Genomic DNA, 57534 nt, shown 5'->3' with positions numbered 1-57534 from the left:
CGCGGCGATGTCAATCGGTTTTTAACGCTCAAGGTCGAAGGCAACGTCAATCCGCAGTTCGTGTTCTCGAGCGGCCAGCGCCGTGCGACCGGGCTCGCTTTCCTCCTTTCGGTCAATCTTTCGATCGCGTGGAGCCGGTGGCAGAGCATCCTGCTTGACGACCCGGTCCAGCATGTGGACGATTTCAGGACGGTCCATCTGGCGGAGGTGCTCGCGCAGCTTTGTAGTTCAGGGCGACAGATCGTCTGTGCGGTCGAGGATCGCGCCCTGGCGGATCTGATGTGTCGGCGGTTGCCGTCATCGGTGGCGTCTCCGGGGAAGCGGATCAGTCTCGGAACCGATGCATCGGGCGCGCTTGCTGTCGTGCACGAACAGACAATCGCCACGTTGAGCCGGCGCTCACTGGTTCTACCGGAAGAACCACTGAGCGCATGACCAGCGCGGCGATGCTACGGCGCTTGCGTCGCGTCTTCGATCGTTCGTTAAGGGCATTTCTTGAGGACGATCTCGAAAATATTCTCAACGGTGTGTCCGAGCGGAACCTGTGCCAGCGGTTGTCGATGCCCATGGAAAGGCTGGCTCATGATGCCGGATTTCCGGAATATCGGGCGGACGTTGAGTATAACCGCGCCAATGACGGTCGCTTGAAAACGATTGCCGGAGAAAATCTTGAGACCGTTACCATCACCTGCGACCTCATACTTCACAGTCGCGGAAGGGTCGCCGACCCGGACAACCTCATAGCCATCGAGATGAAGCGACACTCGCATCCAGCGGCCGAGAAGCACAAGGATCGGGTAAGGCTGATGGCCTTAACACGCGAGCCTTACGAGGGCGTGTGGCCGGCCGACGGCCGGGTGGATCCGGCGCATGTCGGGAACTATTGCCTTGGCTACTTTGTCGAGATCGATGAACGACGGCGATCGCTGGTCGTCGACGAATATGTGCGCGCTGAGGTTTTACGAACAGAGCAGCTGAACTTCTGAGTCTCGCGGCGGGATTGTTGGCGCTGATCACTCAACACGATCTGGCCGCGGAAAGCGGTCTGGTCACAACGGTCACGAATCGCGCGATTCAACCCACTTGGTGATAAAGGTCTGCTTCTCCGGTTCGCGGCCCCAATCCGGACAGTCCCCATCGCCAAACCACCGGATCATCGGGTTGCTGAACGAACGGTGGCTTCATGGCGTCGCCGGAGGTATCCCGGTCCGTCGCAAACCACCACACGGCCGGGCAACTGGGCTCAAGCGGTTCCACGAATGGCCGGTGTCGGCGCCGTCAGACATTGCCAGTCGCGGCGTCGACCGGCCGGAACGTCCCAGCGCCAGCCGCTCGGACTGACTGTTGCGCCGGTGAATGAACGGCGGCTCTCAGGTACGTCGGCGTGCAGCTTGAATGTCCGATATTAGGACGCTGAGCTGCCGTGCAGGGCCGAGATGAATAAGCGTCCGCTTCTGGGAAGCGGGACAGGTCGTCTGAATGACCGAATGTGGGTCATTGCGGTCCGTCTGCTTTCGTGCGCCCTGATGGCGTAAGCGGCCGTTTGTTCATGAAGCTGCCGGCGGCAGCTATGTGCCCTATTTCGGTGACCGGAGCGCGGGGCCGCTATTCATCGATAGCTCTGCTCATATCTAGCGCTTGGCTGGAGAGACTTCGACGAGCATTTACCAGGTCATTAGCCGCTGACGGAGCCGCACTGACCGCGGCAGCCGCTATCCGGGCGGTGGTGGTGGTATCGACTGCGTCGATTAAGGCTATGAGGTCGTGACAGGTCATCGGCGAGACAAGGCTGTACGATGGGCGTTATGATATTGTTAAATTCATCGTCGTTGACACAGCGGCTGCGCCCACCCGAAGCCGCTGTTTGAATGAAACATCGCAACCCGGATGTATCGTCCTCCGAACATCCAGCATCGACTACGTAGCTAGGCGGTCCTTTCGCAGGGATAGCGTCGCGACCAGCCCAGTAGACTGCCAATCGTACTTGAGTGCCCCCGCTAGCCGCTGGGTAATGCTACGCTCTATCATGCGATTGCCGAAGCCCGTGAGCTTCGGCGTGCTTTCGATCTCTGGACCGCCGGTTTCCGCCCACGTGAGCACGACGAATTCTGAATCCACATTGCTCGTCACGTTGAGCACACCTTCCTTACAGGACAAAGCACCGTGCTTAACAGAATTTGTAGCCATTTCATGGATAACCATTGCCAGCGTCGTTGCGCACTCCTCACCGACACCCATCCGGGTGACGGCGATCCGAATCCGTCCTGAGAAAGCGTCCTTATCGTCGTACGGCGACAGCAGAATCGAGAAAAGGTCTCCGAGCAACACCGATTTGCCTTCGGCCCCCGGTAGCGGCCTTACGAGGTCGTGCGCCCGCCCGAGGGCGGTAAGCCTGTCAGTAAGACCGGTCAGCATTTCCTGCGTAGTGGCGGCGGATCGGTACGTAAGGTTAGTCAAACCTACCGCGAGCGAGAGAAGATTCTTCACTCGGTGGCTCATCTCGCCGGCAAGCAGCTCATTGCCCTCCTCCGCCTGCTTTCGCCCCGTCACATCCAAAAAGATCCCGAACATCGTATGTTCGGCGATATTTGAGTCGGCACCTTGTCCTCTGGACGATACCCAGCGAACAGAATCATCTACCATTATTCGAAAATCGATCTCGAATGACCCGGTGACGGATCGCGTGGCCTCAAACGCTGCCCGCACACGGTCCCGGTCGGCGGGATGAATATGGGCAGAAAGCTGTTCGAACCGCACTTCGTCGGACCAGGGCAGGCCCCAAAGAGCAAAAGCCTGTTCGTCCATCGTGAAACGATTCGTCATGACGTTCCATGACCACAGGGCAACGCAAGCAGCGTCAACGGCAAGCCGTAAGTGTTCTGCTCGCCAAACTTGCGAACCCGGGCCCTGTCCAGACATCTCGACCTCGTTCAGGTGCGTAGGCCGCACCGTCTCGGCCCGGGAGCTAGCCTAATAAGCAGGTTTTGCAAAGGCTAACCGGGCGCGTCGCGGCACTGTCCGTGTGTTGTCGATCGACCTCGCCGAGCGCTGCATGGCGATCTGCCGCGTCCCGTTCGACGCGGTGCCGGTCACCACCGAATCGTACAGTCCCTGCTTCTTGTCGTAATTCACCCGCGGCCCCGGCGACAGCGTCAGCCGGTCGGTGACCTCCCAGTTCAGCTTGCCGTACGCCGCCAGGCTGGTGTTATCGAGCCGGGTGTCGTTGATCGCCACGACGTTGTTGATCACCGTTGGATTGGTCGACAGCGCGCTGGTCGGGTTGAGCAGCCACTTGCTAGCCGCGGGCCCCGTATCCTGCATGCCGCAGGTGCGGATCTTCTGACGGACTGCGAACAAGCCGGTGACGAAATCGAACCCGTTGCCCTGGTGATTGAAGCGGAATTCCTGCGAGTATTGATCCTGAACGGTGGGGTTGTTCACCTTCGTATAGATCGGCAGGCGGGTGTAATCGCGGTCGTTCGCGGGGGTCCAATCCCAATAGCGCCATGCGGTGATCGACGTGATGGTGCTGCGATCGCCGACGTCCCACACCGCATGCGCCGAAAGGCCGCCATGTTCGTTGCGGGCGCGAAGCTCGGCATGGACATCGGTCACGCGATCATAGGGGTTGGTGGTGGGCGCGACATATCCCGGGAAATAGCTCAGCAATGCCGGATATTGCTGGTTCGCTGGCCGCTGCGTAGGCCCGCAGCCTGTGCTGCCTGAGAAGGGCGATCGAGAAGGCCGGAGGTTTCCCGAAAGGATCCTTTTTGGGAAAGTCGGCGTGCCTTTGGGCAAGCGGACCACCTGCGAAATCAACTCCGCGCGGACATGAATGAATGACCGAAGTTGAGTAGCCGAACTAAGCCGCGAATGGCCGGGAAGTGGGTCCTCAGGCCCACACTGACGCTTCATGCGGATATACAGAATGCGTCGACGATGCCCCGCTGGCGCTATTGATCAGTGGTTTCTATGCACGAGAGGGGCGATAACCCGTTGAACCGTCGCCTTTGATACCCGAAACGGCTTGATCTTGATGCTCATGGATTAAATCGTCTCTCCTTTGGGATGGATCGTAACTTCTCACTAACGATTTCGGCCTAATGGAGGGGATCACGGTAAGGGCCGGGCACATAAGAAAGCAGCGAATGCCGTGGCTCCGAACCTGCCTCCTGCTCTCCGCCAAACCCGCGAATTGTCCAACCCTGACTGCAACAACCAAAATGGCGAGGTCCGTCAGTCCGGCGGCATATGGTCGCGGGCCGGGGGCTTTACGGCTGAGGCGGCTGTCTTCTTACTTCTCGTCCTGACGCTCGCAGCGGTTCTGGGTCAGGAGGCGCTAACTCGCGAAACGATGAGCCTAACGCCGAGCTCGACCCGGGCTTCGCCTTATTCTTTTGACGATCGTTCAAACGGCGGAGATTCCAAGCTTTCGATACATAAAACAGCGCCCCTTTCCTGGTCTTGTGAATTAGGAAAGAAGGCGGCGTTCCCATTTTGCGGTTACGGCCTGGTCTTCAACGCGACGACGCCAGGCAAAGGCGTCGATTTATCCTATGCATCGAAAATATTAGTCAAGCTACATTATCGCGGCCCACCTACAAGATTGCGCATTGGCATTAAGGATTTTGATCCCGCCTTTAGCCGCGTCGGCACCGATGCGTCTGTCAAGCCTAACACGACTGAGTTTGAAGTGGTCCAGGGTTATAACCAGATCGAGTTGTTACCTGAACGCTTTGAGGTCGAGCCCTGGTGGGCGGCCAGCCAGCGGCTTAGCTCTAAGCAAGCGAGCCGATCATTCCAAAACGTTGTTGCCGTCGAGCTCATCTCGGGCACTGGAACTAAACCCGGCGAGTTCTCAGTAAAACTTGAGGAGATTACGTTCGAAGGCGTACATTTGGCGCCGGAGCACTTTTACATGATTATCATCGGCGCGTGGACATTGCTGAGTGCAATATTCCTCGTCTACCGGTTTTTCCACGTGCGGCGCCAGTACGAGGCAAGGGAGCGCCAACAGGACAAGCATGGTCAGTTACTTGCCCAAGCGCATGCCGCCGCCGAGGCGGCCAGTGCCGCCAAATCTCAGTTCCTTGCGAATATGAGCCACGAGCTTCGCACACCGCTCAACGCCATCATTGGCTACGCACAATTGCTCGAGCGTGACGCGCTTACGCAACGGCAACGATCGGCCGTCGGCACAATCCATGAAAGCGGTACGCATCTATTGGCATTGATTACCGACATCCTGGACATTTCCAAGGTTGAAGCGGGCAAGCTCGAGCTATTGGCGTCAGCAGTCCATCTCCGCGCTTGCGTCGCCGGCGTGACGGAGATGATCCGACTGCGCGCTCAGGAAAAGGGCCTAGTCTTTAAGGTGGATATTGCCGTTGACGTGCCCGACCGGGTGCTAGCCGACGCGAAACGGCTGCGGCAGGTACTTATTAACCTGCTTGGTAATGCAGTGAAGTTTACCGCCCGAGGTGAGATAGGGCTCGAAGTCTCTACTGTAGGATGGGGCGGGGGAAGCGTGCGGTTGCGGTTCGACGTAGTCGATACCGGTGCTGGCATTGCCCCTGAGCAGCTGCAGAGGATCTTCGAGCCGTTCGAGCAGGTAGGGAGTGCAACTGAACGCAGCGGCGGCACGGGTCTCGGGCTTAGTATCGCTCGCCGGATCGTCGACATGATGGCAGGCGAGATTAGGGTCGAAAGCGTCATCGGCTGCGGCAGTCGCTTCAGCGTAGAGCTACCGGTCACGCTACTTGCGCCATCGATCCCCGCGTTGACTCATCCCATCACTTCGGGGGGCGGCCATGACATTCTGGTGGTCGACGACAGCGAAACCGACCGCAGCATTCTGCGCGAGGCGCTCGAGGGACAGGGTTTCAAGGTGCGCGAAGCTCGCGACGGACTTGAAGCGCTCGATATGGTCGAGCGCGCGCAGCCTGATCTCATAATCGTCGACATGAAGATGCCGGTGATGGGCGGCCTCGAAACTTTGCGCCAGCTGCGTCACCGCCCCAGCCTGCGCCAGCTACCAGTCGTTGCGATCACTGCAAGCCGATCGTCTAGGCTCGAAGCGGAGGCGCACTCCGCGGGCGCCGATCGCCTACTCGTGAAGCCGATCAGGTTGCTATCGTTGGAACAGGTGATCACCGATCTGCTCGCCAAGCCCCGCGTCGGCGATGGCGACGATAGCTGCATATCTCGTCCGCTGATCCCCCCGGGCGAAAGCCAGCTACGATTGCTGCTGGAGCATGCTCGCGCCGGCAATATGCGAGCAATTCGCGCGCTTGCGGTCGACATCGCCGCGATGGGTTCGGAATACGAACCCTTTGCCGACCGTCTTCAGACACTAGCGGCCGGATACCAGTCGCCCGCTGTGTTGAAACTGGTTCAACAGCAGCTTGCTGGTAAGGAAGCCGCATGAGCGCGCGAACTAAATCAGGTGAGCGTGATACAGTCCTGATAGTTGATGATAGCCCCGTAAACCTGGGTGTTGTCGTCGAACACCTAGAAGAACATGGGTATGAGGTATTAGTCGCTTTGGGCGGGTACGAGGCGCTTGAACGTGCTGCGTTCGCCGTTCCTGACCTCATTCTCCTCGACGTTATGATGCCCGACCTTGACGGACACGAAACCTGCCGCCGCCTAAAATTGCGAAAGGGAACCCGAGATATACCGGTAATTTTTATGACGGCGCTGAACGACGTCGACAGCAAAATCGCGGCGTTCGATGCGGGTGGTATTGATTACGTTAGTAAGCCGTTCCAGGTCGAAGAACTGCTTGCGCGAGTGCGCACGCATATCGCCTTGCGTCGCGCACATGTCTCGTTGGACGCGCAGAAGACCCAACTCGAAGCCGAAATCAAAGCCCGACAATCGGCGGAGGTCGCGCTACGTGATTCGGAGCAGCGGCATCGTCGGTTGTTCGAGACCGCAGGTGATGGAATTTTGGTGATAGATTGCGAGCATGGCACGGTTATCGATGCTAACGCCCGGTGCGCTGCTATGTTCGGGATAGAAGTTGGCACGCTTAAAGGCAAAAGCTTCGCCACGTTGCCTCCGTTCAAATATGCCAATGCGGGTTACGCCGCCCTGAGCGCGCTGCGCGAAGAGGGCGAGATGAAATGGGAGGACTGGAGCTGGGCGGACCCGGATGGCACCCTTGTCTCGGTCGAAGTCATTGGAAGCACCTATCACGTGGGCGGCCGCCCACTGGCTCAGTGCACCTTCAGGGACATTCGCGAGCGCAAAGAGGCAGACGCGCGGATACGCCACCTCGCGCTGCATGACGCATTAACCGGATTGCCGAACCGCACGATGCTTGCGGATCGGTTGACCGTGGCGATCGCTCATGCGCGGCGCGACCGAAATCAGGTGGCACTGCTTCTTCTCGACCTCGACCATTTCAAACATGTCAACGACAGTTTGGGGCATTTTGTGGGGGACGAACTGCTGGAAAAGGTTTCGATGCGATTGCGGGGCGTGCTGCGCGATGGCGATACCGCTGCACGCCTTGGCGGCGATGAGTTCGTCGTTGCCGCCGAACTTTCGGGGCCCGCCGATGCAGAAGCGCTGGCCGAAAGGATCATAGCGGCTCTTGAACCCGCCTTCAGCATCGCTGGTCGTGAGCTGCACATTGGGGCAAGCATTGGTATTAGCCTGTATCCTGGCGACGGAGATAGTCCTGCCGCCTTATTACAGGCCGCCGACACCGCGATGTACCAGGTAAAAAAGAAAGGGCGCGGCACGCACCGGCTATTCAGCCGTGACCTTAGTATGGCGGCGGAACGCTGGCACATTCTTTCGCACGATCTACACGGCGCGTGTGCACGAGGCGAATTTGAGCTTCATTTTCAGCCTCAGGTCCTGCTCGAGACCGGCATGATAACGGGACTAGAAGCGCTGCTGCGGTGGCATCACCCTACTCAAGGCCTGATCGCACCGGGCTTGTTCATCCCCCTGCTTGAGGAGCATGGTCAGATGGTCGAGGTGGGGCGGTGGGTGCTCGGAATGGCTTGCGCCCAAGCCGCAGCCTGGCAAGCTGCCGGGCTTGCGCCCGTACGGATCGCGGTCAATCTCTCGTCGCAGCAATTCTATCGCGGCGACATCGTAGCGGTCGTGGCCGATGCGCTGGAGCGGTCAGGGCTCGCACCCCAATGGCTGGAGCTGGAACTGACCGAAAGCATCACGCTCGACGATACCGAGAGAACGCTTCGGATCATGCGAGATCTCAAAGGCCTTGGCGTTGCTTTGTCACTGGACGACTTCGGAACGGGCTGGTCGTCGCTCGGTTATTTGAGGCGTTTTCCGCTGGATCGGATCAAGATCGACCGGTCGTTCATTCGCGATCTCGTGAACGATGCAGGTACGGCGGCAATTGTCTACAGCATCCTTGATTTGGCTCGGCAGCTTAACCTCGACTGCGTCGCCGAGGGTGTGGAAACTGCAGAACAACTCGAATTGCTTCGACACAAGAGCTGTCCGGTCATGCAGGGGTTTCTATTCAGCCAAGGTTTGAACACCGCAGATACGACGGAGCTGCTCACAGCACGCACGTCTATGATGGCCTTACAAAGCTAGACGCCAACGTGGCACCGTCCCTTAGGCGGTGGCGCCGTTCAAAGGGTGTATTTGCGCCCGGCTATTCCGACGCCGTTACCGACTAGAAGTGAATACTTCATGGAGTGAACATGGAAATAGTCAGGCTAGGCCAAGGTCAACGTGCGCCCAATGGCTCGGACTTTATCCGCAACAGTGTCCTATCGAATGGCCTTGGTGGGCTCAGCGGTATGATCCGGATCCTTGCGGTCGATCGAGCTGATCGCATCCCCTTCGAATCTCAGTCCAAAACATTGTGGCAGGGCGTCACGCAACGGAACGAATGGGCTTAGCCTGGCCCATCAATACGGCGCTCCTGCGGTCTATGTGCAACACGAATATGGCACCAATTTCAGTTGTGAGACGTCGAACCAATAAAGACAATATTGCATGATGTTTTTAATGCCGTAATTTCTTAAAGTTCGAGCTAGCTTCAATTGTGCAATTGCGACCACCCGTGGTTCAAAGGTCGGGTTGATGACACCTTGGTCCTAATGCCTAATCCGTAATTCACCATCCGCTTTAAGTGAGTGTTCTTTATTTGCGCCGAATATAACGTATTGGGGAGATATAATGAACATAAACAATATGCTCCGCGGCTTGGCGATTGCAGCTTTGCTGATATCGGTTCCGGCTTTAGCTGGCAATCAGGGCAAGGGGCATGGAAAAGGCAACAGTGCGTCTCAGAAACAAAAAGGCCAGATTCGGCACTTTGACAAGCGCGATAGGACCGAATTTCGAAGGGTGCCGAAGAGAGATAGCGCCACTGCCAGCTGTCCGCGTGGACTAGCAAAGAAAAACAACGGCTGTGTTGCACCTGGGCTCGCTAAGAAGCAGTATGCGCAGGGCGATAGGCTGCCTGCCGCGCTTCGAACCAATAACGTCCCGGCAGCCTATGCCGACCGATACCGCGACACCGCCACTTCACTCTATCGCTACAACGACGGTAGTATCTATCGGATCAACCCCGACACCCGGCGTATCGCAGAAGTCATTGGGGCGCCCATTCGATAAGACTGTATTTTATACCAGCGCGCGCCTCGGCTCGACGGCTGATGCCAAGTCCCTTGGGTGCTAACTCAACGCGAGGGATTTCCAAAGCGGCCATGATCTGAATCAATATTGCAGGCTATGGGGGCTTGGGATAGTCTCGTCTGTTGTGTTGCGGGAGGATTTCAACGGGCTGGTCGCCGAAGGCTCGCGCGTTTGAGCGGCCACGCGAACCAGGTTCGGCGGCTGCTGGCGCTGGCTGCGATTTATGTTGATGGTGTTGCGCGTCACGCGATGGCACAGGTCGGCGGCTTAGGCTTGACCGCAAGGCCGGTAACCTCCGCAACGTCGCTGTGGCCTCGCGGCACGTTCTTCAACGCCGCACTCGCTCGCCAGTCAATGTCGGGTGTCTTCGCGTCTTCGCCCCAGTGGCTTCCGTCATCACATCTCCCTGTTTAAAGAGCCGGCGCAGGCTTGCCAACCTTAGCGGGTCGCCATCTGCACCCGTCGGCACAGGGTAGCCAAAGCGGCGCGCGTGCGCCCGAGCAAATGGTTGCGCTGCCAATCTTTTCCGATCCCCCTATGTGAACGAAGGTCAAAAGTTGGGATTCACCTCAACGTCGTTAAATGGCGAATCTGGGCTTATTCAGACCTCAGTCCGTTCTGCCAGTTCTAGCGCGTCTTCCACGTCAACGCCGAGGTAGCGCACCGTGCTATCAATCTTGGCGTGGCCGAGCAGAATCTGAACCGCCCTAAGATTACCCGTCGCCTTGTAGATGATTGACGCCTTTGTGCGACGAAGCGAGTGTGTCCCGTATTCCTGAGGCGGAAGGCCGATGCCTTCGACCCACTCGTGCACGAGACGAGCATACTGTCGCGTACTCATGTGAGCCATGTAGTCGTTTCGGCTCGGGAAAACGAAGTCATTCAGCGTGCCGCCGCGGCGCTCCAGCCAGGTACGCATGGTCTTACGTGCTGTGTCCATCAGCTCGAACTGGACCGGGCGCTTGGTCTTTTGCTGGATGACGACGGCACGGTCACGGACGCGCCCGCCTGAAACGACATCGCCGACACGCACCTTGACCACGTCACATCCGCGCAGCTTGCTATCGATAGCGAAGTCGAACAGGGCTCGGTCGCGCAATCGCCTATGTTGGTCGAGCCAGAAGCGAATGGCCCAGACCTGTTGCTGTTTGAGGGCTCGCTTCGCGCCAATCAAGCGGCCCTCGTTCCAGGGTCGTAGTTCATGAAAGGCGGGGTCCATCGACGAGGGACCCATCACTCATCTCCTCTGCGCTATGCCGGTGCCCGTAGGGTAATCAACCGCAGTAAACATGCGGTTCGAAAATCTGGTTGATGTTCCCTTGGCAGGACGGATGAATGATTGGCCATACTCGGGAGAGGCGGACCCATTGCCAAACGTCGTTTTCTGGGTCGCAGAAGACCGCGATTAGATGCGGGGAGCCCGGGTCAGCTGGACATCGGCGGCATGTCATGTTGACAAGGCACATGGAGCAGAAACCAGCGATCATCCTGTTTGACGCGATGTGCGTGTTGTGTAGCGCAAACGCGCAGTTCGTCCTGCGGCGGGATCGCCAACGCCGCTTCCAACTAGCTTCCATGCAGGGCGATGTCGGCGCCGAGCTGTTCCGCCGGCACGGGATCGATCCAACAGACCCGGATACCATTCTGGTCGTTGACGGGGATCGGGTCCTGCGTGATTCGGACGCCGTGCTGGCAATCTACGCGCGGCTCGGTTGGCCATGGCGCGCAGCAGGCTGGTTACTATTGGTGCCACGCGCCCTGCGTGATCCGCCGTACCGGCTGATAGCACGTAACCGCTACCGCCTGTTTGGGCGCCGCGAGACCTGCTGGCTGCCGTCCCCGGCGGATCGCGACCGGGTGCTGTGACCGGCATTCTGGTGCTGGGCGGCTACGGCGGCTTTGGCGGCAGGCTGTCGCGCCGGCTCGCCGCGGCGGGGTACGATGTCGTCGTGGCAGGTCGAGATCTGCTCAAGGCAGAGCGGTTCTGCGCCGGTGTTGTCGGCTGCAGGCCTGTGGCCGCCGACCGGAACGGCAACCTGGTTACGTTGCTCGCGGTCGAGAAACCCGCATTGGTCATCGATGCCGCGGGACCGTTCCAAGGCAGTGGCTACGGTGTCCCGACTGCTTGCGCCGATCTGGATATTCCGTACCTCGATCTGGCGGACGACCGGGCGTTCGTGGCTAACATTGAAACCATTTGCGCTGGCGTGCCCATCATCGCAGGCGTATCCAGCGTGCCCGCACTGTCGGGCGCGGTTGTACGCCACCTAGCCCAAGGCATGGAACGAGTCACGGCGGTCGAGGCCGCCATCAGCGCGTCTAATCAGGCGGCCGCCGGTCGCTCTGTCGCGACCGCGATCCTGTCCACCGTCGGTCGGCCCCTTCCGCTCTGGCGAGGTGGCCGCCGGATCGTCGGCCACGGCTGGCAGGAGATGCGTTGTCAGCGGTTCGAGATGCAGGACGGCCAATCTCTCGGCCTTCGCCTAGTCGGGCTGGCTGACGTTCCTGATCTGGACCTGTTGCCCGGACGCCTGCCTGGTCGTCCGGCGGTCGCGTTCCGCGCTGGTACGGAACTCTCTTTTCAGAATGCCGCAGTTTGGCTTGCGAGCTGGCCGGTTCGCTGGCTCGGCGGCTCGCTCCGTCCAGCGGCGCGGTGGCTGCTTCCGCTCCAACGCTTGACTGCAAGACTGGGTGGCGATCGCTCGGGCATGGTGGTGCGCGTCTTCGGCATAGCTGATGGGCGCCGCCTGGAGCGGCGCTGGACTTTGATTGCCGACCAGGGCTGCGGCCCCGAGATACCGACATTTGCGGCCGCGATCCTAGCCGACCGCATCATGAACGGCACCTGTCCCGCCGGAGCGCGCGACGCTGGTGAGCTGTTGTCGCTTGCTGACTTCGAACCTTCTTTCACCAAGCTAGATATTAGGCATGAAGCGCAGGAGCTCGAACAGCCTGACCCGCTTTATAGGCGTATCATGGGCGTCGACTTCGACCGGTTACCTACCGCTTTGCAGGTGGTGCACGGTGTGCTGCGCGACGGCGGCGCCTCGGGCCACGCGACTGTGACGCGCGGCCGCAGTCCTGTAGCACGACTGATCGCGGCGATCGTCGGCTTCCCGCCTGCAGGCGAGCACGCGTTGCACGTATCGTTCGCCGAAAGAAACGGCATTGAGACCTGGACCCGCGATTTTGCCGGCCGGCGATTTCGCAGCCGCATGTCACAACGTGGCCAAGAGTTGGTCGAGCAGTTCGGCCCCATGCGTTTTCGCTTTGCGCTCGTTCGAGAAGATGGCGGGCTTCGCATGGCCATGCGCGGCTGGTCCTGCCTGGGTGTGCCGCTGCCCATTGCGTTGGCACCCCGGTCGGATGCGCACGAGGCGGAAGACGGGCAGGGCCGCTTTACCTTCAATGTGGCTATCGCCTTGCCGATCGTCGGAGCCATCGTCTGCTATCGTGGTTGGCTTAAGTGAACGAATGGCTGGTTCGGGAAAGTACCCAAACCGCGCTGAATGACTGTTTAAGGGTCCTTGCAGCCGTGAAGCTGTCGGTCGGCTGTCGGCCAATGGCCGACCCTACAGGGTTGCGGCGACGTGCTAAAAGGCGGAAACTATCGCGGCGACAATAGCGAGGTTCCGGATGGCGTTTGAACCATTTGGCTATGGAAACCGCTGGCAGGACAGGCTCCCCGATGGCGTCTTGAAGCCCAAAGAATTCGCGATTTCGCTGTTGATCTTGGTAGTCGGTGTTATCGTTTGGCAAATATCCTGATCCGACCACCGGAAAGCGGAACGGCAGCTTCCTACCACCTGCCGCCGTTCCGGCGCGGGTCCACTCGCGACACTCTTGAAAGCTGACTGGCCGTTGCTGGGCGGGAAAGCGATCCCGCGGCAAGCGGCCATTTTTGGCCGGTGCTATCGGCTCTTTGCCTTCCCGAACTTTCCACCGAGGACCTTGGCTCCGTCGCGCAGAAATTCGAGATGATCTGACCAATGCTGCATCATGCGCACACGCTCTTCCCAATATTCTCCGCGGGTATAGGCGCGGCGCACGGCATTGTTGTCGCAATGGGCAAGCTGGCGCTCGATCGCGTCCGCATGCCATAGCCCCATCTCATTCAGCAACGTCGCCGCCAGGGCGCGGAAACCATGGCCGGTCATTTGGTCCTGTGCATACCCCATTCTACGAAGCGCTGCGTTGATGGTGTTCTCCGACATCGGTCGTTCAACCGATCGTATTGACGGGAAAAGATACGAGCTGTGCTCGGCGTCGTGCTTGATCGATTCGAGGATTTGAAGTGTCTGACGGGAGAGTGGGACCGAGTGCGCGCGCCGCATCTTGGTTTTGTGCGGCGGGATCGTCCACACGGCTTTGCCAAAATCGAAATCCGCCCATTCGGCAGAACGAAGTTCTCCAGGCCGAACAAACACGTGAGGCAGGAAGCGAAGCGCGACGCCGGTCGTCGGATGGTCTTCCAGCGCTTCAATGGCGCGAAGCAACGCGCCGGCCTCGGACGGTGTAGTGATCGCGGCGCGGTGAACGTGCTTGGGTACGATCAACGCGCCCCGAAGGTCGGCCGCGACATCGCGCTCGGCCCGCGCCGTAGCGATGGCATAGCGGAAAATTTGCGAACAGGTGCTGCGGAGGCGCTTTGCCGTTTCGTACCGACCTTTTGCCTCCATCTTACGCAGCATGATGAGCAACTCGTGCGCCGAGATCGAGGCGACAGGGCGCTGCCCAATGGTTGCGTTGATGAAACTCAGTAGCCAGCGCAGCTTTTTCATCGTGACCGGCGAGCGGCCCTCTTTCTCGACTTTGAGCAGCCATTCGTCGGCCACGGCTTTGAAGCTGCTGGACGCCGCTACGGTGGCGGCGATCCGATCGAGCTTGATTCGTTCAGATGGATCATCGCCTCGAGCTAACACCTTGCGCGCCGCGTCGCGCGCTGCGCGAGCCTCGGCTAGCCCGGTATCTGGCCACACGCCGAAGGCCAGGGTCTTCTGCTTGCCTGAATGCCGATAATTCATCCGCCAGCAGCGGGCGCCGGACGGTGCTACGAGCAGGTAAAGTCCGTCGCTATCGCTAAGCTTGTACGCCTTCTGGCGACCCTTGGCTGCTTTGATTGCCACAACCGACAACGCCATGATGGTATCTCCACCCAAGCGACCGGCGCAGTGCCATCAAGGATACCATCAGATTGCTGGTATGGAGTGGTATTCCGCCGATCCGACTGGGATGGCTATACCACAAAAAACCGCAGAAAACAGCCGATTATGGGACGTTTTCGGTAGTTTTGGGATGGTGTTTTGGTGACCCCTACGGGAATCGAACCCGTGCTTCAGCCGTGAAAGGGCCGCGTCCTAACCGCTAGACGAAGGGGCCGTCAGCGAGGGGGCGGACTAGGCGATGGTGGGGGTGGTGGTCAAGGGGCTGTTTGGCGGTATTTCATTCGGCCCAGGCGGCGTCGTCGATATGGAGTTCTGCGGCGGGCCTTGCGCCCCAGTCGTCGCGCTTGGCGCGGCCGGCCAGCCATAGCCGGCGGTGCGGCGGGCAGCCGAGCAACGCGGCGCCCAGGGCGGTGTCGGCCTGGCGGAAGGCGACCGCCTTGAGGCTGCGGCCGTCGTCGCCCGCGACGATCGCGCGGACATGGCCGTTGCCGACCCGATCGGCCTTGATCACGCGTACCGGGCCGGCAGCGATTCGCGGGCTTGGCCAGCCCATGCCATAGGGGCCGCCGGCTTCGAGCGCGTCGACCAGCCCGGGGTGGATGCCGCCGGGCGCGAGCACGGCATCGACCAGCAAGGCGCGATCGGCGATCGAGCGGGTGACCGCGGCCGCCAGCCGTTCGTCGAGAAAGGCGGCGAAGGCATCGATATCACCTTCGGCCACGGTGAGGCCTGCCGCCATCGCATGGCCGCCGCCCGCCGCGAGCAGTCCGGCTTCCTTGGCCGCCAGCACCGCGCCGCCCAGGTCGACGCCGGGGATCGACCGGCCCGACCCCTTGCCGACGCCGTGTTCGTCGAGCGCGATGACGATCGCGGGGCGGCCGAGCGATTCCTTGAGCCGGCCGGCGACGATGCCGATCACGCCGGCGTGCCAGCCGGGAGCGGCGACGACGATCACCGCGCGATTGCCCTGGCGTTCGGCGAGCAGCTCGGCGCCCTCCTGCACCGCGGCCTCGATCATCCGGCGTTCTTCGTTCAGCCGGTCGAGTTCCTCGGCGATCGCGCGCGCTTCGGCGGGATCGCGGGTGGTGAGCAGGCGGACGCCGAGATCGGCACGCCCGACGCGTCCCCCGGCGTTGATGCGGGGGCCGAGCGCGAAGCCGAGATCGGTGCAGGTCGGGTCGCGCGTGAGCCGCGACGCTTCGATCAGCGCGGCGAGGCCGATGTTGCGGCGCTTGGCCATCACCTTGAGCCCCTGCGCCACGAAGGCGCGGTTGAGGCCGCGCAGCGCCGCGACGTCGGCGACGGTGCCGAGCGCGACGATGTCGAGCAGCTCGAGCAATTTGGGCTCGTCGCGCCCCGCGAAGAAGCCGCGCGCGCGCAAGCTGCGGATCAGCGCCGCGCCGAGCAGGAACGCGACCCCCACCGCCGCGAGATGGCCGTGCGCCGCGCCTTCATCCTCGTCCATCCGGTTGGGGTTCACCAGCGCGTGCGCGAAGGGCAAGGCGGTCGAGCATTTGTGGTGATCGACCACGATCACCTCGACCCCGGCGTCGCGCGCCATGTCGAGCGCTTCGAACGCCTGCGCGCCGCAATCGACGGTGACGATCAGCGACGCGCCCTCGCGCGCGAGCCGCACCAACGCCGCGCCCGAGGGGCCATAGCCCTCCATCAGCCGATCGGGGATATAGGGCCGCGCCTCGATGCCCAGCTCGCGCAGCACCAGCACCATCAGCGCCGCCGAAGTGGCGCCATCGACATCGTAATCGCCGAAGATCGCGACCTGCTCGCCCGCCTGCACCGCATCGGCAAGGCGATCGGCGGCGCGGTCCATGTCGCGGAAGATCGAGGGATCGGGCATGAAGCCGCGGATCGACGGGTTGCGATGCAGCTCGAGCGCCTCGCGCGGGCAACCGCGCGACAACAACAGCCCGGTCACCAGATCGTCGGGGACGAAGCTGCCGCCCAGGGTATCGCTGGCGAGCCCGCGCCAGCGCCAGGGTTGGCCGAGGATCGAGGCGGTGACGTTACAGACCGGTGACATGGAGCGCGGGGTACCAAGCGGCGGGGGAGGGGGCCAGCGGAAAGCGGGCTTGGCGGCGGGCTGGGAAGGTCTCGTTGCGGCGAGCTCCTTCGATACGGGCCTTCGCCTTCGCTCAGTCCCTACTCAGGACGAACGGCTGTGGCTGCATCGCCCGGTCAGCCCTGCAGCCAGGGCTGCTCGCGAAACCATTTGGTGAAGATGTATTTGGTGCCGCGCACCACCGCCATGCCCTCGTGGAGCGTCTGCTCGTTGGGGCTGCCGTCGGGGTTCATGTTGTTCCAGATCAGCAGCATGCGCTTGCGCGGCGGCACGCGGATGCCGCCTTGCGGGAACCAGGTCGCGCCGCCTTCCTCGACCTCGTTGAGATAGCACATCGCGGTCCAGGTGCGCTGGCCGCCCGCCTGCTGCATCTTGGGCCAATAATGCTCGCCTTCGTGGAAATAATCATGGTGCGCGCGGAATTGCTGGCCGGGGGCGTAGCGCTGGCCCTGCATCGTCTCGCCATGTTCGGGCTGGATGCCGAGCAAGGCGGCAACGCGCTCGTCGATCGGCTGGATGACCGACGAGTAGCGGTCCATGTCGCAGCTGTCGCTGGTCCGGAAATTGCGGTCCTCGGTGCGCGACAGCAAGGTCGAGGGGCGGCGGCCCTCGTCGATCATCGCTATCAGCGTCGCGCATTCGGCGTTGGTGAGGAAATCGCGGTGGAAATAGACCTGCGCCGCGTCGGTCGCGAGCCGCTTGATCGCAGGATTCGCCTCGAGCGTCGCCGCGGTGGCCGATCCGATCGCCTGCCGGACCGCCGAAAGCGTGCCGGGCTTCTTCACTTGCGTTGCCATGGTTCCCAAGTCGCTGCGCGGCGCCCGAAAAGCAAGGGGACCCGGTGCCGATGCACCGAGCCCCCTGCTCGCATTCATAGGTGAGGGTTCACCAGAAGATGTCATATTCCATATCGACCACTTCGCCGGTCTCCAGATCGACCAGTAGCGCGTCGTTGTAATAGCGCACCCAGCGGAACGGTCCGTCGATCGGCGGCAGGCGGTACGACCAGGGATCGTTGATCCAATAATCCTGCGCGAACAGGATCGAGCCGATCGTCGCGCCGATGCCGAACCGCTGATAGCCGAAGCCATAGCCTTGCGGCGCGTAATAGCGGGGCAGGCGGAAGGCGTTGCGGTTGATCTGGCGATAGCCGCGCCAATCATAGCGATTGTCGTTGCGCCAGCCGCGGTTCCAGCCGCCATTGTTGCCCAGGAAGCTGCGGTTGCCGTTCCAGTTGTTGCCGCCCCAATTGTTGCCGGCCCAGCCATTGCCGCGGTTGTTGCCGAGGAACTGGCGTTGCTGGTTCAGCCGATTGTCAAACCGACCCTGATCCTGCCGGAAGTCGCGCCGATCATCGGCGCGATCGCGGCGGAAATCCTGGCGGTCGTCGCGACGGTCGGCGCGAAACTGGCGCTGGTTCAGCGCGCCCGATTGCAGCGCGTTGCGATCCTGGCGGCGTTCGTTGCGGAAATCGCTGCGATCGTCACGGCGTTCGGCGCGGAACGCCTGGCGCGGTGCGACCTGGCCCTGGGGACGCAGTTCGGGGCGCATCGGCTGGCCGTTGACGGTGCGGTTGGGGCGGACGACCTGACGCTGTTCCTGGATCGCCTGCCGCTGGCGAACGAACTGCTCGCGCTGCTGTGGGTTCGCCAGCCGCTGCGCCTGGCGTTCGGCGCGAACCGCCTGGCGATCGTCGCCGCCCTGGCGCTGCGCGCGCACCGGTGCGGCCGCTGCCTCACGCTGCGGCTGCGCGCGCATCGCCTGCCGCTCAGCGCGCTGCTGCTGGCGTGCTTCGCGACGATTGCCGTCCTGCGCCATCGCGGTTGCCGGGATCAGCGCGGTCGCTGCGAGCAATGCACCCATCCACTTGTTCATCATTACGCAATCCTCCGTCGGCGCTCGCCCAATCGGCTGGCTCGACACGTTGCTTCTGCCACCCGGCGGATGAGCGGTGGCTGAATTGAGGTGAAAGGAGTCCGTCAGCTTTGCGGCGGCGCGGGGGTGGCGGGGGGCGCGAGCGCGGGAACCGCGCGCGCGGCGTCGCCGGCGTCGATGTCGGGTGACGCCGGGGGCACGATATTTTCGTCTCCGCGCGCGATCCGCGCCGCGCGGCGCACTGCCTCGAGCAGCCTGGGGTACACGCCGCAGCGGCATAAATTGGTCATCGCGGCGCGGATATCGTCGTCCGACGGGTCGCGATTGGCGCGGATCAGCGCGGCGGCGGTCATCACCATGCCGGGGATGCAAAAGCCGCATTGCGAGAGGTTCGAGGCCAGGAACGCCTGTTGCACCGGATGCCCGCGATCGCGCGACAGCCCTTCGATCGTGGTGACGAAGGTGCCCTCGACCGCGGCGAGGGTGATGCGGCAGGATCGCACCGCCTGGCCATCGATATCGACGGTGCAGGCGCCGCATTCGCCGGTGCCGCAGCCGAATTTGGTGCCGGTGAGGTTCGACGCGTCGCGCAGGGCGAACAGCAACGGGGTTGCCGGATCGAGCCGATACTGCACGGGCTGGTTGTTAACGGTCAGGCTGGTCATAGCGCTCGTGATACGCTTCCCGCTGCCGCCTGGGAACGAGGGTCTGGAAAAACCAGATATACCAACGGCCGGAACATGGTGCCCCGGCCGCTGGATATGCTTACTTCAGATGCGCGCTCAGCAGCTTGTTCATCTCGAACATGCTCGCCTGCTTCTTGCCGAAGATCTTCTCGATCTTTTCGTCGGCGAGGATTTCGCGCTTGTCGTTTGGATTCTGCAAGTCGTGCTTCTTGATATATTCCCACATCTTGCTGACGACTTCGCTGCGCGGCAGATCCGCCTTGCCGACGATCTCGGCCAGCTCAGGCGACGGCGTCACCGGCTTGGCGAGGCCGCCCTTGGCAGCAGTCTTTGCAGTTGTTTCCTTGGCCATACGCCCCCCAGTACCGGCATCACGCAACAGCGCGCCATGCTTCAACGATCAGTGTCTCCTAGCCTTCAGGCCGAAGATCAAGCAGCAAATATCGTAGCGCGCTCGCACGCCGTTGCAAGAACATGGCGTGTGACGAAACAGCCACAGCGCAAATCTTGCGTCGAACCGTGTCGAACGCGCCGCGGGGCGGGTCGCAAGGCCCGCAACGGGCTTTGGGCTAGGTTCCGGTTTATCCGCTTGAATCGCTGATCGGGCGTGCCACTTCTCGCAGCTAGTGCGAAAGCGATGGCCGTTCGCTCATGCGATTGCGGTGTTGGCGGGTCGCCGGCTTGCTGGCCCGGCTGGACCGGGCTTATGGGGAGGGATGATGAATATCGAAGACGAAGCCACCATAGGCAATGGCGACCTGGTTGCTTCCCCGCCCAAGCTGGAAGTGCCCGAGGATGTGGCCGAGGCGATCCGCACGCTGATCCGCTGGACCGGCGACGATCCCACGCGCGAAGGGCTGCGCGACACCCCCAAGCGCGTCGCGCGCGCGTGGAAGGAATATTGCAGCGGCTATGGCGACGATCCGGGGCATCATCTGTCGCGGATTTTCGAGGAAGTCGGCGGCTATGACGAGATCGTGCTGCTGCGCGACGTGCCGTTCCAGTCGCATTGCGAGCATCACATGGCGCCGATCATCGGCAAGGCGCACATCGCCTATCTGCCGCGCAACCATGTCGTGGGCATTTCAAAGCTCGCGCGCGTGCTCCACGCCTTTGCGCGGCGGCTGCAGGTCCAGGAACGGCTGACCGCCGAAGTGGCCGATTGCATCTGGACGCACCTGAAGCCGCGCGGCGTCGCGGTAGTGATCGAGGCGAGCCACGCCTGCATGACCGCGCGCGGCGTGCGGACGCCGGGGGTGTCGATGGTCACCAGCCGGATGATGGGCGTCTTCCGCGACGACGAACGCAGCCGCAAGGAAGTGCTGTCGCTGATGGGGATGTAGTGGGTTTGCCCTCTCCCCCTTGCGGGAGAGGCAACGCAGACTTGGTCGCGCACTTGCGCGGCCTAGTCGTAGTCGGTGAGGGTTCGTTTTTCTTCGTCGGCGCGAGGAAGAAGTAGAAGGCCCTCACCCAACCCTCTCCCGCAAGCGGGAGAGGGCTTCAGAGAAGAAGGTGGGTTACGCCTTGCCTCGCGCCGAGTTTGCCGCCGACAGCACCGCGCGCACGCTCGCGGTGGCGACGTCCTCGTCGATACCGACTCCCCACAAGGTCCGCCCGTCGGCGTCGACGCATTCGACATAGGCCGCCGCGCGCGCGTCGGATCCGTGGCCGATCGCGTGTTCGCTGTAATCCGCGACGTCGAGCGTGATCCCGCAGCCGTCGCGCAGCGCCGCGAGCACGCTCGAGATCAAGCCGTTGCCGCGCCCGCTCACCGATCGGGTGACGCCGCCGATCCCGACATGGCCGGCAAAGATGCGGTCGCCGTTTGGCGCGCGGGTTTCCTCATAGGCTTCGAGCGTAAAATATTGTGCGGGGTCGAGGCGATATACCCGGTTGAAGCTGTGCCAGATGTCGCCGGCGTTGAGTTCGCGGCTGGTTTCGTCGGCCATCGCCTGGACGTGGCGGCTGAAATCGGCCTGGAGCCGCTTGGGCAGCTTGAGTCCCTTGTCCTGTTCGAGCACCCAGGCGACGCCGCCCTTGCCGCTCTGCGAATTCACCCGGATGACGGCTTCGTAGCTGCGGCCCAGATCGGCGGGGTCGATCGGCAGATAGGGGACTTCCCAGATGTCGTCGTTGCGCGCTTCCTGCGCGGCGAAGCCCTTTTTGATCGCGTCCTGGTGGCTGCCCGAAAACGCGGTGAACACCAGCTCGCCGGCATAAGGGTGGCGCGGATGCACCGGCAGCGCGTTGCAATATTCGACGGCGCCGATCACCCGGTCGATGTCCGAAAAGTCGAGGCTGGGGTCGATCCCTTGCGTGTACATATTGAGCGCCAGCGTCACCAGGTCGACGTTGCCGGTGCGCTCGCCATTGCCGAACAGGCAGCCCTCGATCCGGTCGGCACCCGCCATCAGCCCGAGCTCGGCCGCGGCGACGCCGGTGCCGCGGTCGTTGTGCGGATGCAGGCTGATGACCACGCTGTCGCGGTGGGGCACGTTGCGGCAGAAATATTCGATCTGGTCGGCATAGATGTTGGGGCTCGACGCCTCGACCGTGGCGGGCAGATTGAGGATCAGCGGATGATCGGGGGTGGGGCGCAGCACCTCCATCACCGCGGTGCATACCTCGAGCGAGAAATCGAGCTCGGCGGTCGAGAAGGTTTCGGGGCTATATTCGAAATGCCAGTCGGTGGCGGGGCGCTTGGCGGCTTCGTCGCGCAGGATCTTGGCGCCGGTCACCGCGATGTCGCGGACTTCGTCGCGGCTCATGCCGAACACGATCCGCCGCCATGCCGGCGACACCGCGTTGTAGAGATGGACGATCGCGCGGTGCGCGCCCTCGAGGCTTTCGAAGCTCTTCTCGATCAGGTCGCGGCGCGATTGCGTCAGTACCTGGACCGTCACGTCGTCAGGAATTCGGCCCGAGCGCACGAGTCGCGAGATGAAGTCGAACTCGGTCGCGCCCGCGCTGGGGAAGCCGACCTCGATCTCCTTCAGTCCCACCGACACCAGCAGGTCGAAGAAGCGGTTCTTCTTTTCGGCGTCCATCGGATCGATAAGCGCCTGGTTGCCGTCGCGCATGTCGGTCGACAGCCAGCGCGGCGGCCGGGTGATGCTGCGCGACGGCCATTGCCGGTCGGGCAGGTCGACGGCGGGGAAGGGGCGGTATTTGGTCGATGGATCGCGCAGCATCGCTGGCCTTTCTGAACGCTCATGCTCGGGGCTTCACGAGCGCCCGGCGGGAAGGTCGATGGTTCGAAAGTCACCCTTAAGGGGCGCGCAGGATCGTCGCGTCGCGCCTTAAGGGCGCGTAAGTCGAAGCAATGCGATCGGTGTCCGGTTCATCCCGCTTGCTATGCCCCGCCAAAACGGCTGCGTCCAGCGGCTTTGCCAACGACCGCTGGGCTTTTCATTAACCCATTTCCCGCTAACGAAATGACACCAACCCGCTGAAGCGAATTCCCGATGCTCCAACTTGTCTATATCAGCACAGCACGCGGCCCCAGCCCGGCGGCCGCAGTCCGTGACATCCTGCTGGCATCGCGGCGCAACAATGCACGCGACGGTATCACGGGGCTGCTATATTCCGACGGGCAGCGGTTCCTACAGGCGATCGAGGGGCCGACCGACCAAGTCGAGGCGACGTTCGAGCGGATCAAGGCGGACGCCAGGCACTGGGCGCTTGTCGTTCTGTCGCGAAGGGAAATCGCAGCGCCCGAGTTCGGAGATTGGGAGATGGCATACCGAGCGACCGGTGCCGAATCGAACAGCTTCGTCCGGCGGGTGCAGTTGCTGACGCAGCACGCATCGCCCAATGTCCGCGCGACGTTCGACAGCTTTATCGAGCTTCGCCGCGCCACCTAAAGGGTGACGCGGCGACCCGATCAGTTCTTTTCGAACGCGATCGTGATGTCGAGTTCGACTTCGTCGGACACGACGGGCAGCGCGCCCATGATGCCGAAGTCGCTGCGCTTGATCGTGGTGTCGCCCTCGAAACCCACGGTCAGCTTCTTGTTCATCGGGTTCGCGCCCGCGCCGACGAATTCGGCATCGATCGTCACCGGCTTGGTGATGCCGTTGAGCGTCAGGTTGCCCATGATCTGCGCTTCGTTGCCCTTGGCCATCACCGAGGTCGAGACGAAGCGCGCGTCGGTGGCGCCGGGGCCGAAGAAGTCGGGCTTGCCGCCGTCCTTGCCCGCGCGCGTAAGATGCGCGGTCAGCCCCGAGCTGGCGGTCACGACCTTCGACACCGGGATGGTGACGTCGACCTTGGCGGCCGAGAGGTTCTTGGGGTCGATCGTCAGCGTGCCTGCGACATCACCAAAGATCCCGAAATACGCGTTGAAGCCGAAATGGTCGACTTCCCAGCCGACCAGCGAATGGCCCGAATCGGCGGTGTAGGTGCCCGCGGTGACGCGGCTGGCGTCCTGCTGGCCGGGCAGGCCGGGGGTGGACTGGGCGATCAGCGGGGTCGCGGCGAGAAGGGCGAGGACGGTGAGGCTCTTGCGCATGATAGGGATTCCCTGTTCGTTGATGGCGAGCGGGAAGGTCGGGTTTGCGCACGGCGGAGTCAAACGCCGGGTTGCGAACGCAGCGTTTCCGGTTGGGGCCCAAATGCGGCCAGGCCCTCACCCTTCCGCGGCTTCGCCGCTCCCTCCCTCTCCCGCAGGCCGGAGAGGGAAGAGGCGCGCAGCGCCGATAGGGTGAGGGCCTGTCCCCAGCGGCTTAGTTCTTTTCCTTGTCGACCAGCTTGTTGGCGCCGATCCAGGGCATCATCGCGCGCAATTCGCTGCCGACCTTTTCGATCGGATGCGCCTCGGCACGCTTGCGCGCGGCCTTGAGCTCGGGCTGACCGGCGCGGTTGTCGAGCACGAAGTTCTTGACGAAGCGGCCCGACTGGATGTCGTCGAGCACGCGCTTCATCTCCTTCTTGGTCTCGTCGGTGATGATCCGCGGGCCGGTGGTGATGTCGCCATATTCGGCGGTGTTGCTGATCGAATAGCGCATATTGGCGATGCCGCCCTCATACAGCAGATCGACGATCAGCTTGGTTTCGTGAAGGCACTCGAAATAGGCCATTTCGGGGGCATAGCCGGCTTCGGTCAGCGTCTCGAACCCGGCCTGGATCAGGTGGGTGATGCCGCCGCACAGCACTGCCTGCTCGCCGAACAGGTCGGTCTCGCATTCCTCGCGGAAATTGGTCTCGATGATCCCCGAACGCCCGCCGCCGACGCCGCTGGCATAGGCCAGCGCGATGTCGTGCGCGTTGCCCGTCGCGTCCTGATGGACCGCGATCAGGCAGGGCACACCGCCGCCGCGGACATATTCGCTGCGCACCGTGTGGCCGGGGCCCTTGGGCGCAATCATGATGACGTCGATGTCCTTGGGCGGCTCGATCAGGCCGAAATGGACGTTGAGGCCGTGCGCGAAGGCGATCGCCGCGCCGGGCTTCATATGGCCCTTGAGGTCGGCGTCCCAGATCGCCGCCTGATGCTCATCGGGGGCGACCATCATGATAAGGTCGGCCCATTCGGCGGCCTCGCGGTTCGACAGCACCTTGAAGCCTGCGGCCTCGGCCTTGGCCCGCGTCGCCGAGCCTTCGCGCAGCGCGATCGCGACGTCGGTGACCCCCGAATCGCGCAGGTTCTGCGCATGCGCGTGACCCTGCGAGCCATAGCCGAGGATCGCGATCTTCTTGCCCGTCAGCAGGCTCAGGTCGGCGTCGGAATCATAATAGACACGCATATCGATAGTCCCTCTTTGCAAATATGCCGTCACCCCAGCGAAAGCTGGGGTCTCTCGCCGCCAGCGCGCGCTCGTGGCACGAGACCCCAGCTTTCGCTGGGGTGACGGGTGTTCGTTCGAAATGGTCAGGCGGCTTCTTTCCCGCGCGAGATCGCCACGACTCCGGTGCGCGCGACCTCGATCAGCCCGACTTCGCGCATCAGTTCGACGAATTTGTCGATCTTCTCGCTGCCGCCGGTCACTTCGAACACGAAGCTGCTGGTGGTCGCATCGACGACGCGCGCGCGATAGACGTCGGCCAGCCGCAGCGCCTCGATCCGGTGATCGCCGGTGCCGACGACCTTGAGCAGCGCCAGCTCGCGTTCGACATGCGGGCCGAGTGCGGTGAGGTCGGTGACCTTGTGAACGGGCACCAGCCGATCGAGCTGGGCGATGATCTGCTCCATCACATGCGCCGATGCGCTGGTGACGATCGTGATCCGGCTGACGCTCTCGTCCTCGGACACATCGGTGACGGTCAGGCTCTCGATATTATAGCCGCGACCCGAAAACAGCCCGGCGATGCGCGCCAGAATGCCCGGTTCGTTGTCGACCAGCACCGCGAGGGTGTGGCGTTCCTGTATTTCCTGGTGGATCTTCATTTTAAATCTCCCCCCTCCCGCTTGGCGGGAGGGGTCGGGGGAGGGGATGTCAGCCGGCGGGCGTTGCGGGTCGGGTGGGGACAGGCCCTCCCCTAACCCCTCCCGCAAACGGGAGGGGACTACACCAGCGCCTTGGCCTCGTCGTCCATTTCGCCGGTGACTTCATTGGCTTGCAGCATCATCTCGGTATGCGCGGCGCCCGAGGGGATCATCGGGAAGCAGTTGGCAAGCTTCGACACCATGCAATCGACCATGACGGGCCCGTCATGCGCGAGCATGTCGGCGATGCCGCCGTCGAGCTGGTCGCGGGTTTCGATGCGGATTCCCTTCCAGCCATAGGCTTCGGCGAGCTTCACGAAATCGGGCAGCGAATCCGAATAGCTTTCGGAATAGCGGCTCGAATAGGTCAGCTCCTGCCACTGGCGAACCATCCCCATATATTCGTTGTTGAGGATGAACACCTTCACCGGCAGCCGATATTGCGTAGCCGTCGCCAGCTCCTGGATGTTCATCTGGATCGATGCTTCGCCGGCGATGTCGATGCACAGCGCACCCGGATTGCCGAGCTGCGCGCCGATCGCGGCGGGCAGGCCGTAGCCCATGGTGCCGAGCCCGCCCGAGGTGAGCCATTTGTTCGGTGCCTCGAAGCCGAAATGCTGCGCCGCCCACATCTGGTGCTGGCCGACCTCGGTCGAGATGATCGGCGCGCGATGCTTGGTCGCCTCGTACAGCTGCCGGATCGCGCGCTGCGGCATGATCGCATCGTCGGTGTCGGTGAAGTCGAGGCATTTGGCGGCGCGCCAGCCATTGATGCGGTTCCACCATTCGGCGAGATCGGGCTTGGGATAATGCCGGCTCTTCCAGACATGGATCATGTCTTCGAGCACGCGCCCGGCATCGCCGATCACCGGCAGGTCGACGCGGACATTCTTGTTCACGCTCGACCGGTCAATATCGATATGGATCTTGCGGCTGAGCGGGCTGAACGCATCGAGCCGGCCCGTCACACGATCGTCGAAGCGCGCGCCGACCGACACGATCAGGTCGGCCTTGTTCATCGCCATATTGGCTTCGTAGGTGCCGTGCATCCCCAGCATGCCGAGCCATTGCGGGCTCGAGGCGGGGAGGGCGCCGAGCCCCATCAGCGTCGACGTGACCGGCGCGCCGGTGATCCGCGCGAGTTCGCGCAGCAGTTGCGACGCCCCCGGACCGGCGTTGATGACACCGCCGCCGGTATAGAGGATCGGGCGCTCGGCTGCCGCGAGCATGTCGACCGCAGCTTCGATCGAAGCGCGATCGGCCTTCACCTGCGGGCGATAGGTCTTGTGCTGGATCGGGCCGGGCTTGGTGTAGCGCGCGGTCGCGACCTGGACGTCCTTGGGGATGTCGATCACCACCGGCCCCGGGCGTCCCGAGGTGGCGATGTGGAACGCCTCGTGGATCACGTCGCCCAGCTTGGCGGGGTCCTTCACCAGATAATTATGCTTGGTGCAGTGGCGCGTGATGCCGACGGTATCGGCTTCCTGGAAGGCATCGGTGCCGATCAGGCTGGTCGGCACCTGCCCGGTGATGACCACCATCGGGATCGAATCGAGCAGCGCATCGGTGATGCCGGTGACCGCATTGGTCGCGCCGGGGCCCGAGGTGACGAGCACCACGCCGGGTTTGCCGGTCGATCGCGCATAGCCTTCGGCGGCGTGCGTCGCTGCCTGTTCGTGACGCACCAGGATGTGGCGGATCCGCTTCGAGCGGAACAGCGCGTCGTAAATCGGAAGCACCGCGCCGCCGGGATAGCCGAACACGATTTCCACGCCGAGATCGCACAGCGCCTCGACCAGGATATCGGCTCCACTTTTCTGCGTCACAGATCGTCTCCTCATTGCGCCGCAACAGGGCCGCGAGGGGCGCTGCTACCGGCATGAAAACTACAGGTCAACCCGTAGTCACGTAATTAAATGCCGAAAAGACGATCAATATCGTTCTTTTCTATCTCAGCTGCCCTCGGCCATTCTGGCGGGGGCTGGTTGCGGAACCAGGTGTACTGGCGCTTGGCATACTGGCGCGTCGCCGCTTTGGCGAGGGTGAGCGCGGTTTCGCGGTCGGTGTCGCCCGCCCGCCACGCCGCGATCTCGCGCACGCCGATCGCCTGGCGGACCGGTGCGAGCGCGGGGATGTCGCGGCGCGCGACCAGGGCTTCGACCTCGTCGACCGCGCCTTCGTCGAACATCGCGTCGAGCCTGTGGTCGCAGCGACCGAGCAGCCAGGCGCGGTCGGGCAGCAGGATCAGCGGGCGCAGATCGATCGCGTCGGCGATGCCGCCGCTACGCTCGGCCTGCCATGCCGCAAGCGGCTTGCCGGTCGAGCGGACGACTTCGAGCGCGCGCGCGACGCGGGTGGTGTCAGCGGCGGCGAGGCGGGCGGCGGCGGGCGGGTCGAGCGCGGCGAGCGATGCGTGTGCTTCGGCGACGGGCAGCGCGCGGACTGCTTCGCGGACAGCAGGGTCGATCTCGGGCACCGGGGCTATGCCGTCGAGCAGCGTGCGGATATACATGCCGGTGCCGCCGACCAGGATCGGCAGGCGGCCCGCGGCGTGCGCGTCGCCGATCGCGGCCCTGGCTTCGGCGGCCCAGCGCGCCGCCGAATAGCCTTGGGTGCCATCGACATGCCCGAACAGCCGATGCGGCGCGCGAGCCTCGTCGTCGTGCGAGGGGCGCGCCGACAGGGTTCGCAGCTCGCGATACACCTGCGCCGAATCGGCGTTGATGATCGTGCCACCTTGGCGCTCGGCCAGCGTCAACGCGAGCGCGGACTTGCCGCTGGCGGTCGGCCCTGCAATGAGCGCCACGATTGGCCGGCCAGAGGAAGACGCCTTGTTCACAGCGACGCTGATAGCATCCGAATCCCTAAGCGCGGGGGATATTTCCGCAGCACGTGATGCACTGGCGTTGCCCGGCGGCTGGGAATGGATCGACGAAGGGATCGCCGCCGACCTGCAGTTTGACGGCGAACCGACGGCGACGCGCGACGCGCTCGAGGGGGTGATCGCAGGGGTCGACGTGATCGTCCAGCCGAGTGCGGGCAGGGCGAAGGCGCTGCTGATCGCCGACATGGATTCGACGATGATCACCGTCGAATGCATCGACGAGCTTGCCGACTATGCCGGTGTGAAGCCGCAGATCGCCGAGATCACCGAGCGCGCGATGCGCGGCGAGCTCGATTTCGCCGCGGCGCTCGACGCGCGGGTGGCGTTGCTGTGCGGGCTCGAGGAATCGGCGATCGACCGCTGCCTAGCCGAACGCGTGACGCTGATGCCGGGCGCCAAGACGCTGGTGCGGACGATGCGCGCGCGCGGGGCGACGACGATCCTCGTCTCGGGCGGCTTCACGCGCTTCGCCGATCCGGTGGGGGCCGAGATCGGCTTCGACCGGGTGATCGCCAACCGGCTGGTGATCGCCGGTGGCGTGCTGACCGGCGCGGTCGAGCGGCCGATCGTCGATTCCAGCACCAAGGAAGCGACGCTGCGCTCGGCGATGGCCGATCTGGAGCTCCGCGTGGAATCGACGATGGCGGTGGGCGACGGCGCCAACGATCTGCCGATGATCCGTGCGGCGGGGTTGGGGGTGGCCTATCGTGCCAAGCCGATCGTCGCCGCCACGGCGGGGGCGCGGGTCGAGTATGGAGACCTGACCGCGTTGCTGTACGCGCAGGGGATTCGCCGAGCGGATTGGGCGACGCACTGATCCTCCCCGAACCGGCGAGGATTTCTAGCCTTTGGTCGGCAGGCAGGCTTGCCCCGTACGCTTCACCGCCGCGCAGGCGCGCGTCGCTTCGGCGCTGCTGCCGAACGGGCCGACCAGCACGCGTGTTACCGCGCCCGATTTGACGTAGTAGGGCTTGGTGCCCGCCAGACCGCTGATGCCCGACACCTTGCCCCACAATGAGCGCGCATTGCCCTCGTCGCGGAAGGCGCCGAGCTGGATCCGCCAGTCGCCGCTGGTGCGGGGCGCGGCCGGAGCGGGTGCGGCGGGCTTGGGTGCGGGCGGCGCGCTGGCGACCGTCGGGCGTGCCGGTGCGGGCGCAGGCTTTGCCGCGGCAGGCGGCGGGGCGGGGCGCGACGCCGGTACGTCGGCGCGGGCCATCGCGGCGGGGCCGGTCGGCGCATCGGCCACCGCGAGCGACGGCGCGCGCGCCATCTGGCTCTCATATTGCCGCGCGAGGACCAGCCCCTTTTGCCGGTCGGCCAAGCCGATATATTTGTCCATTTGCGCCAGCGTCTGCGACCCTTGCGGCAGGCCCGCGGCGTTGGCGCGCACCATCAGCGCATAGGCGCGCACCCAGTCCTTGGCGATCGCATCGCCGTTGAACAGCATCGTCCCCAGCACGAATTGCGATCGCGCCTCGCCGCGCGCTGCCGACTTCTCGAGCCAGCGGATCGCGTCGGCGCGCTTGCCGTTCTGGAACAGCGCCAGGCCGTAATTATCCTCGGCCTGCGGATGGTTCTGCAGGGCGGCCTTGCGATACCATTCCTCGGCCATCGCCAGATCGACGGGCACGCCGCGCCCCAGCTTATAGGCCTGGCCCAGGTTGAACTGCGCATCGGCATCGCCGCTCACCGCGGGCCCGCGCCACTGGTCGACCGCCTTCTTGTAATCGCCGCGTGCCCAGGCATCGACCCCGGCCTTCACGTTGCCCGCCTGCATCGGCGCTGCCGCCAGCAGGCTCAATCCCGCGGTGGCTGCCAGCAATAGACGTTTCTTCATCACGACGACCCCACCCGATAAACTGGCCCAAGGATAATGCGGATTATCGATGATTGGCAAAGCTTTCCTAAACCATGGCGCCGTATCGACGGCGCGGGCATCGCCTACATTAACGGCTTCTTATGGGATGTCGTGGATAACCCGAGGCCGGAATAGCGGCATTTCAGGGGATCACATGCGCGTACTCGCGATGGCGTCGCAGAAGGGCGGTTCGGGCAAGACGACCTTGTCGGGGCATCTGGCGGTGCAAGCGCAGCTAGCGGGCGGCGGCCCGGTGGTGCTCATCGACATTGACCCGCAAGGTTCCCTTTCGGACTGGTGGAACGAACGCCAAACCGAGATGCCCGCCTTTGCGCAGACTACCGTCGCTCGGCTCGCCGCCGATCTCGAAGTGCTGCGGCAACAGGGCTTTCGCCTGGCGGTGATCGATACCCCGCCGGCGATCACGATGGCGATCCAGAGCGTGATCGCGGTTGCCGAACTCATCATTATCCCGACGCGGCCAAGTCCGCACGACCTTCGTGCGGTGGGCGCGACCGTCGATCTGTGCGAGCGCGCAGGCAAGCCGCTGATCTTCGTCGTCAATGCCGCGACGCCCAAGGCGCGGATCACCGCCGAGGCCGCGGTCGCGCTGTCGCAGCACGGCATCGTCGCGCCGATTACCGTCCATCACCGCACCGATTTCGCCGCATCGATGATCGACGGTCGCACGGTGATGGAGGTCGATCCGAGGGGCAAGTCGGCCGCCGAGATCAGCGCGCTGTGGAGCTACGTCTCGGACCGGCTCGAGAAGAATTTTCGCCGGACCGTGTTCGCCGCACCCGCTGCTCCCAACGGGTTTGCCGCGGTGCGCCCGGCGGGTGGCTTCGGTCGCCGCGTGGTGAGCTGAGATGTCGATGTTCGGCAACGCCAAGCCAACCGCCTCGCTGTCGTCGGGTCTGCTCGCTCGCAAGGGGCAGGCCAAGCCGGCGATGCGCCCGCAGGCGCTCACCCACCCGGCGACCCTCGACGATCTCGGCTGGAACGATCTGGGATCGCCAGCGCCGATCGATCCGATCGACCCCGCGGCGCGACCCGAGCTAAATGCCCCGCTGCCGCCGGTGCTTCGTGAGCGTGAAGCGCTAGCCCAGGAAGTCGCTGCGGGACCAGCGCCGGTGTCGCGTCCCGTGTCGGCCAACACCGTCGCGCGCATGGCGCGCGAGACCGCCGCGAAAAAGACCAAGGCGGCGTTCACGCTGCGGCTCGACGCCGACCGCCACTTGCGGCTGCGTCTCGCCTCTGCAGTGCGCAACCAGTCGGCGCAGGCGCTGCTGATTCAGGCGCTCGACGCCTTTTTGACGACCGTGCCCGAGGCCGAGGCGCTGGCTAGCCAGCTGCCGCGCGCCAAAGGGCGAAAGTGAGGAACTGGCGATGAAGACCGCAACCAAGATCGGCCTCGGCGCCGTCGCCACCGTGATGGCGGTGTCGGCGATCGGCGGGACATCGATGCACTTTTCCGCCGCGTTCGCCGGCGGGGCCGCTTCAAGCGCTGCGTCGAAGCAGGCCGAGAAGAATGCAAGAGCCGCGCAAAAGGCGCTGGGAAGCCGGGCGTTCGTTCGCGCGATCGGTCATGCCGAGCAGGCGGTGGCGATGGTACCGCAGGATGCCGGTTATCGCGCGTTGCTCGGGCAAAGCTATTTGAGCGGCGGACGGTTCCTCTCGGCGGCGCAGGCGCTCGAAGAGGCGCTGAGCCTCGATCCGACGAATGGCCGCGCCGCGCTGAACCTGGCGCTGGCGCAGACTGCGATGGGGCAGTGGGAGGGCGCGCGGGCGACGCTGGCTTCGCACGCCGCCTATATCGGTGCGGCCGATCGCGGGCTGGCGCTGGCGCTGGCGGGCGATCCGGCCGGGGCGGTGCAGCTGCTGGGCGAAGCGGCTCGGCTGCCCGATGCCGACGCGAAGGTCCGCCAGAACCTGGCGCTCAGCCTGGCGCTGTCGGGGCGCTGGATGGAGGCCAAGACGATCGCCGAGATCGACCTGCCCGCCGGCCAGGTGCAGCAGCGGATCATGCAATGGGCGGCGTTCGCGCGGCCGACGACGGCGTCGGACCAGGTCGCGGCGCTGATGGGGATCGTGCCCGTCGCTGATCAAGGGCGTCCTGTCGGGTTAGCGCTCAACGCCGCGGCGGAGCACCTCGCGACGGTGCCGCAACCGCCCGTAGTGACCGAGCCAGCCGACGCGAGCGTGATCGAACCGTCGGCGGTGGCATTCATCGATGTGCCCGCGCCGGCGACGCCACCCGGCGACGAGCGCATGACGAGCGCGGCACGGATCGTGTTCGCCGAGCGTCGGGAGATCGTGCAGGCACTACCCACAGCCTATGCGTCGCGGGTGCGCATGGCGGCGGTACGGCCGCAACCACGCGCCGCCGCACGGGCGCAAGCTCCTGCGCGCCTCACTGCGGCTGCACCCGTGCGCGGTGATTTCTTTGTCCAGCTGGGGGCGTACGAGGATGCGCAGGTCGCGCGCGCAGCGTGGAGCCGAATGGCGCGCCGGGTCGATACGCTAGGCGCGATGACGCCGCAGGGCGCCAACATCAACGTTCACGCGCGGAATTTCTATCGGCTATCGGTGGGCGGCTTCGCGCGGGCCGATGCCGATCGCGTCTGTCGCTCGGTTCGCGCCGAGGGGGGCAATTGCTTCGTTCGCGCCCAAGAAGGCGACCGGATGGCGGCCTGGGCCGGCACATCGCAGATCGCGATGCGCTGAACCAGCCGTCGGTTGCGGCACCGCAAGCCAACGGACCATAATGATCACTACCGACCCGGCGCTACTCACGCGGGCAGCCGGCAACGGCTGGCGGGCAGCCTGTGCGGGCTGCTCGGCGTTTCGAACAAAGATCGTGATGGAGGCCCGAGCCGGAATCGAACCGGCGTGCGAGGATTTGCAGTCCTCTACGTAACCACTCCGCCATCGGGCCGGAGCGGGCGCAAATGCGGCGATGCGACCCGCTTGTCAATGGCCGACGCTTTCGAAGCGGTTGGTTCACCTGCCAGCGAGCGCTTGGCGCGGATCGATGCGCGTTATAAGAAGCAATGACGGGCAATTAAGTGTATTGCGCGACTAAAACAGTTGTGCGAACAGAGTGGGTATGATGACGAATCTGATGAGCCGAACCGCGCACGGCGCGACCGATGACAATGCTGCGGCGCCGAGCGACGTCGCGCGTCAGGCGATGGTGGCGAGCCAGTTGCGCACTAGCGGGGTGAGCGACGCGCGGATCGTCGCGGCGATGGCCGAGGTGCCGCGCGAGGCGTTTCTGCCTGCGGAGGCGCGCAGCCTCGCCTATCGCGACACGATGATCGCGCTGGGGACCGACCGCTTCCAGAACATGCCGCTTGCGACCGGTCGGTTGCTCAACGAAGCGCGTATCATGGCCGGCGACCGGGTGCTGCTCATCGGCGCGACCGGAGGTTACACCGCGGCGGTGCTGGCGCGGCTGGCGGGGCAGGTGGTGGCGCTGGAAAGCGATGCGGGCCTTGCCGCCGACGCGCGCACGGCGCTGGGTGGCATCGCCAATGTCGAACTGGTCGAAGGGCCGCTCAACGCCGGCTGGGCCAAGGGCGCACCCTATGACGTGATCGTGATCGACGGCGCGGTCGAGGAACTGCCCGCGGTCATCGCCGAACAGGTGCGCCCGGGGGGGCGTATCGTCTCGGGGGTGGTCGATCACGGCGTGACCCGGCTGGCGGCTGGCGAGCGGACCCAGGGCGGCTTCGGGCTGTTCGATTTTGCCGATATCGATTGCGTGGTGCTGCCGGGCTTCGCTCGACCCACAAGCTTTCGGTTCTAACCGATGGCCCGGGGGTGGAAAATCGGACTGGCGCTTGGCGTCTGCGGCATGGCGCTGGCCAGTGCGGCGCAGGGGCAGACGCTGCGCGAAGCGCTGGTCGAGGCGTATAACGAGAACCCGAACCTTGCGGGTGAGCGCGCCAATCTGCGCGCGATCGACGAGGGGGTGCCGCTGGCGCGCGCCGATGCGCTGCCCAGCCTGGGCGTCCAGGGCAACTATATCGAAGCGCTGATCCAGCAGCAGAACAGCTTTCTTGCCCCCAACCGCTCGCTCTCGACGAACCTCAATGCGAGCTACCCTTTGTATCAGGGCGGCCGGGTGAAGAATTCGGTGGCGGCGGCCAAGACCCGCGTGCTGGCGGGCCGCGCGAACCTGCGCAGTGCCGAGGCCAATTTGTTCACGCAGGTGGTGGCGACCTATAACGACGTCATCCGCGACGAAGCGATCGTCCAGCTGAACCAGCAGAATGTCCGCGGGCTCGAGGTAAACCTGACGGCGACGCGCGACCGGTTCGAGGTGGGCGACGTAACTCGTACCGACGTCGCGCAGTCCGAGGCTCGGCTTGCGCTGGCCGTTGGCCAGTTGCGTAGTGCAGAGGCGGCGTTGATCGGCAGCCGCGAATCCTATGTCGAAGTGGTTGGCAGTGCGCCGCAGACGCTCGCGCCGCCGCCGCCGCTGCCCAATCTGCCCGGCGATCCGCAGGCCGCGGTGGTGACCGCGCTCAACAGCAACCCGCAATTGCAGGCGGCCGAGCGCAACCGCGACGCTGCCGGGCTCGATGTCCGCGTGGCGCGCGCTTCGCGGTTGCCGACCGTCGATGCCGTCAGCGGCGGCAATTACTTCAACTATTTCGGTTCGAGCGGGGGCTCGACGGTGGGTACCTCGATTCCCCAGTCGGGTACCTCGGCGCAGGCGGGGCTGAGCTTCACCGTTCCGCTGTATCAGGGCGGGCGTCCCGCCGCGCAGGTGCGGCAGGCGCAGGCGCGGCAGGGGGTGGCGATCGAGCAGGTGACCGCGACCGAGCGCGGGATCATCTCGCAGGCGCGAACCGCGTTCGCCAATTGGCAATCGTCGCTGCGCGTGATCGAAGCCTCCGAAGCCGCGGTCGATGCCAACCGCCTGTCGCTCGAAGGCGTGCGCGCCGAAAACAGCGTCGGCAACCGCACGATCATCGAAATCCTGAACGCCGAACAGGAGTTGCTGAACAGCCAGGTGCAGCTCGTCACCGCGCGGCGCGACGCCTATGTCGCAGGCTTCGCGCTGCTGGCGGCGATGGGGCGCGCCGAGGCGAACGATCTGGGGCTCGACGGTGGTGCGCTGTACGATCCGCTGACGAATTACGAGCGCGTCGACAAGCGCTGGATCGATTGGGATTCGGATCCTACGCCGCAACCCGTGGGCTCGCGCACCGTCGATGTCGTGGCGCAGACGCCGATCGTGAACAAGACGCTCGAGCCCGATCTGCAGCGCCCCGTTGACACCGACCCAGCAAATCCCTCAGGTGGCGTCAATACGCCTCGCTGACGAAGCGAGTGCAGGGGGCGGCAGATGGGGAAGCGGGCGATGGGGGATTTGAGCAACGAGCCGTCGATGGAGGACATTCTGTCCTCGATCAAACGGATCATCGCCGAGGAAGGCGACGGCACCGCGCCGGCGCGTGGTCGCCGCATCGGTCGCCCGGCACCGCCGCCGCCCGAGCCGGTGTACGACGCCTCGCTCGAAGACGATGACGACACCGTCCTCGAACTCGACCATCCGGTGCCGTCGCCGCGGATCGAAGCCCCGGCGCCACGCGCTTCGGCGCCTGAGCCCGCACTCGATGAAAAGGCCCCCGTGATCGATGCGATCCTGTCGGCGCGCACTGCCGAGGCGACGCGCGGACAGATCGACGCGTTGTCGCGGTTGATCGTCAAGCCGGGGGTAGCGGGCAACGACTCACTCGAAGGGTTGGTGCGCGAGATGCTCAAGCCGATGATGAGCGCGTGGCTCGACGCCAACCTGCCGCGCATCGTCGAAACCATCGTCGCACGCGAAATCGCACGGATCACCGGTCGAAACGATTAACCGCCACCTGACGGCTTGCACCGACCGCTTCGGTCGGTAATGCCGCAGGCATGACCGAATTGCCCAAGACCTTCGACCCAGCCGCCATCGAAGCGCGCTGGTATGCCCATTGGGAAGCCAAGGGCCAGTTCCGCCCCGAACGCCCGGGCGCCGAGCCCTGGACGATCGTGAACCCGCCGCCCAACGTGACGGGATCGCTGCACATCGGCCATGCGCTCGACAACACGTTGCAGGACATTCTCGTCCGCCATGCGCGATTGCAGGGCAAGGACGCGCGCTGGGTGGTGGGCACCGACCATGCCGGCATCGCGACGCAGATGGTGGTCGAGCGCCAGATGGGGCTCAAGCAGCAGAAGCGCACCGATTTCAGCCGCGAGGATTTCGTCGCCAAGGTGTGGGAGTGGAAGGAGGAAAGCGGCGGCGAGATCACGCAGCAGCTTCGCCGCCTTGGCTGTTCGATGGATTGGGAAAACGAACGCTTCACGATGGACGAGGGCTTTTCGAAGGCCGTCCTGAAGGTGTTCGTCGATCTGCACCGCGAAGGGCTGATCTATCGCGACAAGAGGCTGGTGAACTGGGATCCGGGCCTTGGCACCGCGATCAGCGACCTCGAGGTCGAGACGCGCGAGATCAAGGGCAGCTTCTGGCATCTGCGCTATCCGCTCGCCGATGGATCGGGGTTCATCGAGGTCGCGACGACGCGGCCCGAGACGATGCTCGCAGACATGGCGGTGGCGGTAAACGCCGCCGACGAACGCTATACCGCGCTGGTGGGCAAGCAGGTGCGCCTGCCGATTACTGGGCGGCTGATCCCGATCATCACCGATGACCATGCCGATCCGGCGCTGGGGTCGGGTGCGGTGAAGATCACCCCGGGGCATGACTTCAACGATTTCGAGGTCGGCAAGCGCGCCGGGATCGCGGCGGGCGCGATGCTCAACATGCTCGATGCCAAGGCGCGGGTGGTGCAGGTCGCCGACGGCCTGATCCCCGAGGAGCTGCTGGGGCTGACGACCGCCGAGGCACGCAAGGCGGTGGTCGCGCGGCTGAAGGACGAAGGCTTCCTGATTCCGCATGTCGACACGGAAGGCACCGAGCACGACGCCGAACCGCGGACGATCCAGACGCCGCTGGGCGATCGTTCGGGCGCGGTGATCGAGCCGTGGCTGACCGACCAATGGTATGTCGACGCCGCGACGCTGGCTAAACCGGCGATCGAGGCGGTGCGATCGGGGGCGGTGCGGATCGTGCCCAAGACGTGGGAAAAGACATACTTCAACTGGATGGAGAACATTCAGCCGTGGTGCGTGTCGCGGCAGCTTTGGTGGGGGCACCGGATTCCGGCCTGGTATGCCGATGACGGGCAGGTGTTCGTCGCAGAGACCGAAGCCGATGCACAGGCGCAGGCGGGCGAGGGGGTAACGCTCCGCCGTGACGAGGATGTGCTGGATACGTGGTTTTCCAGCGCGTTATGGCCGTTTGCTACCTTGGGGTGGCCGGAACAGTCCCCCTCCCGCTTGCGCGAGGGGCTAGGGGAGGGCATGTCCGCGGGCGATAGCCCCGACCTGACAGACCCTCCCCCGACCCCTCCCGCAAGCGAGAGGGGGGAAACGCTTGGCGGCCGCTACCCCAACGACGTCCTCATCTCGGGCTTCGATATCCTGTTCTTCTGGGATGCGCGGATGATGATGCAAGGCTTGCACTTCATGAAAGAAGTGCCGTTCAAGACATTGTATCTGCACGGTCTTGTCCGCGCCGCCGATGGCGCGAAGATGTCGAAATCGAAGGGCAATACCGTCGATCCGCTGGGGCTGATCGAAAAATATGGTGCCGATGCGCTGCGCTTCTTCATGGCGGCGATGGAAAGCCAGGGCCGCGACATCAAGATGGATGAGAAGCGCGTCGAGGGCTATCGCAACTTCGCGACCAAGCTGTGGAACGCGACGCGCTTCGCGATGGCGAACGGCATCGGCGCGTCGAAGACGATCGAGCCGCCCGCCGCCGATCTGGCGGTCAATCGCTGGATCATCGCCGAGACGGTCGAGACGGTGCAGGCGCTCGACCTAGCGCTGGCCGAACTGCGCTTCGATGCCGCGGCGAACACGGTGTACCAATTCGCGTGGAGCCGCTTCTGCGACTGGTATCTCGAACTGATCAAACCCGTGATGGTGGGCGATGAGCGCGGTGTCGTCGATGACGAATCCAAGGCGGTCGCGGGGTGGGTGCTCGACCAGATATTGGTGATGCTCCACCCGTTCATGCCGTTCCTGACCGAGGAACTGTGGCATGCGCTGGGCGAGCGCGAGTATGACCTGATCGTCGCGAAATGGCCGATGCCCGACGCGCGCGCGCTCGATCCGGCGGCACGGGCGGAGATCGACTGGCTGATCCGGCTGGTGGGTGAAGTGCGCGGCGCGCGGACCGAGCTGAACGTGCCGCCGGGGGCGCGGCTGCCGCTGTACGTGCGCGATGCCGATGCGGCGACGATGGCTCGGCTCGAGCGGCAGCGCGGCGTGATCGCGCGGCTGGCGCGGGTCGATCTGGGCGAGGGCGACGCCGCGGGCGGGGCGCTGCAGGTGGTGGTCGATGCCGCGACCTATGTGCTGCCACTCGAAGGCGTTATCGACCTCGATGCCGAGCGTGCGCGACTGACCAAGGCGATCGCGGCGGCAGGCAAGGAGCGCGATGCACTGGCCGGGCGTCTCTCGAACGCCAGCTTCGTCGAGCGCGCCAAGCCCGAGGCGGTCGAGAAGGCGCGGGCGGATCATGCCGAGAAGGCGGCCGAGGCCGAGCGGCTGGGAGCAGCGCTGGCGCGATTGGGGTAACGTGCCGCGAAATCCTCCCCCGCCAGGGGGAGGTGGCAGTCCGAAGGGCTGACGGAGGGGGAGGAACACCCACGGGCCGCTCGTGCCCGCCCCCTCCACCACCGCTACGCGGCGGTCCCCCTCCCCCTGGCGGGGGAGGATCGAGGGCTCGCGCTAGCGGGCAAGGATTGCATGTGCGGCTGCCTTCGGTCAAAACCTGCCTCATGTCTGCCTATCCAGCGCTTCGCCTTCGTCGTCCTCGCATCGCCGCGTGGAGCCGCGCGCTGCATGCCGAGACGTTGCTCACCCCCGCCGACCTGATCTGGCCGCTGTTCGTCACCGCGGGCGATGCCGAGGAGCGGATCGGCAGCCTGCCCGGCGTTTTGCGATGGTCTATCACACAGATCGTCGAGCGGGCGCGCGAGGCCCGTAGCCTGGGCATTCCGGCGATCGCGCTGTTCCCCAACACCCCCGAGCATTTGCGCACCGACGACGGCGCCGAGGCGTTCAATCCGGGCAATCTGATGTGCAGCGCGATCCGAGCGATCAAGGATGCGGTGCCCGAGATCGGGGTGCTGACCGATGTCGCTCTCGATCCCTATACCAGCCACGGGCATGACGGGCTGACCGACGACACCGGCTACGTCCTCAACGACGCGACCGCCGAGGTGCTCGCGCGTCAGGCGGTGGCGCAGGCCGATGCCGGGGCCGACATCGTTGCGCCGAGCGACATGATGGACGGGCGTGTTGGGCTGATCCGCATGGCGCTCGAACAGGGCGGGCACCCTAATGTCCAGATCATGGCCTATGCCGCCAAATATGCGAGCGGCTTTTACGGCCCCTTCCGCGACGCGGTGGGATCGCGCGGGCGGCTGAAGGGCGACAAGAAGACCTACCAGATGGACCCCGCCAATGCCGAGGAAGCGCTGCGCGAGGTCGCCGCGGATCTGGACGAGGGGGCCGACAGCGTCATGGTCAAGCCCGGCCTGCCCTATCTCGACATCGTGCGACGGGTGAAGGAACGCTTCGAAGTGCCTGTATTCGCCTATCAAGTATCGGGCGAATACGCGATGATCGAGGCCGCCGCCGCCGCCGGGGCGGGGGATCGCGATACGCTGGTGCTCGAGACGCTGATGGCGTTCAAGCGCGCGGGGTGTTCGGGAGTGCTGAGCTATCACGCGCCGCTGGCGGCGCGCCTGTTGGGCGCGTGATCGAGACCGAACGCCTGCGCCTGCGGCCCTGGCACGAGGCCGACAAGCCGGGCTTCGCGGCGATCATCAACACCCCGGCGATGATGACGCATTTCGGCGGCGTCCAGCCGCGCGCGAAGATCGACGCGATCATCCACCGCGAAATCGCGAACCAGGCGCGCGACGGCCATTGCATGTGGGCGGTCGAGACGCATGGCGGCGAGCTTGCCGGCGTATGCGGGGTGCGCTGCAGCGGCTATCCGGGGACGCCGGTGCCCGATGTCCTCGAAATCGGCTGGCGGATCGGCGAGGTGTATTGGGGGCAGGGGATCGCGCTCGAGGCGGCCGAGGCGAGCATCGCCTGGGCCTGGGCGAACACGCAGCGCACGAGCATCGCGGCGTGGACCAGCGCGGCCAATGACCGTTCCTGGGGATTGATGCGGCGGCTGGGGATGGTGCGCCGGCCCGATCTCGATTTCCAGCATCCGTATTATCCCGGCGACCCGATCGGCGCGATGATCGTCTATGCGATCGACCGCGACCACTGAGCCTTCCATATCCCCGATCGGCTGATAGAACCTCAGGCATGACCACCCAACCCGTCGGGGATGTCGCTGCGGCGGGTCCGGACCTTTCACCGCGAGCCAGCGCCCGATCGCTGTTCGTCGTCGCGATCCTTACCGGATCGTTCCTGCTGTTTCTGGTCCAGCCGATGATCGCGCGGATGGCGCTGCCACGGCTGGGCGGCGCGCCGGCGGTGTGGAATTCGGCGATGCTGGTGTACCAGGCGCTGCTGCTGGCCGGCTATGCCTATGCGCATTGGCTGGGGCGGGTCAGCGTCAAGCGGCAGGCGATGATCCATCTAGGCGTGCTGGCGGTCGCGGCCCTGTGGCTGCCGATCGGGTTGATGCAGGCCAATCCGCCGCCCGATGCCGAGCCCGCGATCTGGGTGCCCTGGCTGCTCGGCGCGTCGATCGGGCCGCTGTTCTTCGCGGTATCGGCGCAGGCGCCGCTGCTCCAGCGCTGGTTCGCGGCGTCGGCCCCCGCGCAGAACCCCTATGCGCTCTATGCCGCATCGAACGTCGGCAGCTTCGGCGGGCTGATCGCCTATCCGCTGCTGGTCGAGCCAAGCATGGCACTGTCGAGCCAGAGCCTGTTGTGGAGCGCGGGCTATGCGCTGCTGGTCGTGCTGGTGGCGCTGTGCGCGTGGAAGCTGCCGCGCGGTGCGGCAGCGGCAGCGGCGCTACCGACCAGCGCCAAGCCAGGTGCGCGACGCTTCGCGCATTGGGTGGTGCTGGCGTTCGTTCCCTCGGGGCTGATGCTGGCGACCTCGACCTTCCTGACCACCGACATCGTCGCGGTGCCCTTGCTGTGGGTGCTGCCGCTGGGGCTGTACCTGCTGAGCTTCACCGTCGCGTTCGCCACCGGGCGGCGGGTGGCCGATGCGCTGACGTTGTTCGCGCCGGTGGTGGTGCTGCTGTTCGGCGGGGCGATGATCGGCGGGAGCCAGGATTATCCTTTCCTCAACGCGCTGCTGGCGCTGGTGCTGCTGTTCATGGTCGCGGTGACGCTGCATACGCAGATGTATCGGCTGCGGCCTGAGCCCGACCGGCTGACGAGCTTTTATCTGGCGATGTCGATCGGCGGCGCGCTGGGCGGGGTGTTCGCCGGGCTGGTCGCGCCGGTGATCTTCGACTGGACCTATGAATATCCGATCCTGATCCTGGCCGCGGGTATCCTGGCGCCGCGCGCGTTCCTGCTTCCGGTTATCGGGCGGCTGTGGGAAGGCGATCGCGGCGCGGTGTGGGTCAAGACCGCGGGGGTGATCGCGCTGGTGGCGATCATCGTCAATGTAGGGCTGTTCAATCCGAACAACGTGCTGGGCCCCAAGCACGAGAATATCGGCTTCCTGGCGCTTGCAGTGATCGGGTTGGTGACCGTCGGCACCAGAATTCCGTTCGTGGTGGTGCTCGCCGGCGCGCTGTTCCTGTTCGGCGGCTATCGCGCGCTGCAATTGAGTATCGAGGGCGATGTACGGACGCGGAGCTACTTCGGCGTCTATACGATCCGCGATTACCCCGCGCAGGGCATCCGCACGCTGGCGCACGGCACGACGCTGCACGGCACCCAATTCCTGGGCGATGCGAACGTTCGGCGGACCGCGACGAGCTATTACATGCCTGGATCGGGCGTCGGGCTGGCGCTGCAGTCGCTGAACGAACTCTATGGCCCCGCGGCGCGGGTGGGGGCGGTGGGGCTGGGGACTGGCACCCTCGCTTGCTACGCGCGGCCGGGGCAGCGCTGGCGCTTCTACGAGATCGACCCGACGGTGATCGGCCTGGCGCGCGATTCGGGCAAGTTCAGCTTCCTGCGCGATTGCCTACCCGATGCCGATATCGCGCTGGGCGACGCCCGGCTGTCGATCGCCGCGCAACAGCCGAACAGCCTCGACCTGCTGGTACTCGACGCGTTTTCGTCCGACGCAGTGCCGATGCATCTGATGACGCGCGAGGCGTTCGCGACCTATTCGCGTGCGCTGGCGCCCGAGGGGCTGTTGCTGGTGCATATCTCGAACCGCTTCCTCGACCTCGAACCGGTGGTGTTCGCGACGATGAAGGGCGGCGGCTGGTATGGCGCGAAGCTGTCGTACAGCCCGGGCGCGCTCGACAATTCCGAGGCGACCTATTCGGACTGGATCGCGCTGTCGCGGGATCCGGGGACGCTGGCGGCGCTGGCGTCGCGCGCGGGCGCTTGGGAGGAAATCCGCTCGAACCGCAAGGTCGAGGCGTGGACCGACGATTATGCCTCGATCGTCCCGGTAATGCGCAGCCCGCTCGACGAGTTTTGAGCGGCTAGCGTTTCTCGACCTCGCGCGATGACGCTAGTGCGATCCGCGCCTCAACCGTTCGTCCTGAGCTTGTCTAAGGACCGTTCTCCTTTTGCCGATCGGACGCGAAGAAAGGGCAGTGCTTCGACAGGCTCAGCACGAACGGATCAGGGTATTGGCATCATTCGCTAGCCCGCGGGCTGGACGCCGGCTTCGATCGCGTCGATCCGATCGATCTGCGCGCGGTTTTGCGCCTGCGCGCGTTCGAGCAGGCGCTGGAGTTCGGGATAGGCTGACAGCCCCTGCGCGGCGCGATCGATCGCGATTCGCTCGATGTCGGTCAGCGCCTCGCTGGTAGCACCGCGCAGCGCGTCGAGCCCGCTGAGCGCGACCTGCGCGGCGATCCAGGGTTCGGAGCCGGTGGCCGCGCCGCGCGCCGTGCGGCCTAACCGTTCGGCTTCGGCAGCAGCGCGGTCGAAGGCCGCCCCCGCGCTCGCGAGCGCTTCGGCCTGTTCGGCGAGCTTCACCTCAAGCGCCGGATCGGCGGCGGCTTCGGGGACCGGGCGGTCGGGCTCGGCGAAGCTGGTCTGCTCGATCGGTCGCGGCAGCAGCGAGGGATAGTCACCATCGGGGGCGGCGCACCCGCCCACCAGGGTGACGAAGGCGGCGAGCAGGAGGCGGTGCAACATGGCCTCGGCTCTATGCCTGCAATTAAACCGACGCAACGGGCTTGCGCAGTCAGCAATCCCCTTATATTAGCGCCTCTCCCAAGCGCCCGTAGCTCAGCTGGATAGAGCATCAGACTACGAATCTGAGGGTCGGACGTTCGAATCGTTCCGGGCGCACCAAGATACGGAAACCCCGCCAGGTCAGCGACTTGGCGGGGTTTTTGTATGTCGCTTCGGAAGCGGCTAGGGTCGGCGCTTGCACCCAGCACCACCTTGAGGATTCCCCCATGAAATTCTGTCGCTTCGGCCCGCGCGGGTCGGAACAGCCCGGATTGATCGACGCTGCCGGCGCGCTGCGCGACCTCAGCCGAATCATCGACGACATCACCCCCGCGGCGATCGCCGGGCTTTCGATCGATCCGGCGACGCTGCCGCTGGTCGAGGGCGAGCCGCGGCTCGGCGTTCCCGTCGCCGGAATCGGCAAGATCGTCGCGGTCGGGCTGAACTACGAGGATCACGCGATCGAATCGGGGCTGCCGATCCCGACCGAGCCGGCGATGTTCATGAAGGCGCTGTCGGCGCTCACCGGACCGAACGACGAGGTGATGCTGCCTCAGGATTCGACGCATACCGACTGGGAGGTCGAGCTGGGCGTCGTGATCGGCAAGACCTGCCGCTATGTCGAGCAGGCCGATGCGCTGGCGCATGTCGCGGGCTATTGCGTCGTCAACGACGTGTCCGAACGCTTCAACCAGAAGCAGCGCGGGTCGCAATGGAGCAAGGGCAAGGGGCATGACAGCTTCTGCCCCGTCGGCCCCTGGCTGGTGACCCCCGACGCGATCGGCGATCCGCAGGGCCTCGACCTGTTCCTCGACGTCAACGGCCGGCGGATGCAGACGGGCAACAGCCGCACGATGATCTTCGGGGTGGCCGAGATCATCGCCTATGTCAGCCGATACGTGACGCTGTATCCCGGCGACCTGCTGATTACCGGCACCCCGCCGGGGGTGGGTGAGGGCCAGAAGCCCGAATCGATCTTCCTGAAGGCCGGCGATACGATGCGGCTTGGCATAACGGGGCTGGGCGAGCAGCATCAGCGGGTGGTTGCGTGGCGCCATCTGGGTGATGCGACGTTCGGATAAGCACGGGCGGATAAGAACGGAGAGACAATCGAATGGCCGAAGCCTGGAAAATCGTCGAGCGTGGCGGGATGCGCGATCGCCTGGGCGAGGGCACCTATTGGTCGGCGCGCGAGCAGGCGGTCTATTGGGTCGATATCTCGGGGCACGCGCTCAACCGGCTGTCGCTTAGCGACGGCAATATCGCGCGCTGGCACATGCCCGAGCGGATCGGCTGGGTGATCGAACGCCGCGACCAGCCGGGGCTGGTTGCCGGGCTGCAAAGCGGCTTCAAGCTGCTCGACCTCGCCAACATGAAGCTGACCCCGCTATTGAGCCCCGAGCCCGGCATGCCCGACAATCGGCTGAACGACGCCAAGGCCGATGCCGCGGGCAATATCTGGGCAGGAACGATGCCGGTGGGCGCCGACCAGCCGGTGGGCAGCTTCTATCGGCTCGGCGCCGATCGCAGCCTGACCAAGATCGACAGCGGCTATGCGGTCACCAACGGCCCGGCGTTCAGCCCCGACGGCAAATGGCTCTACCACAACAGCACCACCGAGGGGCTGATCTACCGCTATCCCTTCGCCGATGGCGAGGCGGGGCCGCGCAGCGTATTCATCCGGATCGACCAGCCCGGCTGGGGCAATCCCGACGGGATGACGGTCGATTCGGAGGGCGGGCTATGGGTCGCGCTATGGGGCGGATCGCGGATCACGCGCTTCACCCCCGAGGGCAAGGTCGACCGCCACATCGCGCTGCCCGCGAGCCAGATCACCAACATCACCTTTGCGGGGCCGAAGCTCGACCGGATGTTCGTGACCTCGGCGCGCGACGGCAAGGAGGACGAGCCGCATGCGGGCGCGTTGTTCGAGGTGGACTCTGGCGCGACGGGGTTGCTGCCCAACCTCTATGCGGGGTGAGCGCGGCTCACCCCGTTGATCATTCCTCGAACGCCCCGACTTCGCTGCGCCGGCCGAGCAGATAGGCGTCGGCGACGTGCGCGAAGGGGGTGAGATCGGTGTCGCTGGTCCGCGTCTTCAATAGCTGCGCGAAGCGGCGATAGAGGCGGGCATATTCGGGGTCGTCGGCGAGGTCGACGGGGTTGCCGTCGACCGCCATCTTCGAAGCACCGAGCGATAATTTGAGCTGGCCGCCATCGGTGTCGATGTCGATGTCCCAGGTCTGCGGCCCGCGCTGGTCGAAATCGAAGAACACGTCGACGGGCACGCCCGCGCTGTCCTCGAAATGGAGGTCGGCGGCGATCGGCGACGGCTTGTTCGACGGGTAGCGCAGCGCCGACTGCTGGAGCAGCAGGGGGCGCGGCAGGATATGGGTGATCACCGACAGCGCATTGATGCCGGGATCGAACACGCCGATCCCCGGCTCCCAGATCCAGGCCTGCCCCGGATGCCAGACGCGGACGTCTTCCTTCCAGTTCACCTCGACCCGGCGGATCGTCTTGCCCTCGAGCCAGGCGCGCGCGGGTTCGACCGCAGCCGCCTCGCGCGAATGCCAGGTGACGTAGAGCACGCGGCCGGCCTTCGCGACGGTGTCGACGATCGCCTGCGCTTCGGACAAGGTCGCGGCGGGGGGCTTTTCGATCATGACGTCGAGCCCGTGATCGACCGCCTGCTGCACCAGTGCCAGCCGCCCGCGCGGCGGGGTGCATATCGAAATGGCCTCGACCCCAGGATCGGCGGCCATCATCTCGGCGACGGTGCGGAAGCCGGGGATGCCGTCTGGGGCCTGGTGCCCGGTGACCGCCGCGACGAAGTCGAAATCGGGGTTCGCCGCGATCGAGGGGATATGCTGGTCGCGGGCGATCTTGCCGATGCCGGCGATGGCTATCCGAGTCACTGGGCGGGTCATAAGGGCAGGATCTCGATCGTTTCGGGTGCGCTGGTGGTCAGCGGGTTGGCGAGCGGCAGGCGGAAGGGCGCGGCTTCGATCTCGAACCGGTCGCCATCCTGCGTCTTGATCCCGTCGGCGAATGACAGCGTCGCGGTGCCGTAGAAATGGACATGGATGTCGCCGGGCCGGCGGAACAGCGCATATTTGAAGTGGTGATGCTCGAGATTGGCGATGCTGTGCGACATGTTCGCCTCGCCCGACAGGAAGGGCTTTTCCCAGATCGTGCTGCCGTCGCGGACGACCCGGCTGGTGCCGCGCACATCGTGCGGCAGGTCGCCGGTCAGCAGCTCGGCGCCCAGCGCGGCGTGGCGCAGCTTCGAATGCGCGAGCCACAGATAATTGCCGCGTTCGACGATATGGTCGGAAAATTCGTTGGCGAGCGCGAAGCCTAGGCGGCGCGGGCGACCCTCGTCGTCGATGATGTAGATGCCCGCGAGCTCGGGCTCCTCGCTGCCGTCCTCGGCGAAGGCGGGGGAGGGGAGCGCGGCGCCGGTGGGAAGCAGATGGCTGCCGTCGCCCTTGTAGAACCATTCGGGCTGGACGCCGGGGGTGCCGGCGGCGGGCTTGCCGCCTTCGACCCCCAGCTGGAACATCCGCATCGAATCGGTGACCGCGGCGCCGGCGGCGGCCTGGTGCATCTTGTTGCGCCCCTCGGCCGAGCCGAGATGGGTGAGGCCGGTGCCGGTCAGCCAGCAATGCGCGGCATCGGGATGGTCGATCGGCGCGAGCAGCGATCCTTGCGCGAGCAGCGCGTCTATATCGATCGCTTCGCCCGCGCGCGCGGTGGCGGCGTCGGAGAGCGACACGCCCTCGGCCAGCGCGGCCTTGGCGAGATCATAGGTCGAAGCGATATCGTCGACGCGGCGTGCGGGGCCGCTGTCGTCGAGCATCGCCACCGCGCGGCTCGCGCCATCGCGGAACTGAAGGATGCGGATCGCCATCGCCTCAGACCGCGCCGATTGGGGCGGCATCGCCGCGCAGGGTGGAAGTCAGCGTCATTCGCGATCCTCTCCGAATATTATTACTCAGACTTAACCTCGGGTCCGGCGTCGATCAATCGGCAAAGACGGCTTGCACCGGCGCGATTGGCCGAATACCCGTCCTTTGTCTGATTATACGTAGCGATCGGTTCCAAAGCGGCCGGCGCCATCAAGAGAGGATTTCGGATGCAGATCGTCGCCCTCCCGATTGCTGGGAACCGATAGATGGCGGTACCGCCAACCGCAACCGCCGCCACGGGGCAGGGCATGAGCGCAGGCCCGCCGGTCTATCGCTCGGCGCTGACGCTGCTCGCCAGCCTGTTCTTCATGTGGGGGTTCATCACCGTCATCAACAACACGCTGCTGCCGCATCTGCGCAGCGTGTTCGAGCTCGACTATACCCAGACGACGCTGATCGAATCGGTATGGTTCATCGCCTATTTCTTCGCCTCGATCCCCTCGGCCAAGCTGATCGAACGGATCGGCTACCAGAAATCGCTGGTCGTCGGGCTGGTGATCATGGCGGCGGGTGCGCTGCTGATGGTGCCCGCGGCGCGGATGCCGTCCTATGGCGTGACGCTGTTCGCACTGTTCGTGATCGCGAGCGGGATCACGCTGCTTCAGGTCGCGGCCAACCCCTATGTCGCGGTGGTCGGCTCGCCCGAGACCGCGTCGTCGCGGCTGAACCTGGTGCAGGCGTTCAATTCGCTCGGCACGATGCTGGCACCGTCGTTCGGGGCGTATCTGATCCTCGGTCGCTCGGTCGGCGGCACGTCGCAGGCGGGCACGGTGCTCACCCCGGCGCAGCGGCTAGCCGACGCGCAATCGGTGGTGTTGCCCTATGTGCTGGTCGCCGTCGTGCTGCTGGTGCTGGCGGTGATCATCGCGCGCTTCCCGCTGCCGGCGATGGGTTCGGCGACCAACCGGATGGCCAAGGCCGATCGTGCCAACCATTCGCTGTGGCACCACCGCAACCTGGTATGGGGCATCCCCGCGATCTTCATCTACCTGATCGCGGAGATCGGGGTCGCCAACCTGTTCGTCAATTTCGTCGGCCAGTCCGACATCGCGAACCTGACCCCCGAACAGGGCGGGCATTATCTGACCTTCCTGTGGGCGGGCATGATGGTGGGCCGCTTCGCCGGATCGCTGATCATGCAGAAGTTCGATGCCGCCAAGGTGCTGGCGGTGTTCTCGATCGGCGCGTTCCTGGTGATGCTGGTCACGGTGTTCGCCAGCGGCCCCATCGCGATGTGGTCGCTGATCCTGGTCGGGCTGTTCCATTCGATCATGTTCCCGACGATCTTCACGCTGGGCATCCGCGGTCTCGGGCCGCTGACCGAGGAAGGGTCGGGGCTGCTGATCATGGCGATCGCCGGCGGCGCGTTGGTGGTGGTGCAGGGCTGGCTGGCCGACGAATATGGCCTGCAATGGTCTTTCCTGCTCACCGCGGCGTGCGAGCTGTACATCCTGTTCTACGCCTTGTGGGGCAGCCAGGTGACCAAGTCGCTCGATTGAACCGCTGACCCCGTTCCCGCCGGTTTGGGGGCGGGGTCAGGCTTCGGATGGCACGAGCAGGTCATCCTTGGCCGCGAGCGCGCGCGTCGTGTCGAGAAACGCCATATCGACCAGTTCCGCCATCACCCGCCGCGCTTCGTCTGCATCACCGGCCAAGACAGCATCATACACCCGCCAATGTTCGGGCAGCGGATCGCGGCGGAGCGGCTCGTTGCGCTGCTTGAACACCGTGGTCCAGGTAACCGCCGCGCCGACGCCACTAGCCAGCGACGCCAGGAACGGATTGCCCGAGGCATCGAGCAACGCCGCGTGGAAATGCTGGTCGGCCAGCTGCCCCGCCTCCGACGCCAGTGTATGTTCGGTCATCCCCTCGAGCGCCGCCAGCATCTGCGCCAGATGCGCGTCAGTGCGGCGCGCAGCTGCCAGCCCCGCCGCCTGCGGCTCGACGATGAGCCGAAGCTCGAACAGGCTTTCGAGCAGCGAATCGTCGGGCTCGACCGCGAAAATCCATGAGAGCACGTCGGGGTCGAGCAAATGCCATTTCGCGCGCGCCGATACGCGCGTGCCGGTCTTGGGCCGCGATTCGACCAGCCCCTTGGCGGCGAGAATGCGCAGGGCTTCGCGATAGGCGGTGCGCGATACCTGAAGGTCGCCCGATGCGGCGACCTCGCCATTGAGCACTTCCCCCGGCGCATAGTGCCCGGTGACGATCGACATTCCCAGATCGCGCGCGATCACGCCGTGGATGCGGAGCGACTTGCGCTCTGCCTGGAGGTCGGGAGCGGGAGCGGTGGTTGCGTTCGATGCCATGGTCGCGATCCTACCGCAGCCGCGCCGCCGGTCAAATACCGGCGGCACGCGGGGTTGACGCGGGGCGGCTGGGTGGCGACTTGGACCGCGACGCCAACACCGCCCAGGAGCAAAAGCCAATGAAGACCCGCGCCGCCGTCGCATTCGAAGCGAAGCAGCCGCTGGAGATCGTCGAGCTCGATCTGGAAGGCCCCAAAGCGGGCGAAGTGCTGGTCGAGATCATGGCGACGGGCATCTGTCACACCGATGCCTACACGCTCGACGGGCTCGACAGCGAGGGGCTGTTCCCATCGGTGCTCGGGCATGAGGGCGCAGGGATCGTGCGCGAAGTGGGCGCGGGGGTGACCAGTGTCGCGCCGGGCGATCATGTCATCCCGCTCTACACCCCCGAATGCCGCCAGTGTAAGTCGTGCCTGAGCGGCAAGACCAACCTCTGCACCGCCATCCGCGCGACGCAGGGGAAAGGGCTGATGCCCGACGGCACGACTCGGTTCAGCCACAAGGGCCAGCCGGTCTATCACTATATGGGCTGCTCGACCTTTTCGAACTTCACCGTGCTGCCCGAGATCGCGGTCGCCAAAATCCGCGACGACGCGCCGTTCAAGACCAGCTGCTATATCGGCTGCGGGGTTACCACCGGCGTCGGCGCGGTGGTGAACACCGCCAAGGTCCAAGTCGGCGATACCGTGATCGTCTTCGGCCTGGGCGGCATCGGGCTGAACGTGCTGCAGGGGGCGCGGCTGGCGGGCGCAGGGATGATCGTCGGCGTCGACATCAATCCCGATCGCGAGGAATGGGGCCGCCAGTTCGGCATGACCCATTTCGTGAACCCCAAGGACGTTAGCGGCGACATCGTCGCGCATCTCGTGGCGCTCACCGACGGCGGTGCCGACTATACCTTCGACTGCACCGGCAACACCGACGTGATGCGCCAGGCGCTCGAGGCGTGCCATCGCGGCTGGGGCACCAGCATCATCATCGGCGTCGCCGAGGCGGGCAAGGAGATCAGCACGCGGCCGTTCCAGCTGGTCACCGGGCGCAACTGGCGCGGCACCGCCTTCGGCGGCGCGCGCGGGCGCACCGACGTTCCCAAGATCGTCGACTGGTACATGGACGGCAAGATCGCGATCGACCCGATGATCACGCACGTCCTGAGCCTCGACGAGATCAACAAGGGGTTCGATCTGATGCATGCGGGCGAGAGCATCCGCAGCGTCGTGGTGTATTGACGGTCAACTTCAGGAGGGAAAGACGATGTTCAGCCATGTGATGCTCGGCACCGACGATATCGACGCGTCGAAGGCGTTCTACGATGCCGCGCTCGGCGCGCTCGGGGTCAAGCCCGGGCGCAGCGACGACAAGGGGCGCGTGATCTACATGCAGCCGACCGGGCTGTTCCTGCTGGGCAAGCCGATCGACGGCGAGCCCGCCTGCCATGCCAATGGCGGGACGGTCGGCTTCGCCGCGCCGTCGACCGAAGCGGTCGATGCCTGGCACGCGGCGGGGGTGGCGGCGGGCGGTACCCCGATCGAGGATGCGCCGGGCTTCCGGTCGAACGCGTTCGGCAAGCTGTACCTCGCCTATCTGCGCGATCCGGCGGGCAACAAGGTCTGCGCTTTGTATCGTCCGGCGGCGTGAGCATCGAGACGATTTCGACCAACACGGCGTTCGGCGGCACGCAGGGCGTGTACCGCCACGCTTCTTCGGCGACGGGCACCGACATGACCTTCTCGGTCTATGTGCCCCCGCATGCCGAGGGCGCGAAGCTGCCGGTGGTCTGGTACCTGTCGGGGCTGACCTGCACCCATGCGAATGTCACTGACAAGGGCGGGTTTCGCGCCGCCTGCGCCGAGCATGGCGTGATCTTCGTCGCGCCCGATACCTCGCCGCGCGGTGACGACGTTCCCGACGACGAGGGCTATGATTTCGGCAAGGGCGCGGGCTTCTATGTCGATGCGACGCAGGCGCCCTGGGCGGCCAATTTCCGGATGCGCAGCTATGTCGAGGACGAGCTGGCCGCGTTGATCGCGGCGCAGTTTCCGATGGCCGATATGGCGCGGCAGGCGATCACCGGGCATTCGATGGGCGGGCATGGCGCGCTGACGATCGGGCTTCGCAACCCCGCGCGGTTCGCCAGCATCTCGGCATTCGCGCCGATCGCCTCGCCGCTGGCCTGCGGCTGGGGCGAGAAGGCGCTGGGAGGGTATCTCGGCCCCGACAAGGCGGCGTGGCGTGCATATGACGCGTGCGCGCTGATCGCCGATGGCGCGCGGGTCGATGCATTGCTGGTCGATCAAGGCGATGCCGACCAGTTTCTGGTCGAACAGCTCAAGCCCGAACTGCTGCGCGAGGCCTGCGCCGCGGCGGGGATCGACCTGACGCTGCGGATGCAGCCTGGGTACGACCATAGCTATTACTTCATCGAGACCTTCATGGCCGACCACATCGCGTGGCACGCCGAGCGGCTGAAGCGCTGATTGGCCGCCTGAACCGTTCGTTTCGAGCGTAGTCGAGAAACCGCCGACAACGGGACCTGAGGTTTCTCGACTTCGCTCGAAACGAACGGGATTCGTGAAACCCGGCTTGCGGCCTGGCCGGCGTTATTCCTCGCTTCGGCGTTCCACCGAATCGAGGATAGCGCCGCCGGCGATGAACACCGCCAGCGGGCACACGCCAAACAACAGCCATCCGCCTACGCCGGGATATTGGTGAAGATATTCGACCCCGCGCGCGACCGAGCCGACGCCGAGGCCATAGATCACCAAAAACGCCTCGAACTTGGTCTTGATGACGAACAACCGGGCGATGCGCTGGAACATGCCCAGGCCCTAGCACGAACCGTGCCGATCCCCGAAACGCGCGGATCGCGACCGCGTAAATTGGTTAGTTGTCAATTAACCCGACAAGGTCGAGCGCTTCGAGCAGCGCGCGGTGGCCGCGCTCGATCGTCGCGATCAATGCCGGGTCGCCGATCGCATCGGGGGCGATGTGTTCGGGCCAATGGTCGCGTACCACGGCTTCGATCGCGGCGAGCTTTGCCTCGTCGACCAGGAATCGTGGGTCGATCGTGGCCGGATCGGCAACCACCCGCAGTCTCAGGCAGGCAGGCCCGCCGCCATTGGCCATCGATTCGCGGACATCGACCACTTCGAGCCGCCGGATCGGCCCGTTGCCCGCAACCAGTTCCTGCAGCCAGCCCCACACCGCGGGGGTGTCGCGCGCCTCGGTCGGCAGGATCAGCGCCATGCCGCCGCCGCCGGGCAGCGTCACCAGCTGCGCGTTGAACAGATAGGAGGCGATGGCGTCGGCCAGGCTTACACGTGCCGCGGGTACCTCGACGATCTCGACCGCGGGCAGCGCGGCGCGAAGCTCGGCATGGAATTGCTCGCGATGCTCGAACGCCTGCTCATGCGCGAAGAGGACGGATTCGTTGGCGACCGCGACGACATCGTTGTGGAACGCGCCCGCTGCGATCGCGGCTTCGGATTGCTGCGCGAAGATCGTCGCGCGTGGCGACAGCCGGTGGTGGCCGGCGATGCTGGTGCTCGCCTGGCGATGCTGGCGCGCGGGGAAGGGGCCGCCGCGCTCGCCATAGACGAAGACTTCGACGCCGGGGGTGTCGTGCGCGGGGGCAAGCCGCATATGGTTGGCGGCGCCCTCGTCGCCGAACGGCGCCGGGATCGGGCCGTGCACCACGAACGCCGGGTCCGCGAAGGCGAGCCGCAGCTGCGCCAGCGTCTGCGGCCATTCGTGGCTGCGATGCGGCATCGTCACCAGATTGGCGACGGTCAGGTAGCAGCGGCCATCGGCGGTGTCGGGCGCGGGCGAGACCGTGGCCGCATTCGCCGCCCACATCGCCGAGGCCGACAGCGCCTGCGCCTGCAGGTGCGCGGGGGCCGAAGCATAGTCGGTCGCGAGCGTCGCCAGCCAGCCATGGTCGGGCCGGCGGTGCGGCAGCAGGATGCCCTGCACCAGTCCCAGCGCGAGGTTCGCGCGCATCTTGGCCAGCCCCTGCAGCGCCGCCGCTTTCGGGGCCGAGGTGCCGCCCGCATTGCGCGTGGCCGCGAGGTTGCCGTGGCTTAGGCCGGCATAATTGTGGCTCGGGCCGATGATCCCGTCGAAATTGATCTCGCGCAGCATCGGCATTCCTATCGCGCTACATATCGGATGGGGTCGCCGGTGCCGATCCCCAGGGCTTGGGCCGCCTCGGCGTCGATCAGCGTGGCATCACGGTCGCGCGCTACCCGGCCATAGGCGGCGCGGAAGCCCGCCAGCTTCCCGGTCGCGATCAGCGCCTGGTCGCCATCGTCGGCGATCCCGCCGACCGTCGTCGCGACCGCGTCGCGGACGCTGCGGATCTGGTCGGTCTTGGCGGTCATTGTCGGGCCGCCGTCGAAAATGTCGACATAGCCTTCATACTGGAAGCCTTCATTTTCGAGCATCCGCATCGCCGCGCGCCCCTTCGGATGCGGCAGCCCGATCGTCGCGCGCGCGCTTTCGCTCAGCATCGCGATATAGATGGGATGCTTGGGCATCAGGTCGGCGATGAACTGGTTGCCGTGGGTCGCGTTGAATTCGTCGGCCTGCTGGAAGCTCATGCCGAAGAAGCGGCCCGCCACCCCGTCCCAGAAGGGCGACCCGCCGGCCTCGTCGATGATCCCGCGAAGCTCGGCGAGCGTGCGGTCGGCGAAGCGCGCGCGGTGCGCGGCGATGAACAGATAGCGGCTGCGCGCGAGCAGCATGCCGAGGCCGCCGGCGCGTTCGCCGGGGTGGAGGAACAGCCCGCCGACCTCGCTCGCGCCTTCCAGGTCGTTGACCAGGCTCAGCGTTTCCGATCGGAAGGTACGGTTGAGCTCCTGGCTGTGCTTGCTGATCGTGCCCAGCCGATAGCTGTAGAAGGGCCAATGTTCGCCGACCTTGGTGAAGATCTGGCAGGTGCCGCGCACGTCGCCGGTTTCGACATTTTCGAGCACCAGCACGAACAGGTCGTCGCGCAATGCGTCGTCATCGCGCGCGAAAGCGGCGTGGCTGCGGTCGAGCTTGGCCTTTAGCGCGGGCTTGTCGGGGGGCAGATTGGTGAAGCCGCCGCCGGTCAGCTTGGCCATTTCATAGAGCGGCTGGAGGTCGCTGTCGCTTGCGGCGCGGATGCGGAAGCTCATGCCCGGCCTCGCTCGGCGATGCGCAGGATCGTGACCGCCGAGAGCGCGGCGCGTTCGGCCAGACTTTCGGGCAGCATGAACTCGTCGGGCGAATGGATCGCGCCGCCGCGTACCCCCATCGTATCGACGACGGGGACGCCGCACGCCGCGATGTTGTTCCCATCGCACACCCCGCCGGTGGCGCGCCAGGCGATCGGGATGCCGAGATCGGCGCCGGCCTGCTTGACCAGCCCGAACAATGCCTCGGCGGCCGGGTCGATCGGCTTGGGCGGGCGATTGAAGCTGCCATGGAGCGCGATGCGGACATCGTGTTCGAGCGCGACTTCGGCGATCGCGACGTCGAGCGCCTTTTGCGCGTCGGCGATCGCGGCAGCGTCGGCTGGGCGGAAGTTGACGCGCAGGATCGCATGGTCGGGGACGACGTTGTTCGGCCCGCCGCCCTCGATCCGTGCGGGGTTCACCGACAGCCCGGCGCGACGCGCGCGGACCAGCCGCAGCGCGAGGTCGGCGGCGGCGAGGACGGCGTTGCGACCGTCATCGGGGTTGCGACCGGCATGCGCCGAGCGACCGGTGACGATGAGCGAGAAATTGCCCGTGCCGCCGCGCGCGCCCGCCAGCGTGCCGTCGGCCAGCGCAGGTTCGTAGGTCAGCGCCGCGACCTTGCCTCGTGCCGCCTTTGCCAGCAGCGCGGCGGAGGAGAAAGAGCCGGTTTCCTCGTCCGAGCCGATCACTACCGCATAGCCGATCCGCAGCGCGAGCGGGCTCGCCTCGACCGCCTTGAGCGCTGCCAGCATCACCGCCAGCCCACCTTTCATGTCGGCAGCGCCGGGGCCGTTCCAAGCGCCGTCGGGCAACACGCGCATCGCCTGGAACGGGTGATCGACCGGATAGACGGTGTCCATGTGCCCAGTGAAAAGCATCTGCACCGGCGCATCGGCGCGGACGGTTAGGTGAAGGTGCGGCGCGTGGTCGAGCGAGACCAGCGCCCCCGCGGGGTCGATCTGTTCGACCGGGGCGGCGGCGACCATCGCGAGGTCGCCGGGCAGCGCCGCAAAGGCATCGGCGAGCACCGCGCCCATCGCGGCAACGCCGGCAAGGTTGCGCGTGCCCGAGTTGATCGCGACCCAGCGTTCGACCTGCTCGCGCATCGGCTCGGTATGGACGTGATCGACCGCGGCGCGTTCGGCGGGGGAAAGGGTGTTCATCGCAGTGGGTGGTAGCGCGGGGGCAGGGTGGCGTCACCCCCGCCGTGCCCGCGGATCAGAACTCGTACACTAGCGAGGCGCGGCTGGTGGTGTCGGTTTCGACGCGGCCCACCGGCGGCATGCTTTCATATTGGACGATGTACGAAAGCTGCGCCGACAGCGGGCCGAGCACCTTGGCGTTGAGCGCGGTGTTGCTCGAAATCGTGCTGTTCGCGCTCTGCAGATAGGCCGAGGCGTTCTGGCGCAGCTCGATCCGCGGCGACACCTTCCATTCGAACGCCAGCGATCCGCGCGCGGCCACATTGCTCTCGCTCGTGTCGTCGGTATAGTCGGTGTAGCGATAGGCGGGTCCGAGCTCGAGATCGAGCCGCATCCCGGTGCGGCGGATCGCGCTGTAGCCCGCGCCGCTCGACGCCGAATAGCGGTTGATATAGCCGAGGAACCGGTCGCTCTCATATTGAGTGGCGCCGTAGACGTAGAGCCGGTCGTCGACCTTGTAGTTCGGCTCGTACGACGCGACGTAGCGTTCGCGGCTGGTGAGGCCGAAGCTCTCCTGATAATCGGCCTGCAGCAGCAGTTTGTGCCGCCAGTTCAGCCCCTCGCGCTTCACTTCCACCCGGCCCGTCACGCCCGAGTTGCTGGTGTTGCCGCTGGTGGTGAAGCCGCCGAGTTCGACGCGACCCTTCACCAAGGCGAGGAAATCGGCCTCCTGCATCCGCTTTTGCGCGCTGGCGGCGCGATCGTTCTTCCACGCCTGCGCCAGCCGCGCGACGCGATCGGACGAGGGCATCTTCACCTGCTGGACATATTTGACGAGCGTGTTGACCTCGCCCTCGTTGCCCGAGGCGATCGCCGCGT

Annotated in this window: 51 protein-coding genes and 3 tRNA genes (2 of these 54 cut by a window edge); 27 read left to right on the top strand and 27 right to left on the bottom strand. The window is 65.1% G+C overall.

Annotation, left to right across the window (positions count from 1 at the left end; all coding sequences use genetic code 11):
* Window positions 1–435 carry the 3' end of an AAA family ATPase gene (locus NMP03_RS06150; protein WP_256507610.1) on the top strand. It extends 1593 nt beyond the left edge of the window, so 435 of the gene's 2028 nt are visible here — the last part of the coding sequence; its start codon lies off the left edge, out of view; the stop codon is at window positions 433–435.
* Complete coding sequence (locus NMP03_RS06145) at window positions 432–986, top strand: hypothetical protein (RefSeq protein WP_256507609.1); 555 nt, start codon at window positions 432–434, stop codon at window positions 984–986. The genes NMP03_RS06150 and NMP03_RS06145 overlap by 4 nt, the downstream gene beginning before the upstream one ends.
* Window positions 987–1917: 931 nt before the next feature.
* On the opposite strand, the gene NMP03_RS06140 is transcribed toward NMP03_RS06145, so the two are convergent.
* Window positions 1918–2823, bottom strand: coding sequence for a sensor histidine kinase (locus NMP03_RS06140; protein WP_256507608.1), 906 nt, complete (start codon window positions 2821–2823; stop codon window positions 1918–1920).
* A 147-nt stretch (window positions 2824–2970) separates the two neighbouring features.
* Window positions 2971–3669, bottom strand: a complete 699-nt coding sequence (locus NMP03_RS06135; RefSeq protein WP_256507607.1) for a TonB-dependent receptor — start codon at window positions 3667–3669, stop codon at window positions 2971–2973.
* 526 nt (window positions 3670–4195) lie between these two features.
* On the opposite strand from NMP03_RS06135, the gene NMP03_RS06130 reads away from it, so the two are divergent.
* From NMP03_RS06130 to NMP03_RS06120, 3 genes are all read left to right on the top strand, one after another.
* Window positions 4196–6427, top strand: coding sequence for an ATP-binding protein (locus NMP03_RS06130; protein ID WP_256507606.1), 2232 nt, complete (start codon window positions 4196–4198; stop codon window positions 6425–6427).
* Window positions 6424–8583 carry an EAL domain-containing response regulator gene (locus NMP03_RS06125; RefSeq protein WP_256507605.1) on the top strand — a complete coding sequence of 720 codons (2160 nt, stop codon included), beginning with the start codon at window positions 6424–6426 and terminating at the stop codon, window positions 8581–8583. Before NMP03_RS06130 ends, NMP03_RS06125 begins: the two co-directional genes overlap by 4 nt.
* 591 nt (window positions 8584–9174) lie before the next feature.
* Window positions 9175–9615, top strand: a complete 441-nt coding sequence (locus NMP03_RS06120; RefSeq protein ID WP_256507604.1) for a hypothetical protein — start codon at window positions 9175–9177, stop codon at window positions 9613–9615.
* A 622-nt stretch (window positions 9616–10237) separates the two neighbouring features.
* Here the strand turns inward: NMP03_RS06120 and NMP03_RS06115 are convergent.
* Entirely contained in the window at window positions 10238–10870 is a 633-nt protein-coding gene (locus tag NMP03_RS06115) for a tyrosine-type recombinase/integrase (RefSeq protein WP_256507603.1), read from the bottom strand.
* Between the two features lie 230 nt (window positions 10871–11100).
* Between NMP03_RS06115 and NMP03_RS06110 the strand changes: the two genes are divergently transcribed.
* Together NMP03_RS06110 and NMP03_RS06105 are read left to right on the top strand one after the other, a co-directional pair.
* Window positions 11101–11502: a thiol-disulfide oxidoreductase DCC family protein gene (locus NMP03_RS06110; protein ID WP_256507602.1), complete on the top strand. Its 402-nt coding sequence runs from the start codon at window positions 11101–11103 to the stop codon at window positions 11500–11502.
* Window positions 11499–13106 (top strand): SDR family oxidoreductase, encoded by a 1608-nt coding sequence (locus tag NMP03_RS06105; RefSeq protein WP_256507601.1) that lies wholly within the window; start codon window positions 11499–11501, stop codon window positions 13104–13106. Before NMP03_RS06110 ends, NMP03_RS06105 begins: the two co-directional genes overlap by 4 nt.
* Window positions 13107–13547: 441 nt before the next feature.
* On the opposite strand, the gene NMP03_RS06100 is transcribed toward NMP03_RS06105, so the two are convergent.
* The 7 genes from NMP03_RS06100 to NMP03_RS06070 all read right to left on the bottom strand — a co-directional run bounded on the left by NMP03_RS06100 (window position 13548) and on the right by NMP03_RS06070 (window position 19839).
* The gene (locus tag NMP03_RS06100; protein WP_256507600.1) at window positions 13548–14777 is read right to left on the bottom strand and encodes a tyrosine-type recombinase/integrase; all 1230 of its coding nucleotides are present in this window, start codon (window positions 14775–14777) and stop codon (window positions 13548–13550) included.
* Between the two features lie 163 nt (window positions 14778–14940).
* Window positions 14941–15015 (bottom strand) — tRNA-Glu (locus tag NMP03_RS06095).
* 63 nt (window positions 15016–15078) lie between these two features.
* Window positions 15079–16842: a single-stranded-DNA-specific exonuclease RecJ gene (gene recJ / locus NMP03_RS06090; protein ID WP_256507599.1), complete on the bottom strand. Its 1764-nt coding sequence runs from the start codon at window positions 16840–16842 to the stop codon at window positions 15079–15081.
* A 155-nt stretch (window positions 16843–16997) separates the two neighbouring features.
* A complete protein-coding gene (locus NMP03_RS06085) occupies window positions 16998–17678 on the bottom strand; it encodes a prolyl hydroxylase family protein (RefSeq protein ID WP_256507598.1) in 681 nt (226 codons plus the stop codon).
* Window positions 17679–17766: 88 nt separating this feature from the next.
* On the bottom strand, window positions 17767–18759 hold the full coding sequence (locus tag NMP03_RS06080; protein ID WP_256507597.1) for an RcnB family protein: 993 nt from the start codon (window positions 18757–18759) through the stop codon (window positions 17767–17769).
* Window positions 18760–18860: 101 nt separating this feature from the next.
* The gene (locus NMP03_RS06075) at window positions 18861–19421 is read right to left on the bottom strand and encodes a (2Fe-2S)-binding protein (protein ID WP_256507596.1); all 561 of its coding nucleotides are present in this window, start codon (window positions 19419–19421) and stop codon (window positions 18861–18863) included.
* A 100-nt stretch (window positions 19422–19521) separates the two neighbouring features.
* Complete coding sequence (locus tag NMP03_RS06070; RefSeq protein ID WP_406698286.1) at window positions 19522–19839, bottom strand: SWIB/MDM2 domain-containing protein; 318 nt, start codon at window positions 19837–19839, stop codon at window positions 19522–19524.
* A 322-nt stretch (window positions 19840–20161) separates the two neighbouring features.
* Here NMP03_RS06070 and folE point away from each other — a divergent pair, with 322 nt between their 5' ends.
* Window positions 20162–20785, top strand: a complete 624-nt coding sequence (folE, locus tag NMP03_RS06065; protein WP_256508036.1) for a GTP cyclohydrolase I FolE — start codon at window positions 20162–20164, stop codon at window positions 20783–20785.
* 174 nt (window positions 20786–20959) lie between these two features.
* Here the strand turns inward: folE and leuA are convergent, their stop codons facing one another.
* Window positions 20960–22633 (bottom strand): 2-isopropylmalate synthase, encoded by a 1674-nt coding sequence (gene leuA / locus NMP03_RS06060; RefSeq protein ID WP_256507595.1) that lies wholly within the window; start codon window positions 22631–22633, stop codon window positions 20960–20962.
* A 273-nt stretch (window positions 22634–22906) separates the two neighbouring features.
* Here leuA and NMP03_RS06055 point away from each other — a divergent pair, with 273 nt between their 5' ends.
* A complete protein-coding gene (locus tag NMP03_RS06055) occupies window positions 22907–23305 on the top strand; it encodes a BLUF domain-containing protein (RefSeq protein ID WP_256507594.1) in 399 nt (132 codons plus the stop codon).
* 20 nt (window positions 23306–23325) lie between these two features.
* Here the strand turns inward: NMP03_RS06055 and NMP03_RS06050 are convergent, their stop codons facing one another.
* The 5 genes from NMP03_RS06050 to miaA all read right to left on the bottom strand — a co-directional run bounded on the left by NMP03_RS06050 (window position 23326) and on the right by miaA (window position 28672).
* Window positions 23326–23952: a YceI family protein gene (locus NMP03_RS06050; RefSeq protein ID WP_256507593.1), complete on the bottom strand. Its 627-nt coding sequence runs from the start codon at window positions 23950–23952 to the stop codon at window positions 23326–23328.
* A gap of 214 nt (window positions 23953–24166) precedes the next feature.
* Entirely contained in the window at window positions 24167–25186 is a 1020-nt protein-coding gene (gene ilvC, locus NMP03_RS06045; protein WP_256507592.1) for a ketol-acid reductoisomerase, read from the bottom strand.
* Window positions 25187–25311: 125 nt separating this feature from the next.
* Window positions 25312–25827 (bottom strand): acetolactate synthase small subunit, encoded by a 516-nt coding sequence (gene ilvN, locus NMP03_RS06040; protein WP_256507591.1) that lies wholly within the window; start codon window positions 25825–25827, stop codon window positions 25312–25314.
* Between the two features lie 119 nt (window positions 25828–25946).
* Window positions 25947–27692: an acetolactate synthase 3 large subunit gene (locus NMP03_RS06035; RefSeq protein WP_256507590.1), complete on the bottom strand. Its 1746-nt coding sequence runs from the start codon at window positions 27690–27692 to the stop codon at window positions 25947–25949.
* A gap of 86 nt (window positions 27693–27778) precedes the next feature.
* Window positions 27779–28672: a tRNA (adenosine(37)-N6)-dimethylallyltransferase MiaA gene (miaA, locus tag NMP03_RS06030; RefSeq protein WP_256507589.1), complete on the bottom strand. Its 894-nt coding sequence runs from the start codon at window positions 28670–28672 to the stop codon at window positions 27779–27781.
* A 25-nt stretch (window positions 28673–28697) separates the two neighbouring features.
* Between miaA and serB the strand changes: the two genes are divergently transcribed.
* Window positions 28698–29567 carry a phosphoserine phosphatase SerB gene (serB, locus tag NMP03_RS06025; RefSeq protein WP_256508035.1) on the top strand — a complete coding sequence of 290 codons (870 nt, stop codon included), beginning with the start codon at window positions 28698–28700 and terminating at the stop codon, window positions 29565–29567.
* 24 nt (window positions 29568–29591) lie between these two features.
* On the opposite strand, the gene NMP03_RS06020 is transcribed toward serB, so the two are convergent.
* The gene (locus NMP03_RS06020) at window positions 29592–30587 is read right to left on the bottom strand and encodes an SPOR domain-containing protein (protein ID WP_256507588.1); all 996 of its coding nucleotides are present in this window, start codon (window positions 30585–30587) and stop codon (window positions 29592–29594) included.
* Window positions 30588–30762: 175 nt separating this feature from the next.
* On the opposite strand from NMP03_RS06020, the gene NMP03_RS06015 reads away from it, so the two are divergent.
* From NMP03_RS06015 to NMP03_RS06005, 3 genes are read left to right on the top strand one after another with little or no spacing between them, the layout of a single operon-like run.
* Window positions 30763–31476: a ParA family protein gene (locus NMP03_RS06015; protein WP_256507587.1), complete on the top strand. Its 714-nt coding sequence runs from the start codon at window positions 30763–30765 to the stop codon at window positions 31474–31476.
* 1 nt (window position 31477) lies between these two features.
* On the top strand, window positions 31478–31987 hold the full coding sequence (locus NMP03_RS06010) for a hypothetical protein (RefSeq protein ID WP_256507586.1): 510 nt from the start codon (window positions 31478–31480) through the stop codon (window positions 31985–31987).
* Window positions 31988–31997: 10 nt separating this feature from the next.
* Window positions 31998–33335, top strand: a complete 1338-nt coding sequence (locus NMP03_RS06005) for an SPOR domain-containing protein (protein WP_256507585.1) — start codon at window positions 31998–32000, stop codon at window positions 33333–33335.
* A 137-nt stretch (window positions 33336–33472) separates the two neighbouring features.
* On the opposite strand, the gene NMP03_RS06000 is transcribed toward NMP03_RS06005, so the two are convergent.
* A tRNA-Cys gene (locus NMP03_RS06000) sits at window positions 33473–33546 on the bottom strand.
* Between the two features lie 186 nt (window positions 33547–33732).
* Here NMP03_RS06000 and NMP03_RS05995 point away from each other — a divergent pair.
* The 7 genes from NMP03_RS05995 (at window position 33733) to NMP03_RS05965 (ending at window position 43325) form a co-directional block, all read left to right on the top strand.
* Window positions 33733–34419, top strand: a complete 687-nt coding sequence (locus NMP03_RS05995) for a protein-L-isoaspartate O-methyltransferase family protein (protein ID WP_256508034.1) — start codon at window positions 33733–33735, stop codon at window positions 34417–34419.
* Between the two features lie 48 nt (window positions 34420–34467).
* Entirely contained in the window at window positions 34468–35943 is a 1476-nt protein-coding gene (locus NMP03_RS05990; protein ID WP_256507584.1) for a TolC family outer membrane protein, read from the top strand.
* A gap of 39 nt (window positions 35944–35982) precedes the next feature.
* Complete coding sequence (locus NMP03_RS05985) at window positions 35983–36483, top strand: DUF2497 domain-containing protein (RefSeq protein WP_256507583.1); 501 nt, start codon at window positions 35983–35985, stop codon at window positions 36481–36483.
* A 50-nt stretch (window positions 36484–36533) separates the two neighbouring features.
* Entirely contained in the window at window positions 36534–39308 is a 2775-nt protein-coding gene (locus tag NMP03_RS05980) for a valine--tRNA ligase (RefSeq protein WP_256507582.1), read from the top strand.
* A 203-nt stretch (window positions 39309–39511) separates the two neighbouring features.
* Window positions 39512–40498 (top strand): porphobilinogen synthase, encoded by a 987-nt coding sequence (hemB, locus tag NMP03_RS05975; RefSeq protein ID WP_256507581.1) that lies wholly within the window; start codon window positions 39512–39514, stop codon window positions 40496–40498.
* The gene (locus tag NMP03_RS05970) at window positions 40495–41025 is read left to right on the top strand and encodes a GNAT family N-acetyltransferase (RefSeq protein WP_256507580.1); all 531 of its coding nucleotides are present in this window, start codon (window positions 40495–40497) and stop codon (window positions 41023–41025) included. The genes hemB and NMP03_RS05970 overlap by 4 nt, the downstream gene beginning before the upstream one ends.
* 38 nt (window positions 41026–41063) lie before the next feature.
* Complete coding sequence (locus NMP03_RS05965) at window positions 41064–43325, top strand: fused MFS/spermidine synthase (protein ID WP_256507579.1); 2262 nt, start codon at window positions 41064–41066, stop codon at window positions 43323–43325.
* A gap of 167 nt (window positions 43326–43492) precedes the next feature.
* Here the strand turns inward: NMP03_RS05965 and NMP03_RS05960 are convergent, their stop codons facing one another.
* On the bottom strand, window positions 43493–43993 hold the full coding sequence (locus NMP03_RS05960; RefSeq protein WP_256507578.1) for a hypothetical protein: 501 nt from the start codon (window positions 43991–43993) through the stop codon (window positions 43493–43495).
* Between the two features lie 82 nt (window positions 43994–44075).
* On the opposite strand from NMP03_RS05960, the gene NMP03_RS05955 reads away from it, so the two are divergent.
* From NMP03_RS05955 to NMP03_RS05945, 3 genes are all read left to right on the top strand, one after another.
* Window positions 44076–44152 (top strand) — tRNA-Arg (locus NMP03_RS05955).
* 107 nt (window positions 44153–44259) lie between these two features.
* Window positions 44260–45114 carry a fumarylacetoacetate hydrolase family protein gene (locus tag NMP03_RS05950; protein WP_256507577.1) on the top strand — a complete coding sequence of 285 codons (855 nt, stop codon included), beginning with the start codon at window positions 44260–44262 and terminating at the stop codon, window positions 45112–45114.
* 32 nt (window positions 45115–45146) lie between these two features.
* On the top strand, window positions 45147–46013 hold the full coding sequence (locus NMP03_RS05945) for an SMP-30/gluconolactonase/LRE family protein (RefSeq protein WP_256507576.1): 867 nt from the start codon (window positions 45147–45149) through the stop codon (window positions 46011–46013).
* Between the two features lie 19 nt (window positions 46014–46032).
* Here NMP03_RS05945 and NMP03_RS05940 read toward each other — a convergent pair whose 3' ends face one another.
* Together NMP03_RS05940 and araD1 are read right to left on the bottom strand one after the other, a co-directional pair.
* Complete coding sequence (locus NMP03_RS05940) at window positions 46033–46950, bottom strand: Gfo/Idh/MocA family protein (RefSeq protein ID WP_319937628.1); 918 nt, start codon at window positions 46948–46950, stop codon at window positions 46033–46035.
* Between the two features lie 8 nt (window positions 46951–46958).
* Window positions 46959–47975 (bottom strand): AraD1 family protein, encoded by a 1017-nt coding sequence (gene araD1, locus NMP03_RS05935; RefSeq protein WP_319937627.1) that lies wholly within the window; start codon window positions 47973–47975, stop codon window positions 46959–46961.
* Window positions 47976–48251: 276 nt separating this feature from the next.
* Here araD1 and NMP03_RS05930 point away from each other — a divergent pair, with 276 nt between their 5' ends.
* Window positions 48252–49502, top strand: coding sequence for a sugar MFS transporter (locus tag NMP03_RS05930; protein WP_256508032.1), 1251 nt, complete (start codon window positions 48252–48254; stop codon window positions 49500–49502).
* Window positions 49503–49538: 36 nt separating this feature from the next.
* Here the strand turns inward: NMP03_RS05930 and NMP03_RS05925 are convergent, their stop codons facing one another.
* Complete coding sequence (locus tag NMP03_RS05925; RefSeq protein WP_256507574.1) at window positions 49539–50312, bottom strand: FadR/GntR family transcriptional regulator; 774 nt, start codon at window positions 50310–50312, stop codon at window positions 49539–49541.
* A 119-nt stretch (window positions 50313–50431) separates the two neighbouring features.
* On the opposite strand from NMP03_RS05925, the gene NMP03_RS05920 reads away from it, so the two are divergent.
* From NMP03_RS05920 to fghA, 3 genes are read left to right on the top strand one after another with little or no spacing between them, the layout of a single operon-like run.
* Complete coding sequence (locus NMP03_RS05920) at window positions 50432–51541, top strand: S-(hydroxymethyl)glutathione dehydrogenase/class III alcohol dehydrogenase (protein WP_256507573.1); 1110 nt, start codon at window positions 50432–50434, stop codon at window positions 51539–51541.
* A gap of 25 nt (window positions 51542–51566) precedes the next feature.
* Complete coding sequence (locus NMP03_RS05915; protein ID WP_256507572.1) at window positions 51567–51950, top strand: VOC family protein; 384 nt, start codon at window positions 51567–51569, stop codon at window positions 51948–51950.
* The gene (gene fghA / locus NMP03_RS05910; RefSeq protein ID WP_256507571.1) at window positions 51947–52789 is read left to right on the top strand and encodes an S-formylglutathione hydrolase; all 843 of its coding nucleotides are present in this window, start codon (window positions 51947–51949) and stop codon (window positions 52787–52789) included. Before NMP03_RS05915 ends, fghA begins: the two co-directional genes overlap by 4 nt.
* Window positions 52790–52912: 123 nt before the next feature.
* Here fghA and NMP03_RS05905 read toward each other — a convergent pair whose 3' ends face one another.
* The 5 genes from NMP03_RS05905 to NMP03_RS05885 all read right to left on the bottom strand — a co-directional run.
* Window positions 52913–53131: a hypothetical protein gene (locus NMP03_RS05905; RefSeq protein ID WP_256507570.1), complete on the bottom strand. Its 219-nt coding sequence runs from the start codon at window positions 53129–53131 to the stop codon at window positions 52913–52915.
* 64 nt (window positions 53132–53195) lie between these two features.
* The gene (locus NMP03_RS05900; RefSeq protein WP_256507569.1) at window positions 53196–54452 is read right to left on the bottom strand and encodes an N-succinylarginine dihydrolase; all 1257 of its coding nucleotides are present in this window, start codon (window positions 54450–54452) and stop codon (window positions 53196–53198) included.
* A gap of 8 nt (window positions 54453–54460) precedes the next feature.
* The gene (locus NMP03_RS05895; protein WP_256507568.1) at window positions 54461–55471 is read right to left on the bottom strand and encodes an arginine N-succinyltransferase; all 1011 of its coding nucleotides are present in this window, start codon (window positions 55469–55471) and stop codon (window positions 54461–54463) included.
* Entirely contained in the window at window positions 55468–56676 is a 1209-nt protein-coding gene (locus NMP03_RS05890) for a hydrolase (protein WP_256507567.1), read from the bottom strand. Before NMP03_RS05890 ends, NMP03_RS05895 begins: the two co-directional genes overlap by 4 nt.
* A 55-nt stretch (window positions 56677–56731) precedes the next feature.
* Window positions 56732–57534: the 3' portion of a DUF481 domain-containing protein gene (locus NMP03_RS05885; protein ID WP_256507566.1), read on the bottom strand. The gene runs 109 nt beyond the window's last position; 803 of the gene's 912 nt are visible here — the last part of the coding sequence; the start codon falls outside the window, past its right edge; the stop codon is at window positions 56732–56734.

The organism is Sphingomonas qomolangmaensis, from assembly GCF_024496245.1.
Taxonomy (GTDB): domain Bacteria; phylum Pseudomonadota; class Alphaproteobacteria; order Sphingomonadales; family Sphingomonadaceae; genus Sphingomonas; species Sphingomonas qomolangmaensis.
The sequence above is the reverse complement of the archived record's forward strand: the minus strand, read 5'-3'. Positions and strand labels throughout refer to the sequence as shown.

Coding starts and splice junctions, on each gene's coding strand:
- NMP03_RS06015 (WP_256507587.1), top strand. CDS start 30,763: ATGCGCGTACTCGCGATGGCGTCGCAGAAGGGCGGTTCGGGCAAGACG.
- NMP03_RS06140 (WP_256507608.1), bottom strand. CDS start 2,823: ATGACGAATCGTTTCACGATGGACGAACAGGCTTTTGCTCTTTGGGGC.
- NMP03_RS05985 (WP_256507583.1), top strand. CDS start 35,983: ATGGGGGATTTGAGCAACGAGCCGTCGATGGAGGACATTCTGTCCTCG.
- NMP03_RS06080 (WP_256507597.1), bottom strand. CDS start 18,759: ATGATGAACAAGTGGATGGGTGCATTGCTCGCAGCGACCGCGCTGATC.
- NMP03_RS05945 (WP_256507576.1), top strand. CDS start 45,147: ATGGCCGAAGCCTGGAAAATCGTCGAGCGTGGCGGGATGCGCGATCGC.
- ilvN (WP_256507591.1), bottom strand. CDS start 25,827: ATGAAGATCCACCAGGAAATACAGGAACGCCACACCCTCGCGGTGCTG.
- folE (WP_256508036.1), top strand. CDS start 20,162: ATGAATATCGAAGACGAAGCCACCATAGGCAATGGCGACCTGGTTGCT.
- NMP03_RS06075 (WP_256507596.1), bottom strand. CDS start 19,421: ATGACCAGCCTGACCGTTAACAACCAGCCCGTGCAGTATCGGCTCGAT.
- NMP03_RS05900 (WP_256507569.1), bottom strand. CDS start 54,452: ATGCTGCGCGAGATCAATTTCGACGGGATCATCGGCCCGAGCCACAAT.
- NMP03_RS05965 (WP_256507579.1), top strand. CDS start 41,064: ATGACCACCCAACCCGTCGGGGATGTCGCTGCGGCGGGTCCGGACCTT.
- NMP03_RS05960 (WP_256507578.1), bottom strand. CDS start 43,993: ATGTTGCACCGCCTCCTGCTCGCCGCCTTCGTCACCCTGGTGGGCGGG.
- NMP03_RS06005 (WP_256507585.1), top strand. CDS start 31,998: ATGAAGACCGCAACCAAGATCGGCCTCGGCGCCGTCGCCACCGTGATG.
- ilvC (WP_256507592.1), bottom strand. CDS start 25,186: ATGCGTGTCTATTATGATTCCGACGCCGACCTGAGCCTGCTGACGGGC.
- NMP03_RS05990 (WP_256507584.1), top strand. CDS start 34,468: ATGGCGCTGGCCAGTGCGGCGCAGGGGCAGACGCTGCGCGAAGCGCTG.
- NMP03_RS06020 (WP_256507588.1), bottom strand. CDS start 30,587: ATGAAGAAACGTCTATTGCTGGCAGCCACCGCGGGATTGAGCCTGCTG.
- NMP03_RS06110 (WP_256507602.1), top strand. CDS start 11,101: ATGGAGCAGAAACCAGCGATCATCCTGTTTGACGCGATGTGCGTGTTG.
- NMP03_RS06085 (WP_256507598.1), bottom strand. CDS start 17,678: ATGGCAACGCAAGTGAAGAAGCCCGGCACGCTTTCGGCGGTCCGGCAG.
- NMP03_RS06120 (WP_256507604.1), top strand. CDS start 9,175: ATGAACATAAACAATATGCTCCGCGGCTTGGCGATTGCAGCTTTGCTG.
- NMP03_RS06055 (WP_256507594.1), top strand. CDS start 22,907: ATGCTCCAACTTGTCTATATCAGCACAGCACGCGGCCCCAGCCCGGCG.
- NMP03_RS05925 (WP_256507574.1), bottom strand. CDS start 50,312: ATGGCATCGAACGCAACCACCGCTCCCGCTCCCGACCTCCAGGCAGAG.
- NMP03_RS06050 (WP_256507593.1), bottom strand. CDS start 23,952: ATGCGCAAGAGCCTCACCGTCCTCGCCCTTCTCGCCGCGACCCCGCTG.
- NMP03_RS06125 (WP_256507605.1), top strand. CDS start 6,424: ATGAGCGCGCGAACTAAATCAGGTGAGCGTGATACAGTCCTGATAGTT.
- hemB (WP_256507581.1), top strand. CDS start 39,512: ATGTCTGCCTATCCAGCGCTTCGCCTTCGTCGTCCTCGCATCGCCGCG.
- NMP03_RS05895 (WP_256507568.1), bottom strand. CDS start 55,471: ATGAGCTTCCGCATCCGCGCCGCAAGCGACAGCGACCTCCAGCCGCTC.
- NMP03_RS06115 (WP_256507603.1), bottom strand. CDS start 10,870: ATGGGTCCCTCGTCGATGGACCCCGCCTTTCATGAACTACGACCCTGG.
- NMP03_RS05905 (WP_256507570.1), bottom strand. CDS start 53,131: ATGTTCCAGCGCATCGCCCGGTTGTTCGTCATCAAGACCAAGTTCGAG.
- NMP03_RS05920 (WP_256507573.1), top strand. CDS start 50,432: ATGAAGACCCGCGCCGCCGTCGCATTCGAAGCGAAGCAGCCGCTGGAG.
- NMP03_RS05915 (WP_256507572.1), top strand. CDS start 51,567: ATGTTCAGCCATGTGATGCTCGGCACCGACGATATCGACGCGTCGAAG.
- NMP03_RS05950 (WP_256507577.1), top strand. CDS start 44,260: ATGAAATTCTGTCGCTTCGGCCCGCGCGGGTCGGAACAGCCCGGATTG.
- NMP03_RS06100 (WP_256507600.1), bottom strand. CDS start 14,777: ATGGCGTTGTCGGTTGTGGCAATCAAAGCAGCCAAGGGTCGCCAGAAG.
- NMP03_RS05890 (WP_256507567.1), bottom strand. CDS start 56,676: ATGAACACCCTTTCCCCCGCCGAACGCGCCGCGGTCGATCACGTCCAT.
- araD1 (WP_319937627.1), bottom strand. CDS start 47,975: ATGCCGCCCCAATCGGCGCGGTCTGAGGCGATGGCGATCCGCATCCTT.
- leuA (WP_256507595.1), bottom strand. CDS start 22,633: ATGCTGCGCGATCCATCGACCAAATACCGCCCCTTCCCCGCCGTCGAC.
- NMP03_RS06010 (WP_256507586.1), top strand. CDS start 31,478: ATGTCGATGTTCGGCAACGCCAAGCCAACCGCCTCGCTGTCGTCGGGT.
- NMP03_RS05995 (WP_256508034.1), top strand. CDS start 33,733: ATGAGCCGAACCGCGCACGGCGCGACCGATGACAATGCTGCGGCGCCG.
- NMP03_RS05930 (WP_256508032.1), top strand. CDS start 48,252: ATGAGCGCAGGCCCGCCGGTCTATCGCTCGGCGCTGACGCTGCTCGCC.
- NMP03_RS05980 (WP_256507582.1), top strand. CDS start 36,534: ATGACCGAATTGCCCAAGACCTTCGACCCAGCCGCCATCGAAGCGCGC.
- recJ (WP_256507599.1), bottom strand. CDS start 16,842: ATGTCACCGGTCTGTAACGTCACCGCCTCGATCCTCGGCCAACCCTGG.
- NMP03_RS06145 (WP_256507609.1), top strand. CDS start 432: ATGACCAGCGCGGCGATGCTACGGCGCTTGCGTCGCGTCTTCGATCGT.